Origin of the sequence: Methanoculleus chikugoensis, assembly GCF_900095385.1 — an archaeon.
Lineage (GTDB): Archaea > Halobacteriota > Methanomicrobia > Methanomicrobiales > Methanoculleaceae > Methanoculleus > Methanoculleus chikugoensis_A.
Genome location: NZ_FMID01000061.1, coordinates 1 through 56,966 on the forward strand (window position 1 = coordinate 1; position 56,966 = coordinate 56,966).

Annotated in this window: 51 protein-coding genes, 1 tRNA gene and 2 pseudogenes (1 of these 54 running past the window's edge); 29 read left to right on the forward strand and 25 right to left on the reverse strand. The window is 60.7% G+C overall.

Features of this window, described 5'->3' with window-relative positions; all coding sequences use genetic code 11:
* From L21_RS12155 to L21_RS12170, 4 genes and pseudogenes are all read left to right on the forward strand, one after another.
* Positions 1 to 212 (forward strand): annotated as a pseudogene (locus L21_RS12155) (hypothetical protein); the annotation flags it as partial.
* A 43-nt stretch (positions 213 to 255) separates the two neighbouring features.
* Complete coding sequence (locus L21_RS12160; protein ID WP_074370723.1) at positions 256 to 714, forward strand: hypothetical protein; 459 nt, start codon at positions 256 to 258, stop codon at positions 712 to 714.
* A gap of 230 nt (positions 715 to 944) precedes the next feature.
* A complete protein-coding gene (locus tag L21_RS12165; protein ID WP_074370724.1) occupies positions 945 to 4,142 on the forward strand; it encodes a type I restriction endonuclease subunit R in 3,198 nt (1,065 codons plus the stop codon).
* 80 nt (positions 4,143 to 4,222) lie between these two features.
* On the forward strand, positions 4,223 to 4,816 hold the full coding sequence (locus L21_RS12170; RefSeq protein ID WP_256713211.1) for a M48 family metallopeptidase: 594 nt from the start codon (positions 4,223 to 4,225) through the stop codon (positions 4,814 to 4,816).
* Between the two features lie 173 nt (positions 4,817 to 4,989).
* On the opposite strand, the gene L21_RS12175 is transcribed toward L21_RS12170, so the two are convergent.
* From L21_RS12175 to L21_RS12195, 5 genes are all read right to left on the reverse strand, one after another.
* Positions 4,990 to 6,798 carry a GmrSD restriction endonuclease domain-containing protein gene (locus L21_RS12175; RefSeq protein WP_074370726.1) on the reverse strand — a complete coding sequence of 603 codons (1,809 nt, stop codon included), beginning with the start codon at positions 6,796 to 6,798 and terminating at the stop codon, positions 4,990 to 4,992.
* A complete protein-coding gene (locus L21_RS12180) occupies positions 6,795 to 7,787 on the reverse strand; it encodes an HTH domain-containing protein (protein ID WP_074370727.1) in 993 nt (330 codons plus the stop codon). The genes L21_RS12175 and L21_RS12180 overlap by 4 nt, the downstream gene beginning before the upstream one ends.
* A gap of 596 nt (positions 7,788 to 8,383) precedes the next feature.
* Positions 8,384 to 9,169, reverse strand: coding sequence for a DUF1828 domain-containing protein (locus L21_RS12185; protein ID WP_074370728.1), 786 nt, complete (start codon positions 9,167 to 9,169; stop codon positions 8,384 to 8,386).
* Between the two features lie 3 nt (positions 9,170 to 9,172).
* Positions 9,173 to 9,658 (reverse strand): hypothetical protein, encoded by a 486-nt coding sequence (locus L21_RS12190; protein WP_052379696.1) that lies wholly within the window; start codon positions 9,656 to 9,658, stop codon positions 9,173 to 9,175.
* 627 nt (positions 9,659 to 10,285) lie between these two features.
* Positions 10,286 to 10,549 carry a hypothetical protein gene (locus tag L21_RS12195; protein ID WP_074370729.1) on the reverse strand — a complete coding sequence of 88 codons (264 nt, stop codon included), beginning with the start codon at positions 10,547 to 10,549 and terminating at the stop codon, positions 10,286 to 10,288.
* Between the two features lie 182 nt (positions 10,550 to 10,731).
* Here L21_RS12195 and L21_RS12200 point away from each other — a divergent pair, with 182 nt between their 5' ends.
* From L21_RS12200 to L21_RS12230, 7 genes and pseudogenes are all read left to right on the forward strand, one after another.
* Positions 10,732 to 11,238, forward strand: coding sequence for a hypothetical protein (locus tag L21_RS12200; RefSeq protein ID WP_074370730.1), 507 nt, complete (start codon positions 10,732 to 10,734; stop codon positions 11,236 to 11,238).
* A gap of 48 nt (positions 11,239 to 11,286) precedes the next feature.
* Positions 11,287 to 11,724 (forward strand): ATP-binding protein, encoded by a 438-nt coding sequence (locus tag L21_RS12205; RefSeq protein ID WP_074370731.1) that lies wholly within the window; start codon positions 11,287 to 11,289, stop codon positions 11,722 to 11,724.
* A 175-nt stretch (positions 11,725 to 11,899) separates the two neighbouring features.
* Entirely contained in the window at positions 11,900 to 13,078 is a 1,179-nt protein-coding gene (locus L21_RS12210) for an ORC1-type DNA replication protein (protein WP_074370732.1), read from the forward strand.
* A 157-nt stretch (positions 13,079 to 13,235) separates the two neighbouring features.
* Positions 13,236 to 13,517 carry a hypothetical protein gene (locus L21_RS12215; protein ID WP_074370733.1) on the forward strand — a complete coding sequence of 94 codons (282 nt, stop codon included), beginning with the start codon at positions 13,236 to 13,238 and terminating at the stop codon, positions 13,515 to 13,517.
* Entirely contained in the window at positions 13,514 to 13,852 is a 339-nt protein-coding gene (locus tag L21_RS12220; RefSeq protein ID WP_074370734.1) for a hypothetical protein, read from the forward strand. Before L21_RS12215 ends, L21_RS12220 begins: the two co-directional genes overlap by 4 nt.
* Positions 13,849 to 14,070 (forward strand): annotated as a pseudogene (locus L21_RS12225) (hypothetical protein); the annotation flags it as partial. The gene L21_RS12220 and the pseudogene L21_RS12225, both read left to right, overlap by 4 nt.
* Positions 14,071 to 14,110: 40 nt before the next feature.
* Positions 14,111 to 14,737 (forward strand): HRDC domain-containing protein, encoded by a 627-nt coding sequence (locus tag L21_RS12230; protein WP_074370735.1) that lies wholly within the window; start codon positions 14,111 to 14,113, stop codon positions 14,735 to 14,737.
* 493 nt (positions 14,738 to 15,230) lie between these two features.
* Here L21_RS12230 and L21_RS12235 read toward each other — a convergent pair whose 3' ends face one another.
* Complete coding sequence (locus L21_RS12235) at positions 15,231 to 15,980, reverse strand: winged helix-turn-helix transcriptional regulator (RefSeq protein WP_074370736.1); 750 nt, start codon at positions 15,978 to 15,980, stop codon at positions 15,231 to 15,233.
* Between the two features lie 139 nt (positions 15,981 to 16,119).
* Here L21_RS12235 and L21_RS12240 point away from each other — a divergent pair, with 139 nt between their 5' ends.
* The 7 genes from L21_RS12240 (at position 16,120) to L21_RS12270 (ending at position 23,133) form a co-directional block, all read left to right on the forward strand.
* Positions 16,120 to 17,703, forward strand: a complete 1,584-nt coding sequence (locus tag L21_RS12240) for a hypothetical protein (RefSeq protein ID WP_074370737.1) — start codon at positions 16,120 to 16,122, stop codon at positions 17,701 to 17,703.
* The gene (locus tag L21_RS12245) at positions 17,700 to 18,419 is read left to right on the forward strand and encodes a hypothetical protein (protein ID WP_074370738.1); all 720 of its coding nucleotides are present in this window, start codon (positions 17,700 to 17,702) and stop codon (positions 18,417 to 18,419) included. The genes L21_RS12240 and L21_RS12245 overlap by 4 nt, the downstream gene beginning before the upstream one ends.
* A 43-nt stretch (positions 18,420 to 18,462) precedes the next feature.
* Positions 18,463 to 19,212, forward strand: a complete 750-nt coding sequence (locus L21_RS12250) for a peptidase associated/transthyretin-like domain-containing protein (protein WP_074370739.1) — start codon at positions 18,463 to 18,465, stop codon at positions 19,210 to 19,212.
* On the forward strand, positions 19,209 to 19,742 hold the full coding sequence (locus L21_RS12255; RefSeq protein WP_074370740.1) for a DUF8121 family protein: 534 nt from the start codon (positions 19,209 to 19,211) through the stop codon (positions 19,740 to 19,742). Before L21_RS12250 ends, L21_RS12255 begins: the two co-directional genes overlap by 4 nt.
* A gap of 138 nt (positions 19,743 to 19,880) precedes the next feature.
* Positions 19,881 to 21,494, forward strand: a complete 1,614-nt coding sequence (locus L21_RS12260) for a PQQ-binding-like beta-propeller repeat protein (protein ID WP_074370741.1) — start codon at positions 19,881 to 19,883, stop codon at positions 21,492 to 21,494.
* Positions 21,491 to 22,033 carry a hypothetical protein gene (locus L21_RS12265; protein ID WP_074370742.1) on the forward strand — a complete coding sequence of 181 codons (543 nt, stop codon included), beginning with the start codon at positions 21,491 to 21,493 and terminating at the stop codon, positions 22,031 to 22,033. Before L21_RS12260 ends, L21_RS12265 begins: the two co-directional genes overlap by 4 nt.
* On the forward strand, positions 22,030 to 23,133 hold the full coding sequence (locus tag L21_RS12270; RefSeq protein WP_074370743.1) for an outer membrane lipoprotein-sorting protein: 1,104 nt from the start codon (positions 22,030 to 22,032) through the stop codon (positions 23,131 to 23,133). The genes L21_RS12265 and L21_RS12270 overlap by 4 nt, the downstream gene beginning before the upstream one ends.
* Before the next feature lie 898 nt (positions 23,134 to 24,031).
* Here the strand turns inward: L21_RS12270 and L21_RS12275 are convergent.
* The 4 genes from L21_RS12275 to L21_RS12290 all read right to left on the reverse strand — a co-directional run bounded on the left by L21_RS12275 (position 24,032) and on the right by L21_RS12290 (position 26,462).
* A complete protein-coding gene (locus L21_RS12275) occupies positions 24,032 to 24,298 on the reverse strand; it encodes an SHOCT domain-containing protein (protein ID WP_074370744.1) in 267 nt (88 codons plus the stop codon).
* Positions 24,295 to 24,744 carry a DUF6325 family protein gene (locus L21_RS12280; protein ID WP_074370745.1) on the reverse strand — a complete coding sequence of 150 codons (450 nt, stop codon included), beginning with the start codon at positions 24,742 to 24,744 and terminating at the stop codon, positions 24,295 to 24,297. Before L21_RS12280 ends, L21_RS12275 begins: the two co-directional genes overlap by 4 nt.
* Before the next feature lie 89 nt (positions 24,745 to 24,833).
* Positions 24,834 to 25,373 (reverse strand): small multi-drug export protein, encoded by a 540-nt coding sequence (locus tag L21_RS12285; protein ID WP_074370746.1) that lies wholly within the window; start codon positions 25,371 to 25,373, stop codon positions 24,834 to 24,836.
* A gap of 150 nt (positions 25,374 to 25,523) precedes the next feature.
* Positions 25,524 to 26,462, reverse strand: coding sequence for an IS5 family transposase (locus L21_RS12290; protein WP_074370747.1), 939 nt, complete (start codon positions 26,460 to 26,462; stop codon positions 25,524 to 25,526).
* Between the two features lie 204 nt (positions 26,463 to 26,666).
* On the opposite strand from L21_RS12290, the gene L21_RS12295 reads away from it, so the two are divergent.
* Together L21_RS12295 and L21_RS12300 are read left to right on the forward strand one after the other, a co-directional pair.
* On the forward strand, positions 26,667 to 27,098 hold the full coding sequence (locus L21_RS12295) for a phosphate-starvation-inducible PsiE family protein (protein WP_074370748.1): 432 nt from the start codon (positions 26,667 to 26,669) through the stop codon (positions 27,096 to 27,098).
* Between the two features lie 196 nt (positions 27,099 to 27,294).
* A complete protein-coding gene (locus L21_RS12300; protein WP_074370749.1) occupies positions 27,295 to 28,677 on the forward strand; it encodes a sugar porter family MFS transporter in 1,383 nt (460 codons plus the stop codon).
* Here L21_RS12300 and L21_RS12305 read toward each other — a convergent pair.
* Entirely contained in the window at positions 28,644 to 30,176 is a 1,533-nt protein-coding gene (locus L21_RS12305) for an MFS transporter (RefSeq protein ID WP_143727303.1), read from the reverse strand. The genes L21_RS12300 and L21_RS12305 overlap by 34 nt on opposite strands.
* Before the next feature lie 368 nt (positions 30,177 to 30,544).
* Between L21_RS12305 and L21_RS12310 the strand changes: the two genes are divergently transcribed.
* The 4 genes from L21_RS12310 to L21_RS12325 all read left to right on the forward strand — a co-directional run bounded on the left by L21_RS12310 (position 30,545) and on the right by L21_RS12325 (position 36,003).
* Positions 30,545 to 33,250, forward strand: coding sequence for an MGH1-like glycoside hydrolase domain-containing protein (locus L21_RS12310; RefSeq protein ID WP_256713209.1), 2,706 nt, complete (start codon positions 30,545 to 30,547; stop codon positions 33,248 to 33,250).
* 124 nt (positions 33,251 to 33,374) lie between these two features.
* Positions 33,375 to 33,926, forward strand: a complete 552-nt coding sequence (locus tag L21_RS12315; protein WP_074370751.1) for an HdeD family acid-resistance protein — start codon at positions 33,375 to 33,377, stop codon at positions 33,924 to 33,926.
* Positions 33,927 to 34,123: 197 nt separating this feature from the next.
* Complete coding sequence (locus L21_RS12320; RefSeq protein WP_074370781.1) at positions 34,124 to 34,543, forward strand: hypothetical protein; 420 nt, start codon at positions 34,124 to 34,126, stop codon at positions 34,541 to 34,543.
* A 167-nt stretch (positions 34,544 to 34,710) separates the two neighbouring features.
* Positions 34,711 to 36,003: an anaerobic sulfatase maturase gene (locus L21_RS12325; protein ID WP_074370752.1), complete on the forward strand. Its 1,293-nt coding sequence runs from the start codon at positions 34,711 to 34,713 to the stop codon at positions 36,001 to 36,003.
* Between the two features lie 26 nt (positions 36,004 to 36,029).
* Here the strand turns inward: L21_RS12325 and L21_RS12330 are convergent, their stop codons facing one another.
* Positions 36,030 to 38,378 (reverse strand): arylsulfatase, encoded by a 2,349-nt coding sequence (locus tag L21_RS12330; protein WP_074370753.1) that lies wholly within the window; start codon positions 38,376 to 38,378, stop codon positions 36,030 to 36,032.
* 229 nt (positions 38,379 to 38,607) lie between these two features.
* On the opposite strand from L21_RS12330, the gene L21_RS12335 reads away from it, so the two are divergent.
* Positions 38,608 to 39,147: an LURP-one-related/scramblase family protein gene (locus L21_RS12335; RefSeq protein WP_074370754.1), complete on the forward strand. Its 540-nt coding sequence runs from the start codon at positions 38,608 to 38,610 to the stop codon at positions 39,145 to 39,147.
* 223 nt (positions 39,148 to 39,370) lie between these two features.
* On the forward strand, positions 39,371 to 39,619 hold the full coding sequence (locus L21_RS12340) for a hypothetical protein (RefSeq protein ID WP_074370755.1): 249 nt from the start codon (positions 39,371 to 39,373) through the stop codon (positions 39,617 to 39,619).
* Between the two features lie 172 nt (positions 39,620 to 39,791).
* Here the strand turns inward: L21_RS12340 and L21_RS14320 are convergent, their stop codons facing one another.
* Positions 39,792 to 42,842: a PAS domain S-box protein gene (locus L21_RS14320; RefSeq protein WP_074370756.1), complete on the reverse strand. Its 3,051-nt coding sequence runs from the start codon at positions 42,840 to 42,842 to the stop codon at positions 39,792 to 39,794.
* Positions 42,843 to 43,490: 648 nt separating this feature from the next.
* Here L21_RS14320 and L21_RS13935 point away from each other — a divergent pair.
* The gene (locus L21_RS13935) at positions 43,491 to 47,330 is read left to right on the forward strand and encodes a PAS domain S-box protein (RefSeq protein ID WP_074370757.1); all 3,840 of its coding nucleotides are present in this window, start codon (positions 43,491 to 43,493) and stop codon (positions 47,328 to 47,330) included.
* An 18-nt stretch (positions 47,331 to 47,348) separates the two neighbouring features.
* Here the strand turns inward: L21_RS13935 and L21_RS12355 are convergent, their stop codons facing one another.
* Both L21_RS12355 and L21_RS12360 read right to left on the reverse strand, forming a co-directional pair.
* Positions 47,349 to 47,954 carry a sugar O-acetyltransferase gene (locus L21_RS12355; RefSeq protein ID WP_074370782.1) on the reverse strand — a complete coding sequence of 202 codons (606 nt, stop codon included), beginning with the start codon at positions 47,952 to 47,954 and terminating at the stop codon, positions 47,349 to 47,351.
* Positions 47,955 to 48,276: 322 nt separating this feature from the next.
* Entirely contained in the window at positions 48,277 to 48,795 is a 519-nt protein-coding gene (locus L21_RS12360) for a hypothetical protein (protein ID WP_143727304.1), read from the reverse strand.
* Positions 48,796 to 48,972: 177 nt separating this feature from the next.
* Here L21_RS12360 and L21_RS12365 point away from each other — a divergent pair, with 177 nt between their 5' ends.
* Positions 48,973 to 49,563 carry a MarR family winged helix-turn-helix transcriptional regulator gene (locus L21_RS12365; RefSeq protein ID WP_074370759.1) on the forward strand — a complete coding sequence of 197 codons (591 nt, stop codon included), beginning with the start codon at positions 48,973 to 48,975 and terminating at the stop codon, positions 49,561 to 49,563.
* A gap of 30 nt (positions 49,564 to 49,593) precedes the next feature.
* On the opposite strand, the gene L21_RS12370 is transcribed toward L21_RS12365, so the two are convergent.
* From L21_RS12370 to L21_RS12385, 4 genes are all read right to left on the reverse strand, one after another.
* On the reverse strand, positions 49,594 to 49,971 hold the full coding sequence (locus L21_RS12370) for a DUF3467 domain-containing protein (protein ID WP_074370760.1): 378 nt from the start codon (positions 49,969 to 49,971) through the stop codon (positions 49,594 to 49,596).
* Positions 49,972 to 49,973: 2 nt separating this feature from the next.
* Positions 49,974 to 50,474, reverse strand: a complete 501-nt coding sequence (locus tag L21_RS12375) for a hypothetical protein (RefSeq protein ID WP_074370761.1) — start codon at positions 50,472 to 50,474, stop codon at positions 49,974 to 49,976.
* Positions 50,475 to 50,586: 112 nt separating this feature from the next.
* Positions 50,587 to 50,895 (reverse strand): hypothetical protein, encoded by a 309-nt coding sequence (locus L21_RS12380; protein WP_074370762.1) that lies wholly within the window; start codon positions 50,893 to 50,895, stop codon positions 50,587 to 50,589.
* A 51-nt stretch (positions 50,896 to 50,946) separates the two neighbouring features.
* Complete coding sequence (locus L21_RS12385) at positions 50,947 to 51,189, reverse strand: DUF1016 N-terminal domain-containing protein (RefSeq protein WP_074370763.1); 243 nt, start codon at positions 51,187 to 51,189, stop codon at positions 50,947 to 50,949.
* A 269-nt stretch (positions 51,190 to 51,458) separates the two neighbouring features.
* Here L21_RS12385 and L21_RS12390 point away from each other — a divergent pair, with 269 nt between their 5' ends.
* On the forward strand, positions 51,459 to 51,764 hold the full coding sequence (locus L21_RS12390) for a nucleotidyltransferase family protein (RefSeq protein WP_074370764.1): 306 nt from the start codon (positions 51,459 to 51,461) through the stop codon (positions 51,762 to 51,764).
* 157 nt (positions 51,765 to 51,921) lie between these two features.
* On the opposite strand, the gene L21_RS12395 is transcribed toward L21_RS12390, so the two are convergent.
* The 6 genes from L21_RS12395 to cfbD form a co-directional block, all read right to left on the reverse strand.
* On the reverse strand, positions 51,922 to 53,121 hold the full coding sequence (locus L21_RS12395) for an NYN domain-containing protein (RefSeq protein WP_074370765.1): 1,200 nt from the start codon (positions 53,119 to 53,121) through the stop codon (positions 51,922 to 51,924).
* A gap of 462 nt (positions 53,122 to 53,583) precedes the next feature.
* On the reverse strand, positions 53,584 to 53,934 hold the full coding sequence (locus L21_RS13940; RefSeq protein ID WP_143727305.1) for a hypothetical protein: 351 nt from the start codon (positions 53,932 to 53,934) through the stop codon (positions 53,584 to 53,586).
* A gap of 190 nt (positions 53,935 to 54,124) precedes the next feature.
* A tRNA-Glu gene (locus L21_RS12400) sits at positions 54,125 to 54,197 on the reverse strand.
* Between the two features lie 75 nt (positions 54,198 to 54,272).
* A complete protein-coding gene (gene ilvE, locus L21_RS12405; protein WP_074370766.1) occupies positions 54,273 to 55,142 on the reverse strand; it encodes a branched-chain-amino-acid transaminase in 870 nt (289 codons plus the stop codon).
* A 429-nt stretch (positions 55,143 to 55,571) separates the two neighbouring features.
* Positions 55,572 to 56,939, reverse strand: coding sequence for a Ni-sirohydrochlorin a,c-diamide synthase (gene cfbB / locus L21_RS12410; RefSeq protein WP_074370767.1), 1,368 nt, complete (start codon positions 56,937 to 56,939; stop codon positions 55,572 to 55,574).
* On the reverse strand, positions 56,936 to 56,966 hold the final stretch of the coding sequence (gene cfbD / locus L21_RS12415; RefSeq protein ID WP_074370768.1) for a Ni-sirohydrochlorin a,c-diamide reductive cyclase catalytic subunit. It continues 1,034 nt past the right edge of the window; the window shows 31 of its 1,065 coding nt (coding positions 1,035-1,065); its start codon lies off the right edge, out of view; it ends in the stop codon at positions 56,936 to 56,938. Before cfbD ends, cfbB begins: the two co-directional genes overlap by 4 nt.

Consider the following 56,966-nt stretch of genomic DNA (forward strand, 5'->3'; position numbering starts at 1 on the left):
CGGTCAACCGGAGATCCCGGAGACAGCCGAAACGAGGGAGGCCATTCTGGTTCGATACAGAACTCTACAAGAAGCGCAGTGCGGTAGAGCGGTTCTTCAGCTGGATTGAAGCGTTTAAGAAGATTGTTCCACGATATGAGCGGTATGAGCACTCATTCATGGGACTGATTCACCTGGCATGCAGCGTCATGATCGCGAGAGTATTGGGATGACCTCTACGACTGTGAGCAGCCAGAAGGAAGAGTGTGATGGAGTATGATTCCCGATCTAAAAAACAAATCGCCGTACTTGCTCACTCTGGCGCCCACCCTCTTCTGGGCGACGTTCCTGACCGAATTCAATCTGGTAATCTTCGTGATCACCATTGTTGGTGCAGTCCTCTCAGGAACACACTTGGCAATCGTTGAGAGTATCAACCTGATCCCTAAAGACGAAAGCGTAGAGAAGCGGTATCATGAGCTTTTAAAGGGGAAAGTCGTCGGCGCATTTTTTAGCGTTGTCGGGATCTATTCGATCATTACGTATGCCGGTCTGGTTTACTTTGTAATCACAGCGTCTGGCGATTTGAGATATTATCAGTGGGTCATGATCATTGTGATGATCATCCTGGCGGTTGCGTACTGCGTTGGAATGCTGATATCCAAAGAAAAGAGAGCAGGTTTTCACCTTGCAGCGAATCTGGGAGAGGAACTGATAATAAGGCGTGACCGCTGATAATCGAAGACTCTTGCACAAACACGATTACACTGGTCTCACCGGTGTCTGCAGAGATCCCCTAAAAAGAACCTAATGCCCCGATTTCCAAATATTTCGTGTCTCGCCGTATTTCATGGGGCCACGATCCCGCCAGCATCTCCGTCCTGCACAAGAGAGAAAACTTCGCCTCCAATCTCTTCTTCAGCATTACGTTTATCAACCCTCCTGCAAATGTGGTATTACGGAAAATGACCTGGAACGAGGAGACCTACGTCGAAATCCCCTTCTGTGAGCAACTCGCCCGACTGGGCTGGGAAGTCCGGCATCTCCCGGCGGGTGCCGAGCCGGGCGAATCGCAGCGGCTCTCGTTTCGTGAGGTCATCATCGAGCCGGAACTCAGGGAGGCCCTCCGGGCGATCAACCCCTTCCTCGAGGACGACCAGATCACCGAGGTCATCACCCGCCTTGACACCATCCCGCAGACCCCGCTCATCGAGGCGAACATCGCCGCCACCGATCTGCTCCTGAACAACACCACCGTCCACGAAAACCGCATCGACGGCACCCCGAGCCCCACTGTCCGCTACATCGACTTCGACCACCCGGAGAATAATCGGTTCCTTGCAGCCCGGCAGTTCAAGGTCGCCGTCCCCGGCACCACCAAACACATCATCCCCGACATCACCCTCTTCGTCAACGGTATCCCGCTCATTGTTATCGAATGCAAATCCCCCGCCATCCCCGAGCCTATCCAGGAGGCCGTCACCCAGCTGCGGCGCTACAGCAACAGCCGGGACACAGAACTCCCCGAGGGCAGCAACCGGCTCTTCACCTACAACCTCTGCATGATCGCGACTTCGCGGGAAACGGCGAAGGTCTCCACCATCGGCGGGCGGGAGGAGCACTACCTGGAGTGGAAAGATCCTTATCCGACCCCCTTCTCCGCGATCAACCCGGACGGCCAGCCTCCCGACAGCCAGCAGCGGTTGATCCACGGGATGCTTGCTCCCGCCCGCCTCCTTGAGATCCTCCGGAACTTCACCGTCTTCCGTGAGAACGATCAGGGTAAGAAGATCAAGATCGTCGCACGCTACCAGCAGTACCGGGCGGTGCAGAAGATCCTCGCACGGCTGCGTTCCGACCAGGATCCGAGAGAGAAAGGCGGCGTCGTCTGGCACACCCAGGGCTCCGGCAAATCGCTGACGATGGTCTTCCTCATCCGGGCGATGCGAAAAGACCCCATCCTGAAGAAGTACAAGGTCGTTCTCATCACCGATCGCACCGACCTTGAGCGGCAGCTCGAGGAGACCGCGGCCACGGCCGACGAACAGGTTTATACCGCCGGGAACATCGCAGAACTGAAAGCCCTCCTGCAGACCGACACCTCAAACGTCGTCATGGGCATGATGCAGAAGTTCCAGGAGAAAGGGGGGAAGAGGGTCCGGAAGTTTCCGATCCTTAACCGGTCGGATAAGATCCTCCTCCTGATCGATGAGGCGCACCGGACCCAGGCGTCGGTCCTCGGCGCAAACGTCGAGCAGGCTCTCCCGAACTGCACCCGGATCGCCTTCACCGGCACCCCCATCATGAAACCGAAGGCCGTCCGCGGTGGGCAGCGCCGGAGACGGACCACCACCGGCATCTTCGGCGAATACATCGACAAATACACCATCCGGGAGTCGATCGAGGACGGAAGCACGCTACAGATCATCTACGAAGGCCGGACATCCAGAGATGCCGTCAAAGACGGGCGGGCGCTCGACGACCTCTTCGAGGACATGTTCAAGGACCATACCGAAGAGGAGAAAGAAGCCATCCGAAAGAAGTACGGCACTTACCGGCGGGTGTTGGAGGCGCCCCGCCGGATCGAGAAGATCGCCGCCGACATCATCGACCACTACCGCACAAACATCCTCCCCAATGGGTTCAAAGCGCAGGTCGTCGTCTCCAGCCGGCTCGCTGCGGTGCGTTACAAAGAAGCGCTCGACCGTGCCCTTGCAGACGCAATCGCTGACCTCGAAGCAGATGCAGGCACCCCGGGAGAAGACCTGGAGACGCTCCGACGCATCAAGACCGACGTTATCATATCGGGCTCGCAGAACGACGAGGAGATCTTCAAGCCCTACACCAACCCGCAGAAACACGAAGCCCAGATCGCCCGGTTCAAAAAACCCCTGGACGCCGACGACCCTGAGAAGCAGGATGGTCTGGCGCTCCTCATCGTTGTCGATATGCTCATCACCGGGTTCGACGCTCCGATCGAACAGGTCATGTATATCGACAAGAGGCTTGTCGAGCACAGCCTCCTGCAGGCCATCGCCCGGGTCAACCGCCCCGCAAGCGGGAAGAACTGCGGCTACGTTGTCGATTACTACGGGATTGGGCACCACCTCAAAGAGGCGCTCGGGGTCTTTGCGGATGAGGATGTCGAAGGAGCGTTTGACCAGCTCGGCGACGAGATCCCCAAGATGCGGGAAGCATACACTCGCCTGTTGCAGTTCTTTGCTGCGGCAGATCTCAATGCAGTCCCGGAGAGTGCAGCTGAATCCTCCTCCTATGCGGGCAGAACTCTTGATCCCCTCGGGAACGAGTACGCAATCAACGAATGCGTCGAGTACCTCGCCGATGAAGAAAAACGGGCGGAGTTCCTCGTCTTGTACAAATCGTTTGCCCGGAAGGTCGATATGATCCTCCCGGACAGGCGGGCGCTGGATTATGTCCACCCGGTGAAGGTCATCGGGTTCATCAACACCCTGGCCGAACGGCGCTACCGCGACCGGACGCTCAACCTCGCGGGCTGCGGAGAGAAAGTCCGAGCACTCATCGACGACTACGTCTTCTCGCAGGGCATCGACCCGAAAGTCCCGCCGGTCTCGATCACCTCCGATGACTTCGAAAAGTCCTTGAGTAGCCACCGCTCGAACAAGGCAAAGGCCTCGGAGATGGCTCACGCGATCCGCTACCACATCTCGCAGCGCTACGACTATGATCCTGAGTTCTACCAGACACTCAGCGAACGGCTCAACGATCTTCTCACCGCTCACGAGGAAGACTGGGACCTACTCGTCGAAGAACTCCGGAAGTTTCTCGAAGAGGTACGGGAAGGGCGACAGGATGTCGAGCACGGCCTTGACCCGGTTATTGAAATGCCGTTCTACGACATCCTGGTAAAGGAAGTATACGGCTCGAAGGATCTTTCGGAGAAGGAAAGAGAGATGGCTGCCGGAACGACAAAAGATATTGTCTCCATGATCCAGCGGGAAATCCGAAAAGTGGACTTCTGGAAGAAAGCGACCGAAAAGCAACTCCTTCGCCGGTATATCAAGGAGATCCTGCTCGAGTCACGGCTTCCCGAAATTCTTCAGAAGCGCAATGCCATTACGGATCGGTTTATCCGCCTTGCCGAACACCTTGATGCAGAGTTCAAACACAGGGTGATCCTATAAAGGGGCGAGAACTCACCTATCAGCTGATTCGTTCGTCAAGGAAATCGCTTGGCCTTACCATCGAACGCGATGGATCGATTATTCTCAGGGCACCGGATGACTGCCCGGAGCATGCAATCAATGCTTTTTTCCAGAGCAAGAAATTCTGGATCTACCAGAAACTGGCAGAAAAACGCCTCTTTGAAGAGACCCCCCCGAAAAAAGAGTATGTAAATGGTGAGGGTTTCCCATACCTCGGCAGGATGCATCAACTCGTTCTTATTGATGAAGGAAAACCACTCCGCCTCTACCGCAGTTCCTTTGAGATGAACCGGGCGTGTGTTGGCAGAGGACGGGAAACCTTCATTCGGTGGTACCGGGAGCATGCACGCACTATCCTGGAGAACCGGATAAATCGATATAAGGACCGGTTTGCAGTGCAACCGACCGACTTGAAGGTTCTCGATCTCAAGTACCGGTGGGGATCGTGTTCTCAGGACGGCACGCTCAATTTTCACTGGAAGACGATTCTTGCACCGATGACAGTGGTGGACTACATCGTGGTTCACGAAATGGCTCATCTAATCGAGCATAATCACACCCCCGAGTTCTGGGATCTCGTCGGAACGGTTCTATCTGATTACGAGAAGAGAAAAGAATGGCTCGAGAGGAACGGGAAATACCTGGATATTTAAAATTTCATAGGGCACCTCACCCCCCGCCGAGCACCCTCACGAGCACCGCCACGACCCCGCCAGCACCTCCGCTAGTTCTCCCCCTCTGAATCCTTATGCCTGATACCGCTTCCACTTCCGCACCTTTGCCAGGTCGATGGTAAACCCTTTGACATCTCTCACCGCCCCGACACTCATACCGTCTCTACCTCCTCCCGGATCACGGGCTTGCCCATCGCGGCCTCGATACGGTCGAGGATCTCCTCGTACCGCTGGTCGTAAAACGCCCAGAAGTCGTCGTTCCGAAGCGCTTCCGGGTCGATGACGTGTGAGCGCAGGATCTGATCCAGACGCTCTGCAGGAATCCCCTCGTTCTTCTCGATCCGCTGAAGGTATGCGCTCGGTGCGCTCCCGCCGATCATACGGTTGGTGCGTGCCGAGAGAGGCGCCTTGTTGATGATGCAGTCCACCTCCGCCCCATGCCTGTTGATATCCTGCTCGTTGGCATGATCGTCGCACCATTTTCGGGGGAAGATGTGGTGAATATCGACGTTCTCATCGTAATAACTGGTAATATCGATCGGCTGGCCGGAGCGGAAGTCCTCACACCCGTCCCGCATCATCAGCGCGAAGATCCCCTTGTATGCCGCACTCCGGCGGCTTGTCAGTTCTTCGAGGCGGGCTCCGGAGAACGTGGCCTCTTTCACCGCCGTAGGTTCGTCGCCACCCCGGGCCCACGCGATCAGTTCAGGGAGATCCTTGGAAAACCGGCTCTCAATCGTGCTCCCATATAATTCGCCGAAGACCCCGCACCAGTACCACCGCGAGAGGAGTTTTCTCACCGTATCGTTATCTGCCTCATCGCCCAGAACCGCGAGAGTGGCGGCCAGCGGAACGATCTGCGTCCGGTACGGCAGGTCACGGCTGATGAAGATCTTCTGCATCCGCAGGAACTTAGCCGCCTTCAGGAACCCTTCGACCACCGCGTCCCGGTGCTCACGGTAATCATCAAGTTTGAGTTTGAGGATGTCTTTGCGCTTGCAGCTGATTGCAGGCGCACGCCCGTCCGGATCGGTTCCGTCGACGTGCTCCCGGTAACGCTTCATCGTCGCAAGCAGGGTGACCGCCTGGAGGAAGTCGTCGCTCGGGATCTTTCTCAGGACCTCCTCTCTGGCGAATCGTTGTGCGATCTTCTGCCAGTCGTCACGGAGCGAGAAATTATCGGCTGCAAATGTGGCGGTCAGGAGTTCAAAGACCGTCAGTGTTACCCCGCCGGTGTTCACCTTCTCAAAGACAAGGCAGACCGCCTCTTTTGGAGTGTCCCTCCCCATCTCGATGACCGGAAGCTGGTACTGCTCAAACCGCTGGATGATCTCCTTGTAAAATTGATTGAAGGTTCTCATCTTGGTTTTATCATAGTCCCAGTACTCGTCGTACCCCTCTTTCCAGGTGAAACTATCATACACCTGTTTCACCGGAAAGAGGCCGGCCGCATACTCCTTCTCTAGGGTGGAGTAGTCCTCGATAACCTCGCCCCGGAAGTTTCTGACGCACTTATCATCCGAGATGCTCCGGATGCACTCTTCACGATCCTCGTTGGGATCCAGACATTTTTCAATGTCAAAGTAATAGTGCCGGAAGATTGTCTTCTTCTTAATATCCTCGGTAACCACCGCTCCCGGCTTGATCAAAGCCTGGAAAAGGGCCGTGAGTCGTTGCTGCCCGTCGAGAATCAGCTTATCCGGTTCGACGTCTGATTCCAGGGGTAATCCTTCTATCGGCCGCGGCTTGAATCGGCACTCGGTATTTCCGGTCTCGAGCATCATTACAGCCCCGATTGGGAACGAGAGGGAGACGCTTGAGAGCAGACTCCGGATCCGGTTGTCGTCCCACACCCATCCCCGCTGGAAGTCGGGGAGTTGAATCTTGCATTCGTTGATCGCCCCAAGAATATCCTTGAGGAAAACCTTGTTACTCTGGAAACTTGCAATCCCGGCAGTCATTCTTCATCCTCCTCGAGGTCGATGAGATCGTAACTCGTCCGCATCACCCCGATATCATACTCAATAAGCAGGTTCACCATCTGCTCGCCGTTCATCAGCGCGATGGGCGTCTTGTCCGGCTGCTCCGCCTCCTGCCGGGCGCCGGTGGAGAAGTCGCTCGTGGTGATGATCAGCCCCTGCTCGTGCACGCCGAGAGAGCCCCTGACCTGCTGGACGATCGGTGCCTGGACGTTGTTCTTCCAGCGCTTCACCTGGACCGCCATCCGCGTTTTGATGACGTCGCCGGCAACAAGCGTCCCCCGCACGTCGATGCCGCCGTCGCCGCTCGCCCGGGTGACCGCAACATCCTCGAACCCGATCTTTGCGAGCAGTTCCCCGACGAGCTCCTCGAACGCGGCGGGGTTCATCGTCCTGATCCGTTGCATGAGGTGCTCCCGCACCTCCCGGTTATGCACCTCGATCTGATAGGGGAGCCCCTCTTCGTGCCACCGGGTCAGTCCGACGTAGCCTTTGCCGAGTTTCTCGAATCTCGGGAGTTCCCCCCGCTTGTTCTGCCGCTGGATCTCGGTGAGGATCGCGGCATACATCGTCGCTTCGGGGGTCAGGCCGCCGGTTGTGATCAGGTCGAGGTCGAGAGCCTTTCGGGTGATATCCCGGTAGTGCATCGGTTGCCTATCTGCATAATCCTCGAGCACCATCTCGGCGGCGTCGAGGAAGGACATGCTATCCCGCTCGGGTTCGGGCTCCGGAGAGGGGTTGGGATCTCCAGCCTCACGGCACCCGAAGATGCCGGGAGCTGCTCGATAAAATCTGGACTGCTCCCGGTTTCTCTTGATATCAACAGCAATCCGGGCGTTGACCGAATCCCAGGGGGTCAGCCCTGCGCTCGACCAGAGGCCTCGATCGAGCATCCGTTGCGTGATCTCGCGGTAGTGGAGCGGTTCGCCTGCTGCACGGAGCACCTCATATGCGGTATCGAGAACGCTCATCCCTCATCTCCTGCCCAGAGAGCTGAATATCTGCGTTTGGGTTGATGTCACCGATAATTTGCTCTTTGGTTGCGGAGAGTGTTCCGTGCGCTGAAAATCCTCCATACAATTATCCGGTGGTGTGAAAGGGTATTAATATTGACTATTTGGAGTTGCAGCGTCCATCATCCGGCATATGCAGCGGAACACCGCCCGGACGAATAGATCTCCCCCGACCAGATCAGGAGATACAATGCCTACTCCCGGTCGAACCGCATCCCTGTCTTCGTGGTGATTGGTGTCGGAGGCAGCCCGAAAAAGCCGGCAACGATGTTCTGTATCCCTCTCAGAGATGCAAAATACCCCGAAATCTTCCCGAGCGTCTTTGAAAAGTATGAGCGGGACCCCGGCAAGACCTTCTTCTGGCGGGACGGGATGCTGAAGTAACCACCCCGCCCACGACCGACCGGTGCATGCACCCTGCGGGCTCATAGAGGAGGAGATCGCAATCGTGGAGGGGGCATCCTGATGCTCCGGGCCGCTCGAACCCGCCAGACTTCTCTCACATAATGAAAGGGGGATTCCTCCCCCGGGCAGAGCGGGACGCCGCTGCAACCTCACCCGGAAGCCGTCCCGGCCATCTCCCGGAGGTGCTGCATAATCCGGTCTTTGTTCCCCGGCAGGTTTGAGAACTGCTTATCGCAGACATCGCTGAACTTCGCGAGGACCTTGCGGTTGACCTCCTCCTGATCCTCGAATATGCCGACCGAGACGAAGGGCCGCCCCCACTTCTCGAACTGCAGGATGTTTATCGTCGCGTCACGGACCCGGTCGTCGTTCGCGAGCGCAAAGATGTAGATCGGCCTCTGCATGCCGTTGATCTTGCAGTCAACGGTGTATTTCCCTTCCGGATCATGCTCGGGATCGTGCCAGTCAAACTCCCTGCGCCCCTCAGGGACGGCCTCCTCGATGAGCGCACGGAGATCCTCCTGGAACGTGGAGTAAACGCGCGATCTCGACAGATACGTAAGATCCGATATCCGGATCAGCGCCTGGATGAAACTCCAGAGGGCATCCCCAAACCGGTCGCCCGTGATGCGAATAGCGAGCTCGCCCCGGTTGTTCTCCAGCCCGAACCGGGACAGCACACTCGCGATCACCTTCTGGCGGGTTCCCCGCTCTAACTCCCTTGCGTCGATCGAGTAGGTCAGGTGCATGAGGGTATGCCCCTCATCCGTCAGCGTCCAGGCGCCGTCCTCATCCTTCAGGACGATCGCGAGGTTATCCCCATCGTCAAAGACAAACGGTGTGAAGACCCGGTACCGGTTGATACCCTCCGGGCGGAGATGGATCTGGCTGCAGACCTTCCTCCGAAACTCCTCTTCGATTGCCTCGATTGCCATTGGTTATATCCCCCAGTCGGTAAGATCCTTCGTGGTTACCGCTGACCCCTCAAACCCGCAGTCATTGAACATGCTCTTCAGCGCGCCGTGGTGATCCGAGTACCGGTCTGTCGGAACCGCATACCCATCCTCGTTCCAGCCCGCGGTCTGGTAGCGCTCTGTTGCAGTATGGATGTGGAAATCATAAAACTTCTCCTGCTCAAGCCTGTTCGTGTGTTCGTGACTTTTCCCGTTATATCGGCGTAGCCGGAACACCTGGTTTGTGTTTGGAATGATATAGCCGAGGATCACGGAGAAGTCCAGCGAGTTGAATAGACTTTGCCGAAATATTAACCTGAACCGGGATTGATTCGCACCCTCTATACCGATCTCGTACTCCTTATGGCCGCCCTTCTCTTTAGGGCGAAATCTCCTGGAGAAATCTCCCGGCAGCGGCTTGGCCTCTCTGAGTAACGCATCGATCTCATCATCAGTGAGCCGCAAATTCATTCAGGTAGCCTCCACCGGAGTACTATTTCATTTCAATGATTCTACGGTCGCCGGGGAGAAAGATAACTATTTCTATAACCACGGGTGTGAGAACCGTCCTCCGCATATGAAGAGCAGCTCGCCTCCCTCGGTCTGAATGAGCGGCAGATCGCTTCCCTGCACTACCTGAAGAGCGGGGGCTCCATCTCAAATCAGGAATATCAGCGCCTCTACAGTGTTAAGAAGTCAACCGCAACGCGGGATCTTACTGCCATGGTCAACGAGGCATTTTCTATAAAGAGGGGGCGGCAGGAGCGGGCGTGCACTACTCGCTGAGGTATGCAACGGTAGAGGGATCGTAGAGGATCAACGTAGGTCAAAACGAATCATAATTGGCCCATAATGGGCTCATCCATGGTTGCAGTGAATACTCGAAACCAGAGCAGGTGCATCCAATCCCCTGAAAACTACCACTATGGCCGTTTTGTAATGGGCTCACGTCTCCCGCCGATTGCAGCCGGCATGCCCCCAACCGTACTCCAGGCAAACCGGGGACCGAACGGCAGGGCGAAGACGCCATGTCCTTCTACCACGTATTCCTCCGGCGGGGTGTAGCAATGCACAGGAAACATCGTATGGAACAGTGACTCATCCAGTCTCTCTGGACTCACCCCCACCCATCACCCGCACAATCACCGCCACCACCCCGCCGACGATCCCGCCCGCCCCGGCGCCGAGCGTCGAAACTCTCCGCTCCTCGCCGGCCTTCTCCGCCTGCCAGCCCTCCAGCGCCCGGATCCGGGCCTCAAACTCCTCGTCCTGGGCCTCCATCCGCTGCAGCATCCTGCAGATCCACTTCACATCCCGGTTCGTCTCGTAAACGAGCTCCCGGGTGGTCTTTTCCTCGGTCATCCTGGTATCCCTCCTGGAGAACAGTAGGACGGCGGAGAGAAAATGCCTGACCGTAACGGTTATATTCAAGAATCAGGGCCCAATCCGCCCTCCCCGATAAAGTCAGGCTGATACCCTTACGGGTCGACCCTATAGGTGTCTGTCACATTCCCGGGAAGCCTGGCAGGCAAGGAGAGCCAACCATGGCAGACTTCGTGCAGACTACCGTGAACAAAACGGCGGTCCGGGACCTCGCCGTCCCGATCGCCAGCGTAACGTCGTTTAACAACCTCATCCAGAGCGTCATCGACGACAACCCGTTCGGGTGCGTCGGGTATACCGGCGCCGATGGGCAGCCGGTGGCCGCGGTCGTCCGCAACCGCGAGCACTACACCGCAAAGGTGAACTTCCTCGACGGTGAGGGCAAGCGGGTCGGGACCGTCTCGATCCAGTCCCCGACGATCGCGGCGTTCGAGGCGAACGCCGCCGAGGTCATGGGCAACGCGGCCCTCGAGGCCGCGATGGGCGGCGAGGCCGTCCGAAACGCCCCCGGCGAGACCTACTACGCGCAGCTCAAGTGCCACGACCCCTCGGGTGACGACTACTACGTCACCTTCACCCGCAAGACCGTCCGGCTCTCGTCCTACCAGGACGACGCCATCCGGAACGCGGTCGAGGCCTGGGCCGACACCGTCGGTTCACTGGACTGAAGGGGGGGAGCCTTCCCTCGCTCTTTTTTTTATGGGCTTACTCATTGGATGACCGATAATTCATCCATCGCGAGACTCCTGTTCCTTGCCGGGTATATCGAGCAGTGGGGTTCAGGCACGCTCAGCATGATCGCCGCATGCAAACGAGACGCCCTCCCGGAGCCGCAATTCCAGGAGATCGGCAGCGATTTCGTCGTTACCTTTACTGGCTCGGTACTTAATGCACTTCTCGAACGCCCGGAACTGCTGAACGAGCGGCAGCGCGGAGTTATAGAATACCTCAAGGCACATCCGCCCATATCGACAGAGGAGTACGGAAACATCTACGGATGCACTGCCCGGACTGCCCGACGCGATCTCTCTGCTCTTGCCGAAATGGGTATCACTGCCGTGAAACGGGAGGGGCGACTGCGGCGATATGTGCTCAATCCATCATTCCGGTCATTGCGGACAATTGCGGACAATCCCGGACAGAACCCCGACTGAGGGGGAAGGGTAAAACCCATATCCAACAAGCAGAACTGCCGAAAAACAAAGGATCAGGCGCAGATCTCGGTAGCAGTATCCGGACAATTGCGGACAGCCGGCATCTGGGCCCTCTCCTTACTTTCACGACGCGCACGGCTCCCTGTTATCAACGAGCGCTTCTCCACTCTCTCCTATGACGCATTCCTCTCTTCTCCGTAGCGACCAGACGCTCTTTCGCGACCCCGACACGTTTGAGCCCACGTTCGTCCCCGAGCACCTCCACCACCGCGACGCCCAGGTCCGGGAACTCGCCTTCCTCCTCCGGCCGGCGCTCCGGGGCGGGAGCGCCCTCTCCGCCATCCTCCGCGGCCCCCCGGGGACCGGGAAGACCACCACCGTCCGCCGGATCTTCCGCGAGGTCCGGAAGGAGACAAAGAGGATCGTCCCGGCGTACGTCAACTGCCGTCATGACCGTACCCCGCTCGCGGTCTACCGGAGCATCTTCAAAGCCCTCCTTGGCTACGCCCCACCACCGACCGGGTGGCACCTCGACGAGATCAAGCAAGGGATCGCGACCTGGCTCCACGACCACGATGCGGCGCTCGTCGTCTGCCTCGACGACGCAAACGAACTCATCGCGGCCGGAACCTACAACACCGTCCTCTACCAGATCCTCCGGCTCTACGAGAAGTGGGACGTCCGGAAGGCAGGGGTCTTCGCGGTCTGTAGCGATCTCTCCCTGAACCTGTATGCGGAGGCCGACGAGAGCGTCCGGTCGGTCTTCCACCCGACCGAGATCACCTTCTGGCCCTACACGAAGGCCGAGATCCGCGAGATCCTCACCGACCGTGTCCGGCAGGGGCTCTACCCCCGGGTGGTCTCGAAGGTCCTCCTTGAACGGGTCGCGCAGATCGCCGCCGGCGAGCAGGACGTCCGTGTCGGGATCGACCTCCTCCGGGCTGCCGTCCTCCGGGCGGAGAAGGATGGTCGCCGGCGGGTCACCCCCGGCGACGTGACGACCGCAGCCCGGATGGTCAGGTCGCCGGCACTCCGGGCCCGGGCCGCGGCGCTCTCGGACGACGAGCAGGTGCTTGCGCGCCTGATCGCGAAGCGGTCAGGGGAAGGAGCGGATATGGCGGCGGGTGCGGTCTTCGAGGCCGCACAGGAGTATCTCCCGGTCGGGAGGACGGCCTGCCACGAGCACCTCAACGGGCTCATGGAGGCCGGGATCGTCGATCTCGTGCCCCGGGCGGGCCGGGGGAGGGAGCGGGAGGTCCGTCTCCGCTACGACCCCGGGGACGTGGCAACTGCCTGCACCGGATCAAAAAACCCCGGACGGATCGTCACCCCGGATTCGGCTCGCGATCGATGATTCCCGCCCGGTCCTTTGGAATACCCTTTTTTGGTAAAGCAACGTTTAAATAGGCTCCTATGGTCAATTCAGGATCATCGGATCACCTTTTTAACCGACGGTTCCCGATGATGGTCTATGTGCCGGAGAACTCTCCGGTGCAGGGAGCTACCAGGAAATGCAACACGACAGAAGATCCCGGGAGAACAAAGCCCCGGGAGGAACCGAACCGAGAACCAGGGGCGGCAGCCCGAACCAGAAGTGTGACCGCACCGTCGGCCAGGCCGCCACTGGTACATCTCCACCGGAAGAGATAAGCGTGTCCCCGGTGCCGCTCTTCCTCGTCCCGCGGGTGGTGGCGGACGAGATCCGGCGGCACGGCCGGGCCGTCCGGGAGATCAACGTCAGAAGAACCCGGAACCACCAGTATACCGTCAGCGTCGAGCGGGGGCGGCCATGACGGAGCCGGGAACCCTCGCCTGTACCGCTGCGGGCGGGCTCATCGTCCACGTCGAGGCGGAGCGCTGCCGGATTACAACCGAGGACGCAAAGGCGCTCATCTTCTTCGGCCGCCCGGCCCCGATCATGCGGGAGCGGGTGCGGCGGACGGGCGGGATCGTCACCTCGTCCGTGACGATCGAGGGGCATGCGGCGGTGAACCACGCGGGGCGGGCAGTGGTGTTTCGCCTTCGAACCGGTTGCTGGATCATCCCGTTCGTCTCCTTTCGGCGGGTGGCCTGCGGGGAGGCCGCGAGCGCCCCCCTTTTTCCCTTGATCCCGGAGGAAAGCGTTTGAAAGAAGAGATCCGCCGGACCGTGGAACTCCTCGCCCCCGAAGGCGGGGTGGTCGAGGTCCGGGCGCTCGCCGACGGCGCGACACATTCGGGCTACTTCGATGACCACAGCGCCCTCGCCCGAGCCGCCGAGGCCCTCGACGCCGATCCGGCGGTCGCCGGGATCTATGTCACCCTCAACACCGTGAACCCGGCCCTCCTCGCCCGGCGACGAGAACGTGCGGCTTGCGAGCCCGAAAGGGTCCCGGGCTCGTGGGGGAATGAAAGATCGGGACGAGAGGCCTTTTGATGCTGAACTCTTCGAGGACCTGCGAGTCATCCGCAAAAGGCTTGCGGATGACCTGAGCATCCCGCCCTACGCGGTCTTCCATGACAGAACCCTGAAAGAGATGGCTCGCCGGTATCCGCAGAGCCTCGAAGCGTTTGCAGCTATCCCCGGCGTCGGGAATGCGAAACTCCAGAAGTTCGGCGAGATATTCATCGCTGCGATCGGTAACCGCCGGAACGGTCGGCCCGGCGGTGAAGTGCCGGAATGCCCGCCCGCTATGGCCGGAGAAGGGAGGATGGTTGCTGCAGGGGACGCGGCGGCAACCCCCGGCGGCGAGCACCCCGAACCCGCGGTGCAGCCGGGCACCCCGGACCATCCCCGCACCCCCGACGAGATCCCCGACGACCGCCTCCTCGAAGAGGCCTATGCGCTGCAGGGTTACATTCGGGAGCTCCGAGAGGAGCTCCGCGAGGCCGAAGAACTCCATAAAGCACTGCTGGAGAGAGCACATGGGCTGGGTATCCGGGAGAACGAGGCCTACGCCGTAAGACAGAGATCAGCCGACGGCGCCATATCGTCACGGAACGGTTCTACGAGCGCTACCCGGAGGTCTTCGTGAAGATCGCGAAGGTCACGATCGGTGCCGCCGAGAAGGCGGTCGGGAAGGAGGAACTCGAGGAGTGCGTCGAGTACGAGGAGTCGGAAAGGCTCAGCGTCAGGAGTAAGGCTCCGTAGGAGGGTTTAGCCGGGCACCGCACGGGATGGCGCGGAGCAATGGCTCTCGCCCGTCGGGATATCGGAACCGCTTCTCTCGACCGGTTGCGATTGGGCGTACAACATCGCCTACAACGCAACCCTCCGGGCCGGCCGGGCGTTGATGGTTGCAAAGGGTTGCCGTCAGGACGGTGCAAACCAACATCCGGCGAGGTTTGCCCGGCTCTTCCCCGGCGAGGGTGACGTCCTTGTCTTCGACCGCATGCGGCATAAACGGCACAGTCCGGTCTACGGCCGAAGCGGAATTTGCGGTGAGCGCAGGTGAGGCTCTGGTGCAGAATACTCCCCGGGTGCCGTCATCTCGGCACGGAACGCCGCTCCCCCCATCGCCGTCGAAGTTATTCCGCCGTATTACCGCCGCCCACCCGCTCCCCGACAAACGCTGCCGAATCTCCCGAGAGGGTATACCGGACGTCCGCCCCGCTCTTCTCCCGGAGCACGACCCCGTCGCCCCTCAGGCGCCGCAGGTGCCACGAGACCGATGAGGCGGTGATCCCGAGCCGTTCGGCAAGATCCCGCCGCGACGCCCCCGGTTTCTCCAGCAGCGTGAAGAGGATCTCCCGGGTGTTCGGGTTTTTGAGGTGGATGAGCACCTTTGCTTCGAGTTCTGAGTACCTCTGCCGGTTCTCGAAGTATCCCGTCTGCCCGCCGACGGCGGTGGCGGCGACCATCCCGAACTCCTGCAGTCTCCCGAGGTGGTAGCGTAAGGTTCCCCGGTTTATCCCGAGGTCCTCGGCGAGGGTGCCGAGGCGGATGCCCGGGTGAGCGCGGATGTGGTCGTAGATCGCCGTCCGGGTCTCGTGATCGAGCGCGGCGCGTTTTGCAATCCGGCGGTAGCCGAAGAAGAGCCAGACGTTCAGGAGAACGAGGATGTTCGCGACGACCACGAGTTCGGGCGCGGTTCCGATGAGCAGGCTGGTAATCAGGATCTGGGGCGGGACCTGCCACCACTCGATGGGCGTCATATCCTGTGGCGGACGGTCGGGCACGTAGTCGCCGGTCGGCATGACCGTATGGCCCGCGGTTGCGCAGGAGGGGAGGGCAGAGAGAAGGATGATCAGGATTACGGCAGCCGGCCAGCGTCGCATACTCCAGGAATCGGAGTAAGGAAGCATTACTTTTACGTTTTGCCGGCGCCCCTTCTTGCCCGGCTTCAGGGAAAACCGGGGCTCGCGAGTAGACGGCCGGCACAGAAACCGTATATAATTCCGCGTCCCAGTTTCCCCTATGATGGAGGGAGAGGCGCCTGGAACGGGTCACCGCCGCATCGCCGCCGTCTCGGTCGGCATCGGATTCCTTGCCGGGGCGGCCGTCCTCGGGGTGGTGGGAGCGCTCTCGGGGTGCTGGAGCACCGTGTCCGCCTACAACCAGGGTCTCCTGGGGGTGGGGATCACGCAGACCTTCGTCTCGGTTCTGCTGGTTCTCTTCTTCGCCGGGTTCCTCCCGGCCTACGCGGGCGGCACCGCCTCCCGGAGCGCCCGGCTCCTCTCCGCGCTCATCGCCGGCGCGGTCGCCGGATTCGCCGCCCGGACGCTCCTCTTCGCGGGCAACCCCACCTACCTCGTCCAGTCGCTCACCACGGCCCCGGGGCAGGTCCTCCTCCTCGTCGGCGGCGCGATGCTCGTCGCCGGGCTCGGGGGACTGGTCGCGTCGTTCCTCGACCCGGAGCGGCCGTACCGCGACCTTCTCCCGGTTGCGGCGGTCGCCGTCGCGTTCCTCGTCGCCCCGCCGCTCCTTGCGACGGCCGGCATCGTAGCGGGCGTCATCCCGCCCGCGCCCTACTCCGGCGGCGAACCCGCGCCGGAGACCGATATCCTGATCATCAAGGTCTCCGCCGCCGGGGATATCGAGTGGGAGGCGCGGGTTGATATCGACGCTTACGACCGGCCCGACGTCATCGCTGAATGTCCGGGAGGCTACGCTCTCGCGGTCACGGAGTACGGCCGGGAAGGGAGCACGGCGCATATCCTCACCTACGACGAGCACGGGGACGCCCGCGGTCGGCTGGCCTTCGGTATCGATTCCGGTCGTGTGACCGCGCTCGCCCCGGCGCCCGGCGGCGGATTCCTGGTAGCCACGGAGATCCCCGGGCTCGTCCGGGTCGGTGCCGGGGGCGAGGTGCTCTGGGAACAGTCATTCGCCGGCGAAGACCAGGGGATGGTACCCGTTTCCCTCCTCGCTCACACGGACGGTCGATACGTCGCGGCGTGGGAGGATAAGGTCGCCTGCTTCAGCGAGAACGGCACCCGGCTCTGGCAGACCTCGCTCGACGCCGCGGGCGGTATCGGGTACCACCCGATCTACCCGGCGCCGGAAAGGGGTGTGCTCGTCTTCGGAGAGGGGCAGCACGTCTTCTCCGGGGATCGTTTCGAGGTGTACCTGCAGGCAGCCCGCCTGGACGAGAACGGCACCGTCCTCTGGAAGCGGGACTTCGGGAGCGACGGGCTCGACGAACTCCTGGATGTCCGGGAGACGGCGCCGGGACGGTTCGCGGTTCTCTACCGGTCGACGACCTTTTCCGGGAGTTTCTGGGGCGGTGTCGAACGGGTCGACCGCGGCTACCTCTTCTCGCTCGACGAGAACGGCGAGGTGACGGATTACAGAACCGTCGATGACGCCGGCGGTGTCGTTGTCCAGTCGCAGGGTGGTTCCCTCTCGGTCACCGCCGCCGGTGCGGGCGTCACGCTCATCGGCAGGGATACCAGGGGCAACGAGATCCGGCGGCAGGAGCAGCCGATCGACCTCTACTCGTTCCGGGGCATCGGCACGGCGGACGGCGGCTACCTCATCGCCGGGAGCGTCGCCGCATGAGAGACCGGTGGCTTATCCTCGGCATCGTTATCGTGGTGATCTTCGTCTTCTGGCGTGCCTCCTACGTTCCGCCCGGCTACGAGACGATCAAGTACGAGACCGTCCCCGTCCTCCCGGTGGAAGAGTACGACCCCCCGTTCCTTGAGATCTGGGAGGCGATGGAGCGCGAGATCCCGTTCGAGAACGAGACGGCGAAGTCGCCGCTGCTCGTCATGGAGTTCGATAGGAACGGCTCGTTCACCTACATCCAGTTCGCGTTCTTTGCCGACATGGAGGGGGAGCCCTGGGTCCACTCCGCCTTCGTCCTCCAGAACGGGAGCACCTACCTCTCGTCCCAGCGGCTCGACTACCGCCCTCCCCACGCCCACCCGCTCGGAGCCCTCGCCGCCGTAGACGAGATCCCGTTCGACGAGATCTCCTACGGCATGAAGGGAATGAGCCTGAAGGTCTTTTACCACGAGCAGAACCGGACCTACGACGACACCTACAAAAACATCTACGCCGTCGAGAACGGCACCCTCCGCCCGCTGGAGTTCATCTCCTTTGCCACCACGGAGGTCTGGAACACCATCGAGATCTACCCGAGGGACCCGCCGGACGGGAACCGGACACCGACCACCATCGACGAGGATCCCCGGGCGCTGGTCGTCTTTCCTCCCCGGGAGATCGCCCTGGCGGAGAGAGTTTTGTACGCGGAGACGAACGGCACAGAATAGATATAAACGATCCCTCCCCATCCCTCTTCCAAGGAGCCGGACTATGAGACGAACTATTCTGACGATCTTCTGCATTCTCGTGCTGCTCATGGCGGCAGCCCCGGCGAGCGCCGGGGGGGAACCGGTCGAGACCTCGACGTTCCTCTCGGTCATCTCACCGAAGCAGTACGAGACGGTATGGAGCGATCTCGTCCCGCCCGAGGTCACGGTCACCGGCAGGGCCGAGGCCTCGAACGGGATACGGGACGTGGTGGTCGCGAGCAGCGCAGGTATGGTCTCGTGCGGGAACGCGACCAATTTCTCCTGCACCGTCCCGGTCGCTGAAGGGAACGAGACGATCACCGTGACCCTGATCGACAACCTGGGGAAGACCTCTGAGGCGGTGCTGCACGTCTACGTCAACGTCGATATCTCGCCGCCGCCGTGGATCTCCGTGATCGGGACGGTGAAGGACGTCGACGGTCGTCCGGTCCCGGACGCAACGGTGAGGTCCGAGTCCGTCCTCCCGCTCGCCTGGGGGCCGCACCCCGTGACGACCGGGACCGCCGGTGACGGCAGTTACCTGGTCGAGAACGCCTTCGGCTACGGGCAGAACATATCGGTCGAGAAGGAGGGCTACCTCCCCCTGCACCGGGAGGTCGTCTTCGAGAACACTACCAACCGCCTCGACCTGGAACTGGAGCCGGAGCCGCCGCAGACCCGGACCGCGCCCGGGTTCTCCGCCGGGATGGGCATCCTTGCGCTCGCGGGAGGGCTGCTCGCCGTTCGAGCACAGAGGAGACGTGAAGGGTGAACCGCGCATACCGGTTCGGGGCGGCAGTTCTCGCGGTCGTTGCGGCGGGACTGGTCCTTGCGTTCCTCGTCCCTCCGGTTCAGCTGACCGAATACGATGCCACCGGTGATGAATTCAGGAAAACGGCAATATTTCTGCATGACGGCAGGGAAGTCTTCCCCGTATCGGTGCTTAATGAACCGCTCCCCGCCTCCGGCCGGGCACGACTGGTTGTCGAACTCGGGGATCGTGCAGGGATACGTATCGAGAGCGTGACGATCGGCGTCCGGGGTTCCACGGAGGCATACCTGGAGGCTCTCGGCGGCGATTCTCCGGTTATCCGTTTTCAGCACGCAACCGACGGCGGATACGGGAGCATTCTTGAGATCCCGGATACGGGGATTCAGGGCAACGGGGCGATGATGATCCCGTTCCTCCTCCAATCTTATGGGGACGGGACGGAGAACCTGACGATTGACATCGAGGCGCGGCTTTCGGAGACGGGTTTCCCGTGGCGTCGCTACGAGGCCCGGCACAGATTCGAAGTCTGACCGCTGCCCTGCAGGGTAGATAGTCCGCACAGAAGAGATATATAGCGCCTTCCCCCATCGCTCATTAATAGGCCTTCCGTTCTGCCGGCAGACGTGCCGGACCGATGTTTGACGAAATCGGGAGGCCGGAGTGTTCCCATGAAGTATCTTCACGTTATCCTCATCCTCTGCCTCTTCATCCTCCCTGCGGCTGCCGAGACCCCCCGTCCGGCCGAAAGCCCGGTGGAGGCGCCCGTCGACCGGCTTGAGATCGACGACGCGGTGAAGCGGGCGTCGCCCTACTACGTCATGCTCGCCGGGACGGAAGACGAGCGGGAGAACCTGCTCGGCTACATCGACCGCTCCCCCCGCTCCGCCGAAGAGAAGGAGGCGTTGAAGGAGTCCCTCCGCGAGATCTGGCGAAAGTATCCGGTGGTGCACGAGACCGAAGGCTCGGTGACCCGGATCGCGTTCGACCCGGCGGCGGGGGAGAACCCGGTCCTGACCGATGAGGAGAACGCCCTGCTCGCTGATATCTCCCGGGCCATGGCGGAGGCGTTTGCCACCGAGCCCACGGGCACGCAGGCCACCTGGTATGACCTCTCCGTCTGGCTCGTCAAGACGGACGGGCAGGGGAACGAGGTCTGGAACCGGACCTACCCCGGCGGGGATAGTGCGGATGTCGCGTCGGTGCTCCAGGCGGACGATGGGGGGTACCTGATCGCCGGAAACACCGGGTTCCGGGACGCCCTGCTGCTCAGGACGGACGCGGACGGCAATGAGGTCTGGAGGAAGACTTACGGCGGGCCGGACTGGGATACTGTGCGTGCCGTGGTCGCGGCCGACGACGGCAACTACGTCGTCGCCGGGAGCACCGGCTGGACGCCGGAGAAGGATACGCGGAGTGCCTGGCTCTTCAAGGTCGCGCCGGACGGTCGTGAGGTCTGGAGCCGGACGTTTCCGGGGGACGGGCTCTTCACGACGGTCGCCATGACCGGTGACGGCGGGTTCATCCTTGGCGGGAACAGAAAGACCGGAACCGACAACGCCTGGCTGGTTCGGGTCGACCGCGATGGGAGAGAGGAGTGGAGCCGGTCCATCGGCGGCAACGGTTCCGGGATCGTGGACAGCGTCATACCAACCCCGATCGACGGCGGCTACCTCGTCGCGGTGAGGAACCCCTGGGAAGCGGATCGTTCCGGAACCGCCGCGCCGATCCGGGTGTTCAAGACCGATCCGGCGGGGGAGGTTCTCTGGACGAGGACGCTTGACGGGATGGACGGCGGCACCAGCGCGACTCTTCTTGAGCCGCCCGGCGGAGGCGCCGTCGGTTACCTCGTCGCCGGCGGGGCATTCCGGCCCGGAAGCGACCTCCCCGGCCCCTGTCTCATCAAGATCGGCGGGACCGGGAATGTCGCCTGGACCGTGACGCCGGAGATTCCCGGCATCTTGGTCACGTCGGCGGTCGCGCCGTCTCCGGGGCAGTATGCCTTCACCGGCACGGTCTACGCCGGAGGGCCGCACGACGGGTGGCTGGTGATCCTGGACTATACGGGAAACGTCACCGCTGCGCACTCGTTCGGCGGAGATGCGACCGACGATATCTCGGCTCTTGCGGCGACGGCCGACGGCGGCTACATCCTCGCCGGGACGACCCGGTCGTTCGGTGAGAACGGGTGGACGGCGCCCGCCCGTGCCCCCGGGTTCGGGACGCTCGCGGCGACGGTCGCCTGCGGGATCGCGCTCCTCTGCCGCGGGGTGAGGCGAGGATGAAGGCCGGTCCGCTCATCGCCGCGAGCGCGGTCTTCTTCTTTCTCTGGGCGGTCATGCCGGTGATGCTCGCTTCCCATGGCTCCATCGGCTCCGGGAGCGTCATATTCCTGCTCTCGCTCATCTCGCTCGCCGGGTCGGTTGAGTTCCTGCGGGCGATGCGGCGGGAGTCGCCCCGGTGGTTCTGGGGCATACCGTTCGTGGCCGTCTGTACTGCTCTTCTGCTCTGGACGGGGGTCGCGGCGTGGGCTGTGCCGGATCATTCCGGGAACCCCGCCTTCCAGATCATGTTCCTTCTTCCCCCGGCCGCGGCACTGCTCCTCTCCTCCTTCCCGGACGACTGCCGGAAGAGGGTGCGGATGCCGACCGTCGTCGTCACGGTACTCGGCATCGCCTCGCTCTTCCTGGCCTTTGGTGCGTTCCTCATCCCCACTCCCGTGTCCGCACCGGGCGTCATGGAGTTTGTCGGACCCCTGTATGCCCTCCTCCTCATGCCGGTCGTCGGGCTGCTCCTTATCGTGGCGGGGGCGGCCTGCCGATGAAGCATCTGGTGCTCGTGCTCCTCGTCCTCGCCTGCACCGCCGGGTGCCTCGGCACCGCCGCGGACCCGCCGCCGGCGGACGAGATCGCCGCCCGGTTCGTCGCGGCGGAGGAGCGGGCGACGGACTTCTCCGCCACCGTAGCGGTAGCGGCCGGTTCCGAGAACGTCACCGCGAGGCTGTTCCGGAAAGACCCCGGGTGTTACCGGATCGAGTACCTCGAGCCCGGGGACCTCGCGGGAACCGTCGTCGTCTCGAACGGCACCCGGAAATGGCGCTACGACCCGACGACCCGGACGGCGCTGACGGTCGCCGGGCCGTATATGAATGCCGCCTTCTCCGAACCGCCCTACCCCGGCTGGGCGGAGGGGGTCCGGGGGTATACGGAGACGGTCGCGGAGTCGCTTGCCGAGCAGAACGCCTCGTACCGGGGCACCGAGATCGTCGGCGGCCGCACCGCCTATCTCCTTGAGGTCGCGGACGACTCGAAACTCTTCGAGGCGCCCACTCGCTACCGGGAGGCGGTGCACCGTTTCAAAGTCCGGATCGACGCCGAGACCCGGCTCCTCCTCGGCCTGGAGATGTACGGCAACCAGGGGAACCTGATCCTCGCAGCCGATTACACCGATCCTCTGGCGAACACCGGGCTCCCGGACGACCTCTTCGTCTTCGACCCGCCGGCCGGAACCACGATCCGGCCGATGCCGACGGCCGCGATCACGCCGCTCTTCTTATCGAGCATCGACGACGCCCGGCACTATGGTGTGGAGATGCCGTCCTCCCTCCCGGAGGGATACGCCTTTGCCGACGGGACGCACCTCCCCGGCGGCTATACGGTGCTCCGGTTCACGAACGGCAACAACGACCTGGAGGTCGTGAAACGGCTGCACGACCCCTACCGGGAGGAAAGGGTGCTCCCCGGGACGCCTGAGGCGGTGCTCCTCTCCGACGGCCGGGAGGCCGAGTACGTCTCCGCCGGCGGGAAGGACCAGCTCCGCTGGCGTGACGGCGAATACGCCTACCAGGTTACGGGCGCCATGCTCGGCAAAACTGAACTCGTGCGGGTGGCGGAATCGGTAGAGGCTGCGCCGGTTCCGGCATGAACCCGGCGGACGCGTCCTATCGAGCGCGACCGCTACGTAGTTAAAATAAGAATCACCGCACCCGGATGAGCGTGGCTTCCTGACCGGGCGAACCCGCGCCATGGGGTGTGTATAGGGGTCCGGTCTCCGCGGCACGGGGAGATGGTTCACATCTTCCCGTGCCGTTCCCCTCTCCGGAGACCGGTGACCGCCTGTTCTGCCCCCCCTCATCCCTGCCGGTCAAATGGGAGGTAACGCGTGTGGATTGAACTAAATTGATAATGAGACACCTGGTATGTGGAATGAGACGTAATCTGATATGGTATCCGGTAAGTTTGTAACGATCGCCTGAAGGATTACGATGAGTGTTAACGGGCGTTACCCGGTTTAACAGAGGACACCGTGCCAACAGGCAACTATTCTAAGACCCGCCTTATCATAACCTTTTCCATTTGTTATTTTAACGATATGCCTTTATTTTGAATAAATAGTAATATAACGCGGTTATTGAGGGCGAATGGCCTTTCGCCGAATCCCGTGACGGCACCTCTAAAAACCACGACTCCCGGGGGCAGAACGGGCCCGTGTTCCCTGCGTTCGCCGCCGTCCGTACCGGTTCAGGCACCCGGTCGGTATCCCCGGGAAAGGGGTGACGGGCAGGAACCTCAAGCGTTCGGGAACAGCGGGCCTGCGCGGGCCTGATCCGGGATAGTGCGGCGCCGGTCCCCTGCACCGCTCTTCTCTCCCGCCCGGGGGACTGCTTCAGCGGCGGATTCCGGTATGCCCGTAGTCCCGCCCGAGTCGCTGTTTAGATGCCATGGTCCTGCAATCGCGGTGTGGCCTGAATTCCGCTGATAGACGGCTCCTTGCGTTGCGCCGGCCGGTTCGGGAGCCTCAAAGATGGTGGAGTCCGGCGCTCCTACCGGGCAAGGATCTTCTGCTTCTTCTGCTGGAACTCCTCCTCCGTCAGGGCCCCCATCTGTTTCAACTCCGCGAGTTCCCTGAGTTGAGCCATCTTATCCTCCTGGGTTATCCCTGTCGGGGCGGGCGCCTGCACCTGCGCCGCCTTCTTCATCTCCCTCTCCCGCATCCTCTTATCGACAGCGCGGGTAGTCACGGTGGCTGTCCCCGCGACCACCGCGGTACGGGCCACGGTGCCGATAAGGCCCGGCCGGCCGCCTCTCATGGTGCCGCCTCCAGTGCTTCCTGCTCTTCTGGTCTCCACGCCAGCGCGGCATCCACCCTCTCTTTTGGGATGCGTTCGCCCGCGATCAACCTTCCGTCGGCGTTGAGAACGGCGTCGCGGAACCTCGTTGCCCATACGTGCTCGAAGAGAAGCAGCGCCACGGAACTGTTCTTCTCCATGATCTCGCCGACCTTCTGTACATCCTCCTCGGCGAAGAGCGTGCTCGCCTCCCGCGCGAGGGGGGCGAACGCGTCCGCCGCATCCTTCTGGAGGTCGGCAAGTTCCATCACGCTGACGTTGCCCTGCTCGTCTTTCCTCACGAAGACGAGATCGATGATGCGGATGACGCCTTTATCGACCACCTCGCGCAACGCCGGGACGATCTCGCCTTTGAACTGGTTTCCCGGAAACTCGATGACCATATACTCGACCGGACCAAGAGACATCGTGCGCCTCCGGAGCAGGATGCCGGTTCAACTATATATCTCGTTCTGTTGCCCGGCATCCGGGCGTATCGCAGTCTTCGCCGTTCGTATCAGAAGACCACCCGGACGAACCCGAGCGCCACGAGCAGGAGGAAGCCGGTGACGAGGATCCATCCCAGCGTGACGAAGAAGACTGACTGGAGTTTGTTCCACCGCAGAAGCCACCCGATGACGACGCTGGAGTAGAGCCCGATCACCGGGAGCATGGGGAGGATGATGAGCGTGACTGCGCCGTACCTCTGCAGGATCGGGTACCGCTCCATCTTTGCCTCCGTGCTCTTCGTGAAACGCCTGACCCTCTCCGACTGCTCGGCAAACACGTCCAGGATCTCGTAGATGGCAAGGACGATCCCGAGTTCAACGAACGTCATGACGGCGAGGATGAATGCAGGGTTCAGGCCGAGCCCCATGCCGACGAAAACGGCGTTTGCCTGGAGAAGGAGGGTGGAGACGATCAGGGAAAAGACCCTCGCGGTCGGGACGGAGAGGAGAAGCCCGAGAAGCACGGGTATCAGGGTGGCGACGACGAACGCGATGGCAACTGCCCGAAACCCCTTCCGGACCCCATCAATCGCCTTAGATCGGTCCATTGTTTCACCCGAACGCCGGGAGAGGGGCGAGCCCCGGAGTTCTTGCAATTCCGGCGTGCCATAGGGTGCGCACTGTGGTATATGAACATTGCCCCGGGACTGCTGTGTTGCATAATTATCCTGGTGGTTACCCCCGCCATTCCCCTCCTGTCAGGCTGCCAGAGCGATTAACCTGTTATAGCAGTTCACTTTCATCCGTAATTCACGAAACATCCCCTCCCGAGACGTCGCCTGTACCCCCTCTCCCAGGATCCGTTTGATGGTGGAGAAGGCTCCTTCCGCCTTCCACCGCATCCCGTAGGTAACTACCAGCGCCCATCTGAGATATCCACCCCATCTGTTTCGGTTTCTGACGCATTCGGCTCGATACGGTGACCCGGTCGAGTGGGTTGCAGCATCAGTTCTCGTCTTGACGCCCGAGGCGATTCCCCGGTGTTCGAGGGCGTTGAAGAGTTCGTTCCGGTCATAGGCACCATCCGCGAGAACTCGGTACACCGGGTGTTCCTCGCCACAGTGTTGTTGGGTCTGGTCGAGGAGGGGAATGAACAGCTGGTCGTCCTGTACCGACTCATCGGTGATTTCCAGACCGAGCGCCTGGTTGGTCTCGACATCGATCATGAGATGCACCTTGATCCAACCACGTCTGGCCCCCCATTTCTCGCGCATCCACTCCCCTCGGTTCGTGACCTTGATCCCGGTGCTATCAGCGGCGATGATGACATCTTCGGCGAGGATCTCGGGGAGTACCTCGAGCGAGAGATCCAGATTCTTGATTCGACGGAAAAGCGTGGTATAGTCGGCTGCCCGGAGAGAGGGGATGAATGTCGCGAGTTTCCGGACAAATCCCTCCATCTGGCGGTAGGGCATCCTCAAGAAGACGTGGATGCGGGCCATCCATTCAATGAATGATGCAGGATATTGGAAGGGCTGGCCACGCTTGCCAGCGTTCATCTGGGCGAGCTGGGCATCCCACTGGTCGACAAAGTCAAGCGAGAGATAGAACTCGCCGCGCTTGGTCAGGAGCTCATTATATATACCCCAGTCACGAGTATCGGGGTACGGGCGTCCCCAACGTTCGGTCTTTGGCATGAAGGGGCGGAGGGGATGTCCGGCATCTTCTGTGTTGGGGTCAGTGGATCAGATTTATGCAACACAGCACCCGGGACAGATCGCCTTCGCATCTCTCCGGGGGCACGGCGCCCCCAGCACCGCGTGAGACCGGGAGGATCCCATAAATCAGAATCTGCAACATTTCCGGCATCTATTTATGCGGATCCGCAGGATAACCTATGCATGCGCCGTTTCGTGGAGCGTTTTGAGCACGTTACCTACATCGCGCTCATCGTATTCCTGGTTGTGCTGCTCTCCTTCTCGCTCCTCGAACTGGGGTGGATGGTGGTCACGGCGGTGTTCGAGGTCTCCACCTACCGGCTCGATAGCGATGAACTCTTCGATCTTCTCGGGTACTTCCTGCTGATCCTCATCGGCCTGGAACTCCTGGAGACGATAAAGGCGTACCTCGATAAGAGAGAGTTCCACGTCGAGATCGTCATCCTCGTCGCGATCATCGCCATCGCAAGAAAGGTCATCCTCCTCGACACGTCAACCGCAGGCGAGCTCATCGGTATCGCGCTGATCATCATCGCCCTCTGCGGCGGCTATTACCTGGTGCGCCGGGCAGGACTGCCGCATTCGCTCAGGCCGGGGCGGCGCGAAGAGCCGTGATATCCGTCTCCGGCCTACAGGTTTAAGTACCTGGATTGCAACTGAACGCGATGACATCCCCGGCAGTCTCCGGTGACGGAGTATTCCTGTTATTTCACGAAATCGCCCTCTCTCCACGACCCGATGGTGAACCCCTCTCATCCCGCCCCTCCTCTCCGGGTTCGGGAGAGACTCCCCGGCGGGGTGGAGGGCCCCCATGACCTCTGAACCCGGCCGTGTCACGGGGTTCGTCCTCGTCGTCGCGGCAATCGCCGCCGTTGCCGGGATCCTCTTCGGGTTCGATACCGGCGTCATCTCCGGGGCGATCCTCTTCATCAACGAGGAGTTCAGCTTAACAAGCGTCACGACCGAGGTGGCGGTGAGCTCCGTGCTGATGGGCGCGATCCTCGGGGCGCTCTTCGGGGGGCCTCTCTCCGATCGGGTGGGGCGCCGCACCTCCATCCTGGCCGCATCGGTGATCTTCATCGCGGGCACGTTTGTGGTCGTTCTCTCCCCCATCTTCTCCATATTCATCATCGGCCGGATCCTGATCGGGATCGCTATCGGCGTCGCATCGTTCGTCGCGCCCCTCTATATCTCGGAGATTGCGCCGGAAAGCATCCGGGGCGCCCTTGTCTCGCTCAACCAGCTCCTGATAACGGTCGGCATCCTGATCGCCTACGGCGTGAACTACTCCTTTGCGGCAGCCGGCGACTGGCGGGCGATGTTCCTTGCGGGCGTGATCCCGGGCACGGTTCTCCTGGTCGGCATGTTCCTGATGCCCCGGAGCCCCCGGTGGCTGATGTTCATGAACCGTCCCGCCGAGGCCGCAACCGTCCTCAAAAAGATCCGCGGCACCGCCGACGTATCGGACGAACTCGGGGAGATCGAGAGGAGCGTGCGCACGGAGGGGGCGGGGACGTTGTCGGACCTGGTCGCGCCCGCGGTTCGGCTCCCGCTGCTCCTGGGTCTCGGGCTCGCGATCCTCCAGCAGGCGACCGGGATCAACACCGTCATCTACTACGCCCCGACCATCTTCCAGTTTGCCGGACTCGCGGAGGCGACCGCCTCGATCGCCGCGACGGTCGGGATCGGCGTCGTAAACGTCCTGGTGACCCTCATCGCCATCCGGCTCGTCGACCGGGCGGGGCGCCGGCCGCTGCTCCTCTGGAGCCTTGCCGGGATGGGTATCGCCATGCTGCTCCTCGGGATCGGGTTCGCCCTCGAGAAGAGCGGCGCCGGAGGGGCGGCCGTCTCGCTCGGGCAGGTCACCGCGGTGAGTCTCATCATCTACGTCGCCGCCTTTGCGCTGGGCCTCGGCCCGATCTTCTGGCTGCTCATCGCCGAGATCTACCCGCTCAGCGTGCGGGGACTGGCCATGAGCCTTGCGACGGTCACGAACTGGACCGCGAACTTCCTCATCGCGGCGACGTTCCTCTCGCTGGTGGACCTGATCGGGGAGTCGGGGGTCTTCCTCCTCTACGCGGTGGTTGCCCTGCTCGCGTGGCTCTTCGTCTTCAAACTCGTGCCGGAGACGAAAGGGCTGTCCCTGGAGCAGATCGAGGCCTACTTCCGGTCCCGCGGGCGTCCGGGCGGGTGACGGGAGGGGCGCCGATCAGGCAGGCTCGGGCCCGGGCTCCGGGGCACCGGACTCGCGGGCAGCATGAACGCAGCTGCAAGGCCGACCAGAGCAAAGAACACCAGGACGACCAGCGCAAGGGCGTAGCCCATGTTCCCCTCAACAAGGGTGGATACGATGACGGTGCCCGCGATGGCCACGCCGAGCGAGGAGCCCAGGTTCGAGACGCTGCGCGAGAGGCCCGATATCTCCCCCTGGTCTTTCTCGGGGAAACTGGACTGGACGACGTTGACCGAGGATGTCAGCATCACCCCGACGCCCAGGCCGACCAGAAAAAGGCCCGGCACGAAGGTAAGGACGTTCGAGGTCTCCCGCACCCACAGCAGCAGGAGGAGCACGCCGACGACCGTCACGATGAACCCCGCCCGGATCAACGTTGCCTGGGAACGCCTCCGCGCCAGCCTGGCCGCAGCCATCGAGGAGAGCAGGATGCCGATCGTGGCCGGTGTCAGGACCAGGCCGGTCTCGATCGCGCTGTAGCCCCGCACCGTCTGCAGGTAGACCGACACCACGAACGAGAGGCCCATCAGGACCAGCCACTGGATGTTCTGCGTGATGAGGCCGAGGTTCGATGTGCGGTTCTTAAACAGCCTGGTGGAGAGCAGCGGCTCCTTGCCCGCCCGCTCCATGGACCGGATGTGCCAGAAGAACCCGGCCAGCAACAGCAGTCCGATCAGCACGAAGACCCATACCGGCGATATGCCGCCCTGCGGGATCAAGACCGTATTCCCGATGACGAAGTCCTGACTGGCCGCAAACCAGCCGTAGGTCGAGGCCTGCAGGATGCCGACCACCACGAAGAAGAGTCCCGCCGCCGAGAGGATGGTTCCGACGATGTCCAGACGGGGTTTTGGGCCCTGGATACCCGGGTCGACGATCTTCCGGCTTTGAAGGATGACGATCCCGACGACGAGAGCCTGCACGACAAAGGCTGCTCGCCAGCTGATCGCGGTGGTGATGATCCCGCCGACCAGCGGGCCTGCGGCCGCCCCGATACCGCCCGCCGCACTGATCGCGCCGAAAGCGCGGGCGCGTGAGGTGAGGTCGGGAAAGAAGACCGTCGCGAGGATGTAGACAGGCGGGATCAGCAGCGCGGTCCCGATGCCTTCGAGGAGCGAGTAGCCGAGGATCAGGATCCCGATCCCCGGCGCCGCTGCTGCAACCAGTGCTCCCACGCCGTAGACCAGCAGGCCTCGCCGGAAGAGATACGTGCGGCCCAGGATATCCGTCAGCTTGCTGCCGGGGATCATCAGGGCCGCCATGGTGAGCGTAAAGACGGCGATGGTCGTCTGGACGCCGCTGACCGTCGTCCCCAGGTCGGTGGCGATGTTGCTGATGGCCACGTTCATGTTCGAGGCAGCGTAGCTGCAGATGAACTGGGCCAGCGCAAGCGGCAGGAGCACGCCCTGCGGGGCTGCCACCGGTGCCGGAGGAGCCGGGTCTGCGGAGTTGGTCATCATGTCAGCCCTCGATTCGATGCATCAAACGTAGAGGGTGTATATAAATTCAGCAGACCGGCGTTCCCGGATGGCAGTGCATCGCCCGTTCGAGAAGACCGGGCGAGCGGCCCGGCGGTAGCGGCAACGGGGCCTCCCGGTCTGCCTGCCGCACCGGCCGGCATCCTCCTGTTCTGCTTCCTCATCCGGTCTTCCTGGACGGCCTATGAGGCGAAACCCCCGGATCCCGCATACACAGGGGGTGAAACGCCGCATGGTGCAATTGGGGTAACCCGGAATTCAATTCCTCGAAAAATATATTATGTGATGGATGGTCTGGCTTGCGCATGACACCCGCAACGTTTGTACCCGGCACATCAGAGGGGCAACGGATGCTCGAGATCCGCGCCAGCGGTATCCCCTGGCGTCGGTGGGGACCCTACCTGAGCGAACGGCAATGGGGGACGGTGAGAGAGGATTACGGGGAGGACGGTAATTCCTGGGCCTATTTCACGCACGACCAGGCACGGTCCCGCGCCTACCGGTGGGGGGAAGACGGGATTGCCGGCATCTCCGACGATGGCCAGCGCCTCTGTTTTGCGCTCGCTCTCTGGAACGGTGCCGATCCCATCATCAAAGAACGGCTCTTCGGCCTGAACAACGGCGAGGGGAACCACGGGGAGGACGTGAAGGAGTACTACTACTACCTCGACAACACCCCTTCGCACTCCTACATGAAGTACCTCTACCGGTATCCGCAGGCGGCGTTCCCGTACAACGACCTTGTCGAGACGAACCGGCAGCGCACCCGGTATGATCTGGAGTACGAGCTCATCGATACGGGGATATTCGACGGCGATCGCTACTTCGACGTCTTCGTGGAGTACGCGAAGGCAACGCCTGAGGATATCCTGGTGCAGATCACCGTGCATAACCGCGGTCCGGAGGAGGCATCCCTCCACGTGCTGCCCACCCTCTGGTTCCGCAACACCTGGTGGCAGGGCGACGGTGCAGAGAAACCGGCCCTCCGGAAGACGGAGGGTCCGCCGGGGACCAGCGTGATCGCGGCCGGCCACCCGGATCTCGGGCAGCGTTACCTCTCCTGCGAAGGCGCTCCCGTTCTGCTCTTCACCGAGAACGAGACCAATACGGAGCGTCTCTTCGGGACGCCGAACGCCACGCCGTTCGTGAAGGACGGCATCAACAACTACATCGTCGAGGGGCGAAGCGGCGCCGTGAACCCGGAAGGATCCGGGACAAAATCCTGTGCGCACTACCGGTTGACCCTCGGCCCGGGGGAAGCGCAGAGGGTACGACTGCGCCTCGCCCAGACCCCGCCCTCCGGGGAGGCACCGTTCGGGAGCCCCTTTGAGAACGTGCTCGCAGAGCGGCAGAGGGAGGCGGATGCGTTCTACGAGAACATCACCCCTCCATCGGTCGGCCCCGATGCGGCGAACGTGATGCGCCAGGCGCTCGCCGGGATGCTCTGGACGAAGCAGTACTATCTCTACGAGGTCGATCGCTGGCTGGATGGGCACGATCCGGGCCAGCGGCCCTCCCTCAGGAACAACTCATGGTTCCACATGGTGAACGCCGACATCATATCCATGCCCGACAAGTGGGAGTATCCCTGGTATGCGGCATGGGACCTGGCGTTCCATACCATTGCCCTTGCCATGGTGGACCCGGACTTCGCCAAAAACCAGCTCGACCTGATGCTGCGCGAACGCTACCTGCACCCGAACGGCCAGATCCCGGCCTACGAATGGAACTTCAGCGACGTCAACCCTCCCGTGCATGCCTGGGCCGCCCTGTTCATCTACCGGACGGAGAAGGAACTCCTTGGCGCGGGGGACGTGCGGTTCCTGGAGAGAATGTTCCAGAAACTGCTGATGAACTTCACCTGGTGGGTGAACCGCAAGGACCGCGCCGGCCAGAACGTCTTCGAGGGTGGGTTCCTCGGCCTCGACAACATCGGGGTCTTCGACCGCAGTGCGCCTCTGCCTACGGGAGGCTACCTGGAGCAGGCAGACGGGACGGCGTGGATGGCCCTCTTTGCCCAGACGATGCTGGATATTGCCGCTGAACTCGCCGTCCACGATCCGGTCTACCAGGAGATGGCGACCAAGTTCTTCGAGCACTTCGTCTGGATCGCCTCGGCGATCAACAACATCGGAGAGCACCAGGAAGGGATGTGGGACGAGGAGGATGGTTTCTACTACGACCTCCTCCGCCTGCCCGACGGGAGCGCAACCCGCCTCAAGGTGCGGTCCCTGGTGGGACTGCTGCCGCTCGCCGCAACCACGGTCTTTACCCGGGAGATGGTCGAGCAGATGCCTGACTTCGTGGAGCGTGCCCAATGGTTCAACCGGTACCATACGCGTATGGCGTCCACCATCTCGAACATCGGCCGGGCCGGCGTCGGAGGACGCATCCTCCTGTCGCTCCTCACCGAGGAGAGGCTGCGAAGGGTTCTTTCGCGAATGCTGGACGAGAACGAGTTCCTAGGCGACTACGGGATCCGGTCCCTCTCCCGCGCACACCTGCACGACCCCTATCTCTTTTACCAGGACGGGCAGGAGCACCGGGTGCAGTACCTGCCCGGGGATTCCGATACGGGTATGTTCGGCGGGAACTCCAACTGGCGGGGGCCGATCTGGTTCCCGATGAACATGATGCTGCTCCGGGCGCTGTTGAACCTCTATGCGTACTACGGGAACGACTTTACGGTAGAATGCCCGACGGGGTCGGGGAACCGGATGAACCTCTACCAGGTGAGCGAAGAGATTGGACGGCGCCTGACCCGGGTCTTCCTCCGCGACGAGAGCGATCGGCGCCCGGTCTTCGGCTACGCCCAAAAGTTCCAGGACGATCCTCACTGGCGCGACTACCTCCTCTTCTACGAGTACTTCCACGGGGATAACGGAGCCGGGATCGGTGCCAGCCACCAGACCGGGTGGACGGGGCTCGTTGCCCGGATCATCCAGATCTTCGGGTACATGAGCCCCGAACAGGTGCTCGGGGAGGAGGCGCGGAAGCTCGTCTACAGGAAGGAGGGATCTCTCCCCCAACCGGTGCAGGGGCCTGCTGCCAGATAAGAGATGTACAGGCCCGGAAAGACGGTCAGGCCGGCGGATCGGGGAGGACTCCGCCGGACCGGGCCGGGCGGATGAGGGCAGATACTTATATATAGCGACAGTGAGCCCTCCGCACGGTGTTGTTATGGCTAACACGCTGTTCGGTGCCGGCACCTATGAGTCCGGCGCTGCTCTGGCTCCGTCACGCCGGCTCGTGCTGCTGCTCGGCGTCATCGCGATCATCTTCGGCGTTCTCTTCTTCATCTACCCCATTCCGACGCTGGAAATCCTCGTCATGTTCCTCGGCTTGTACTGGTTGTTCAACGGTATCGTTGCGTTCATCGGCCTCGTTACGGACAAAACCGGGCGGGGCTGGAAACTGCTGGTCGGGATCCTCGGCGTCCTTGCAGGAGTCCTGGTGCTCGCCTATCCCCTCTACAGCGCTATCCTCATCCCGACAGTCTTTGCGGTCATCATCGGCGTGGAGGGACTGATCATCGGTGCGGTCTACATGGTGCAGGGCTTCTCCGGCGCCAGCTGGGGGACCGGGATCCTCGGCATCCTGAGCATCATCTTCGGCCTGGTCCTGATCGCAAACCCGCTCGTCGCGGCTGTCGGCCTGGTGCTGCTCCTTGCGGGGCTCGCCATCGTCGGCGGCATCGCGGCGATCGTCGTTTCGTTCCGACTGCCGGGGTGAAGGAAGGGGAGGGATCGGAGCGTACGGCCTCCCCCTCTCTTTCGCAAAGAAGTGTATCCTGCTGCCGCCCTCTCCGGTACGAGGGCGCGTGGGAGCGCCGTTGCGGAGCACCCGGCTCACCGCAATAGATTGGGATAGTTTTATATATGCTATGTTATCATCCGGCACCGGGCAGGATGACTGCCCGGGAGACGGGTATGAAGAAGGTAGGGATACTGTTCGTCGCGCTGGCCCTCGTCCTGGCCTGCGCCGGTGCCGGGTGCGTCCAGCCGTCTGAAGAGGAGGCGGAGGCGCAGCTCTGCCAGAGTCTCGCAGACCTCGGAGCCGCGGTTGAGAGTATGGAGAACACCAGCCTGAGATCCTCTGTCGGCGATATCCGGGATGGACGGGACCAGGTCCGGTCCGCCATGGAGAACGTCAGGGATTCTGCAGGCCAGGTCGCTAACATCCGGGTCGACGATCTCAACGCGGCGTATGAAGACCTCGACCGGGCCGTAGAGGATCTTCCTGACGATCTGACCGTCATTGAGGCCATTCAGACCATCCGCCCGCAGATACAGGCCGTCCGGACTGAACAGCAGAGCCTTTACGCAGACCTGAACTGCACGGCGCAGTGATAGAGGGTCGAGAAATCGACCGGATCCAGGCGGTATCAGGGGTGTCACATAGCGGGTGAGCTAAAAATCACGAGGATGCCGTGCGCTGATGACGGCTATCATTGCAACGGTCTACCTGAGTGTCTTCGCCTGTGGGATCCCCGGCAGTATGAGAACGGAGTGGCGTGATGCGCAGGCCTGATGGCGAGGCACCCCTCGCCTTCCACATCATGGCAAAGCCGACCGGCGCCCGGTGCAATCTCGACTGCGCCTACTGCTTCTTCAGAAAGAAGGAAGGGCTGTACCCGGAGAGCAACTTCCGGATGACCGATACGGTGATGGAAGAGTACATCCGCCAGACCCTCGCAGGGCATCACGTGCCCCCTGTGACGATCGCCTGGCAGGGGGGAGAGCCGACCCTGATGGGGCCGGAGTTCTTCCGGCGGGCAGTGGAAGTGCAGAAGAAGTGCGCGAGGCCCGGAACCCGTATCGAGAACACCTTCCAGACAAACGGCATCCTCCTCGACGACGAGTGGTGCCGGTTCTTCCACGACAACAACTTCCTCGTCGGCCTCTCCATGGACGGTCCCGGGCACCTCCACGACGTCTACCGGAGGGACAGACGGGGCCGCGGCACGTTTGACCGGGTTCTCAAAGCCGCCCGCCTGCTCCGGAAGCACCATGTCGAGTTCAACATCCTCTGTGCGGTCACCGGCACGAACGCCGATCATCCCCTGGAGGTCTACCGGTTCTTCCGCGACGAGCTCGGTGCGCCGTACATCCAGTTCATTCCCATCGTGGAACGGGAGAACGAAACGGGGTTTCAGGAAGGAAATACGGTCACCGATCGATCCGTCCGGCCGGAACAGTGGGGACGGTTCCTGATCGAGATCTTCGATGAGTGGGTCAGAAGGGATGTCGGCCGGACGTTTGTCCTGAACTTCGACTGGGCGCTTGCGGGATGGCTCAACATGGCGGGGACGGTCTGCATCTTCGCCCCGACCTGCGGCCTCGGCGTGGCGCTCGAGCATACCGGCGACCTCTACTCCTGCGACCACTTCGTCGAACCGGACCACTTCCTCGGCAACATCCTCACGACACCGCTGGTCGAGCTCGTAAGTTCCCAAAAACAGCGGAGGTTTGGGGCGGCCAAGCGCGATACGCTTCCCCGGTACTGCCGGGCATGTGCGCTCCTCCCCGTCTGCAACGGCGAATGCCCGAAGAACCGGTTCATCGAGACACCGGACGGCGAGGCGGGACTGAACTACCTCTGCGAGGGGTATAAAGCGTTCTTCTCCCACGCCGACCGCCCGATGCGGATGATGGCCGACCTGCTCCGGCAGGGGAGGTGCGCCGACGAGGTGATGCCGGTGCTCGCGGCGGAGAGGAAGGTGCCGGGAAGAGTCGGCCGGAACGAACCCTGCCCCTGCGGGAGCGGGCTGAAGTACCGGAAGTGCTGTGGAAGACAGACGGCGCCCTGAAACAATGATGGTTTCTGGATCAGGGGTTAATCCCGCATGATCCAGGCGGCCACTTCTTTCTCGTGGTCGATATAATACTCACCGCTCACATCGATCACCACCCGATCGATGGTCCCGCCCGTAAAGGCGAAAGGCGCGGAGTAGTCCGGCGACACCGGCGATCCGCTGTCCCGGCCGACACAGAGCCCGTCGCCGGTGAGGGAGAAGGATCCCGGCTGTGTCCTGATCCGTCCCTCGCCCACCTTCTCCATGTCTATGTAGAGAGTGAGGGTGCCGACGGCGCTCCTGGTATCGGGATCCACACCGTCCTTTATGAACTCCGCGGTGAAGACGTGCCGGCCGGCGGGCACGGTGCTGCTTGAGGAGATCTTCTGGATCGCATCCCCGAGCCAGTTGTAGACGTAGTGAAGCCGCCCGTCTGCAATGTAGAGGCTGTGCCCGCCACCGACACCTCCGTGGGCGAACAGCACGCCCTGCGTCTCCGGCCCATCGGTGACGGCGCCGGCCACGATCCCATACGATCGCCCCCGGATATTGACTGCTACCGTCTCGGGAACCTCGGCAGCCCCCGGGTAGTAGATGTAACGGGTTCTCGGGCTCGCGGGCTGGGGACGCGGCGTGAGAAAGATCTCCAGCGGGTTGCGGTCATCGAGGGGCATACCCTGGTAAATGCCCGCATAGTAGAACCAGAGTCCCTTGAGGAGCTCGAGCACGTCTTTCTTTTCGTCGGCAAGGTTCTGGATCTGGGCCCGGTCTTCCTTCAGGTTGTAGAGCTCCCAGACGTCGTGTGCGTAGTTGCCCCAGCCCGAGAGGGGCGGGTGAACCGTGGTTGCCAGCCAGCCCCGGTGGTAGATCGCCCTCTGGCCGAGCATGGCATAGAACTGGGTTTCCCGTCCCGGCGCATCGGGATCGTCAAAGCCGGCCTTGAAGCTCTCTCCCTCGATCGGGCTCTGGGTATAGCCCTTCAGCACCTTCGGCGGCTCGATCCCCAGCAGGTCGTAGAGCGTCGGGACAATGTCCACGGCGTGGACATACTGGTGGCGTACCTCGCCGCGGGCACTGATGCCGCGGGGCCATGCAATCAGGCACATGTCCGCAGTTCCGCCCTCGTACCCGGCAAACCGCTTCCAGTAGGGGAACGGGGTGTCGAAAGCCCATGCCCAGCCGGTGCAGTAATGGTTGTATGCCGCCGGGCCGCCAAGCTCGTCGATGTGCGGCAGATTCGCCTCGACCGTGTCGGGGATGTTGTTTAAGAACTTGTTCTCGTTGAAGGAACCGCTGGGCCCTCCCTCTGCGCTGGCGCCGTTGTCGGATACAACGACGATGATGGTATTCTCCAGCTGGCCGGACTCCTCGAGGTAGTCGAGGACCCGTCCGATCTGGGCATCGGTGTAGGTAACAAAGCCGGCGTACACCTCCGCCATACGGATGAAAAGCCGCTTTTCGTCCTCGTTCAACGAGTCCCAGGGAGGTACGAAGTCCAGAGGCGGCCATGGCTGACCGTCGGGTCCGGTCGTTGTCGGCTCACCGTGAGGGTTGATGGGCGATAGCCCGGTATTCTCCGGCAACAGTCCCATCTTCTTCTGGTTATCGAGGATCTGCTCCCGTATCTTCTCGTAGCCCATATCGAACCGGCCCCGGTACGTATCAGCCCATTCCTTGAAGACATGGTGCGGGGCATGGGCACACCCGGGGCAGAAGTACATGAACCAGGGCTTTTCGGGGGCGATCATCTTCGCGTCGCGGACGAACTCGATCGCCCGATCGGCGATATCCCGTGAGAAGTGATACCCCTCGTCCGGGCGGTAGGGCTGGTCTATTGGGTGGTTGTCGTAGACGATATCGGGGTACCACTGGTTGGTCTCCCCGCCCAGAAATCCGTAGTAGCGCTCGAATCCCCGCCCGAGCGGCCAGCGCCCCTTCCACGAGGACATGTCGGTCTCTTCTCCCGGGGTCAGGTGCCACTTGCCGACGGCGTAGGTGTTCCAGCCCCGATCGTTGAGCACCTCTGAGATAAACCCGTTCTCAAAAGGAATGCGGGCGGAGATCCCCGGAAAACCGGTGGACGCCTCGGTGATGCAGGCCATGTTGTTGCTGGTTGCGTTGCGCCCGGTGAGCAGGCACGAACGGGTGGGCGAACAGAGCGCCGTGGTATGGAAGTTGCTGTAACGTATGCCCATATCGGCGATACGCTGCATTGTGGGTGTCTTGATGGGCCCGCCGAATACGTCCATGGCCCCGTAGCCGACGTCGTCCCAGACGATCATCAGGACGTTAGGGGCACCTTCCGTTGCCTGCGGCTGCAGGTAGGGTTCCCAGTCAGGCACCGAATCCCGGATATCGAGATTGACCGTGCCCTTCCATCTCTCGGACATCTTGCACTCTCCATGTTATGAGCGCCGTGTCAGGTGCCGTCACGGATTAATCTCTTTCGATGCCCGAACTCCGCCGGAGGATCGCACCCGGGCGGCAGCGCTCCGGCGACCGAACGGTTCCTGCCGGTTCCGGCCTGCGGAACCGCCGGCCTGCACTGTGTAGTAACCATAATGTGCGGGTACTGTGATTGGCGACGGCAGTCTGAAAGACACGCAGAGGATGATATCCATGATGCGAAGGAGAGCAGAAGGCGGCCTTGCGGGCCGCGAAGAGGCCGGCGGGGCACACCGCTATAAGATGCACGAGAAACTCGTCTCCATCGGGGACGACTACTGGATCGAGGACGCGGCCGGAGAGCGGGCGTTCAAGGTTGACGGGAAAGCGCTCCGCGTGAGGAACACCCTCGTCATCCAGAGCAGGGAGGGGCGGGACCTCTACACGATCCAGGAGAGGATGCTCCGGATCAAGGATACGATGGAGATCGAGCGGGGCGAAGGCGGCACGGCGGCGACGATCAAGAAGGCGCTGATCGCGCCGCTCCGGGACCGGTGGACGGTCAGTATCCCCGGAGGGGAGGACTGGGAGGTGCAGGGGAACATCCTCGACCACGAGTACCATATCGAGGCCGGGCGGCGGGAGCGGGTTGCCGGGGTCTCGAAGAAGTGGTTCCGGGTCAGGGATACCTACGGTGTGGAGGTGGAGCCGGGGCACGACGACGCGCTTGTCCTCGCCGTGACGGCGGCGATCGACCAGATGTCACACGATTGACGGGGGGCACCCGCGACACAGGTTCCGAAGACAGGGATGCAGCGTGGAGGGATCCCCTGCAGCGCCTTAAAGACCAGCGCATGAGCTGGAGGCTCCGGATGGTGGCCTGGACCGCTCCTGCCCGGGAGAGGCACCATCCTGCTCTTTCCGGCGTTACACCCATGTTTACCGCAACCCTGCCCCCCTTGTTCTCTTTCCCGGTCCCCTCACGGCCGTTAAGGGCATGCGGCAGAGGGACCGGGAGGGGCACGCAGAAAGGGATATCGCCCGGGGGAGTCTCACGGTCGTCACAGGGATTGCTCTATTCGTCTACCGGGAGGTGTACCTCATCCTCGTGACCCGGTTCTTTGCCCGCGTGGTCGTCACGCTTCTCCGGGTGGTTCGGGAGAAAGGGATTTACCGCAGGGCTTCCGGCACACGTCCGGTATGTTCGCCGGTTCTCGGGCTTCTCGCTGTTACCCTGCCCAGGTGAGCGGTCGGTCTCCTCGCCGGGATCGTGCTCATGGCGGGTGTATTTCTGTTATAGACGCGTGCGTGTTGAGGAATGCCGCCCGGCTGATGGAAGAAGGCGACTTTGCCTGACGTTCCCTCCCGACCGGGGGCTTTCTGCCCCTCGTTGCCATGCAGATCCGGCTGACCGCCTCTCACGAGTAATGCTTCTTCAAAAATTCCTTCACTTTCCGCGAGACCAGCCATCCCCGGTCGAGCTCGTCGATGATCGCATTGATCGCCCATGCCTCCCTGCTGACCTTCCGGTCGGTCTCCGTATCCCCCATCTCCGCAAGAGCGATGATGACGGTGAGGGGGTTGCGGATAGAGTCGTTTAAGATGGCAAGCCGCTCGATGTTCTCCTCGATCTGGAGGAATGCCTTCTTTTTGAGTTCCTCCAGCTGGTGCCGCTCCGAGGTGTCGCGGGCGCTTGCAAGCACCAGGGGCCGGCCGTCGACCGTCACCCGGAATGCCGTTATCTCCACGGCGACGCGGGTGCCGTCCTTGCGGAGATAGTTGAACTCGATTGGGCCGGCCGTGGTCCCGGTCGTGAGCTGGCCGATTATCATCTCCACCTTCGGCAGTTCCTCCGGCGCCACGAATCCGGATTCAACGACGGTTTTGCCGATGAACTCCTCCTTCGGGCTGCCTGCCAGCCTCTCGGTCGCCCGGTTCGCGTCGATCAGGACCCTGTTCATATCAACAAGGAAGAGGGCGTCCGGGGCGTACTCGAAGAGGATCTTCAGCCGCTCCTCCGAACTCCGCAACGCCGCGTCCGCCCGTTTCCGGTCGGTTACATCCACCAGGTTGCCGATGGTCGCCGGCTGCCCCTCGAAGAGAAGGCGGGTTGCAAAGTTCTCAAGATAGATGGCCCGCCCGTCCTTGCGGACCCCGCAGAACTCGTGGTGCTCCGCTTCAACCTCGCCGTAGAGCAGGGCCTGCAGCCGCCGATACATATCGTCCCGATCATCCGGGGCAACCAGAGCGAGGTGTGTGCCGGGGTTGTTGAGCTCGTCGGGTGTGTAGCCGAAGATCTCGGCAAACCGCGGGTTGACGTATTTCAGGCGATCGTCCTGAAAGAGGTAGACGCCCACCGGCGAGCGCTCCACCGGGTTCCGGTAGACCTCCTCGTTCGTCGTTCTCAGGATCGCCGAACCCATGATGCTTGCCGCCGCCTGGAGTGCGTCGATCTCCGCCGGGGACCAGGTGCGCTCCCTCCGGGTCTCGTCGAACCCGATGAAGCCCCACCAGTGTTCATGGACGAATATCGGGACGACCGCGATGGAGAGAAGCCCCTGGGACTCAAGGCATGCCCGCTCGCCCGGAGGGAACGTCCGCACCGGCCCGACGATCGCTCTTCCGGCCGCGAGCTCCGTGCACCACCGGGGAACCCCGCTGTAGGGGACGCTCTGGAGAGCCGGGTCGTCCACCCCGGCGGCGACGCTCTCCGCGGTCCACTCCCACCGGTGGCCGCAGACGGATTTGCCGGTCGCAGGATCCGTGTCGTTCTCGAAGATGTAGACCCGACTCACATCGGTGGCCCTGCCGAACCGCTCAAGAACCTCGTGCATCTGGGTCTTCCAGTCCGGTTCCTTGAGGAACCGGTCGGCCGCAAAGTTCACCGCGCTCATGATGGCGTCGTGCCGGCGGAGGGTCTCGGATGCATTCTTTCGTTCCGTGACATCCTCAAAGAGGTAGAGCCTCCCGAAGTACCGGTCGTCCGCATCGCGGATCTGGGTGGAGAATCGCCTGATGCACCGCCCGTCGACGAACTCGATCTCGTCCTCGATGGCCGACCGGTTCGCTTCATCCTGGAGCGGCGTGCAGGATGCGGCAAACGCCTCCGGGTCCCTGACGAGCGGGATACAGCGAGAGGTGATATCGCTGTTCGTGAGGGTGCCTGCCCGCATCTCGTCCTCCAGGTGTGAGAGCCCCCACATCTCGCAGAACCTGCTGTTGAAGTAGTGAATCTCGTCCGTCCGGTTATCGACGACTAAATAGGCGAGCGGGGAGGCCTGGGCCATTCGGGAGAGCAACGCCTCGTTCCACCGGAGCCTCTCTTCCACCCGCCGCTCCTCGGTCACATCGCGGCCGCACCCCACGGTCCCGATCACCTGCCCGTTCTCGTCCCGGAACGGGGCCTTGCTGACGTCGAGGTAGAGGAATTTCCCCTGTATATTCCCGTACTCGTCGAACCGTCCCGCCTCGCCGCTCTCCATGACGACTGCATCGGAGTCCCGGCAGATCTCGCCGAAGGTGTGCCAGGCAGGGTTGTCGGGATGAGCCTGCCGTTCGCGCCCGGCAAAGAACATATCCGTCTTGCCCAGCGGTTCGTCGGTGTCTGCGGCATTGAGGAGTTTCTCGCAGATGGCCTTGTTCGCGAAGAGGTACCGCCTCTCCATGTCTTTTGCCCATATGAGGTCGGGGACGTTGTCGCACATCATCCGGACGAGACGGTAGAGGTCGCGGAACTGCTGGTTGGTCCGGGCGAGTTTGCCCTCGACGCTCTTCCTCTCCGTGATGTCGCGGAGCGTGACGAGGTTTGCTTCCCGGCCTTTGAACGTAATGGCCGAACCGAGCCCTTCGATCCATCTGTCGTTCCCGTGCAGATCCCGCATCAGGTAGTGGGCGAGGTAACCGTCGTGTCCGGACCGCACGTTCGTGAGGTCACGGGCGACGGCTGCTGTGTAGTCGGGGTGGACGAACTGCAGCGGGTTCAGGCCGATGATCTCGGCCGGCGAGGAGACGCCGACGAGCGTTGCGGCTGCGGCATTGGCAAACAGGGCGGTGCCGTCCCAGTCGAGGATGAGGACGGCATCCATGAGGGAGTTGAAGATCTGCAGGTTCTCCTCCTCTTCCCGGGGGCGAAAAGAGACGATGCAGGTGATATCCGTCTCCGGAAAGGAGGATGCGGCAATCGTCACCGGGAGAAGCGTGCCGTCGCGGCGGAGCAGGTTGGCGGGGAAATCTGCGACCGCCTGTTGCCCGTCGATCGACCGGACAAATCGCTCCCGCTCCGTCTCGTCCGGCCATATCCCGGAGAGGGTGAAGGAGACGAGTTCTTCCGGGGGGTAGCCGAGCATGCCGGAGAGAACGCCGGTGGCCCGGGAGATGCAGAACGTTCGTGGATCGAAGGTGAAAACACCTGTTTTTGTAGTTCCCTGTCCACACTCGGGAAGGCCGGACGCCCGGTCGTTCTCGGTCATTGCTTTTGATAAAATATCCTCTTCTCGCTTTATATCGCTGTCTATTTTCACCCGCCAATGGGCCGTCCGGGGACGTGACGCGCCCTCCCGGGTGATGGAAGGAGGCGATTCTGCTTGATGACTCCTTCCGGCCGGGGGCTTTCTGCCCCTCTGTGTCGTGAGTTCCGGAACGGGCGCAGTCGGATACCGGGTTCCTCTGCCGGTTTGCCCCTCGCGATCCTCGTGCGACTGCTGTCGTTCTTCCCGGAGGTGGTACGGTTCCCGTTCGGTTCTCCGGACACCGGGCAATGAAAGCAGCAATGCATCCGACCCTGGTGCGGGCCGGAGGTAGAGACTCCCGTGGCCGTGCCGGAGAAGTGGTTGGCGCGGCCCGGGACGACCGTCGAGCGGATGCAAAATAATTGCATTATTCTGCGCATTTCGGAAAAATTCGCCGGGTTTTACGGACAGTTTGGAAATCCAAATGCCAATTTTTTCCGAATACTCGAACATTATTCACAAAACCGTAATGAAATGCATATATAGTAGAGTGTAGAACTACACCGCATCGACCTCTCCGGCGGAGCACGGGGGACAGGTACAACAGTATTTTCTTCCGGGAGGATGCTGCCCTGCATACCGGCCGGAGGAGCACGAGGAGAGCGCTGTATGATATCGGTCCTCTATGTTGATGACGAGCCGGGTCTCCTTGAACTGTCCCGGCTCTTCCTGGAGAGCACGGGAGAGTTCCATGTCGCAACCTCGACATCGGCGCAGGAAGCCCTGGCCGACCCCGCAATCCGGTCATACGACGCCGTCATCTCCGATTACCAGATGCCCGGGATGGACGGGATCGCTTTCCTGAAGGTCGTCCGGGAGCGGTTCGGCGACATCCCGTTCATCCTCTTCACCGGTCGGGGCCGCGAAGAGGTCGTGATCGAGGCCATCAACAACGGCGCCGACTTCTACGTCCAGAAGGGGGGGGACCCGAAGGCCCAGTTCGCCGAACTCGCGCACAAGGTCCGGCAGGCGGTGAGACGAAAGCGGGCAGAGATTACCGTCGCGGAGCAGGAGCAGCGCTACCTGGACATCCAGAACGCCAACGACCTGATCCAGAGCGTCACCCCTGACGGGCACTTCCGCTTCGTCAATACGAAATGGCTGGATACTCTCGGGTATACGGCGGAGGAACTCCCGAACCTTACGGTGTTCGACATCATCCATGAGGATAGCGCAGATCACTGCGCCGAAACGTTCCGGCGGGTGATGGCCGGCGAGAACGTCGGGATCATCGACGCGGTCTTCAGAACCCGGGACGGCAGGAAAGTCTACGTCGAGGGTGTGGCGGACTGCAAGACGGTGGACGGAAGATGCCGGTACACCCGGGGGATCTTCAAGGACGTTACCGATCGGAGACGGATGGAAGCGGCGCTTGCCGAGAGCCGTGACTATCTCCACCAGATCTACGCATCGACACAGGGCGGGATCGTCATCATCGATGCCGGGACGCACGAGATTGTGGACCTCAACCCCGCTGCTGCGGAGATGATCGGGACGAGCGGGGACCAGATCGTCGGCACAATCTGTCATCGGTGTATCTGTCCGAACGAACGGGGCAGGTGCCCGATCACGGATCTGCACCAGGATCTCGACAATGCCGAGTCTACGTTGCTCACCGCTGACGGGGGACGGGTCGACATCATAAAATCCGTCGTCCGGTTCAACCTCAACGGGCGGGAATGCCTGCTGGAGACCTTCATCGATAACACGGAGCGCAAGATTGCGGCGGACGAACTCCACGCCGCCTATGCAAAGGTTACGGTTGCCGAAGAAGAACTCCGCAAGAATTACGATCTGCTCAGTGAGAAGGAGCAGGCGCTCCGCGAGAGCACCGAGATGTTCCGGGCGGTCGTGGAGCAGTCAAACGAGGGAATCGTCATCACCGACGTTACCGGAAGGCTCCTGTACGCCAATCCACGGGCGGCCGAGATCGTCGAGATCCCAGATGACCTGAACCCGGCAGGCGGGATCAATGTGCTGGATTTTGTCGCCCCGGAGTTCAGAGAGAGCGCAGTAAGCCGTTTCCGCAAGGGTGTGCAGGAGCACGGCCGATACCAGATGGACTGCAAGATCGACACCCTTGCGCAGAGGGAGAGGTGGCTTGAGTGCACCGGGAGAATGATCGTCCTGCATGGTTCGCCGGCCATGCTCCTCTCGTTCAGGGATATTACCGAACGCGTGCAGGCGGAGAAGGCGCTGCGCGACTCGGAATACAAGTTTGCCACGGTTTTCCGGAGTAACCCTGTTCCGTTGACCCTTACGTCGGGTTCCGGCGGCGCCTTCATCGACGTCAACGATGCGTTTCTCCGTAGCTCCGGATATACCCGGGAGGAACTGATCGGTAAAATCGCAGGCGAAATGGATTTTTTTGTCGATGACGACGAAAACGCCCGGTTCGTCTCGAAGCTCCGGGCTGAGCAGACCGTGCACGGCATGGAGCTGCGGTGCCGCAACAAGGCCGGGGAGATCCGGACCTGCCGGTTCTCTTCGCGCATCGTGCCGATCGGCGGCGTGCCTCACATCCTCACGACGATCGAGGATATTACGGAATACAAAAAGGCACAGGAGGCGATCCGCGAGAGTGGAGAGCGTTACCGCCTCATCCTGGAAAATGCACACGAAGGCGTGCTGATCAATGAGCTCACGCCGAGAGGGCCGGGGAAGTTCATCGACGTCAACGAATCGGCCTGCCGGATCCTTGGCATGACGCGGGAGGAGATCCAGGGCGTAAGTCTCGTCGATCTCGACACTCCTGAGATGCGGAGAAGAGCTCCCGGGTATGTTCAGGACCTGATACGAACCAAGCACGCAGTCTTCCAGACCCACTACCGGACGAGAGACAACCAGGAGAAGATCATCGATATCAGCACCAGCCTGCTCGATCTCGACGGACAACAGGCCACGATCTCGGTCGTCCGCGACATCACGGAACAGCGGGCTGCGGAGTCGGCGCTCCATGCGCTGGTCGCCGGCATGGTGGGAGCGACCGGCATGGAGTCGCTCGACCGGATAGCGGAGAGCCTCAGTGCCTGGCTTGGGGCCGACTGCGTCATGATCGGCGAGATCGCGCCGGACGGTGGGCGTGTCCGGCTGCTCTCCATGCTCCTTGACGGCAAGAAGATCCCGGACTACTCCTATATCCTGAGGGGTACGCCCTGTGAGAATGCCGCGGCAACCGGGTTCTGCGTCTACCCCGACAATGTTGCCGAACTCTTCCCCGAGAGCCGGGATATCCGGGAGTTCAACATCCGGGGCTATGCCGGGACCCCGCTCCGGGATTTCACGGGGCGGGTCGTGGGCATCCTCTGCCTCTTGACCCGGACCCCGCTCACCCTGCCGCCTTCCGCCCCTGAGTTCATCGAGATCATCGCTGCGAAAGCGGCGGCCGAGATAGAGCGCATGAACGCTCTTGCGGCGCTCTCCGAGAGCGAAGAGAAGTTCCGGACTCTTGTGGAGCATTCGCTCGACGGCATTCTCATCCTTGATCCCGAAGGGGACGTCCTCTTCGCGAACCGTGCCGCAGGTCGGCTTATCGGCACAGATGATCCCGCCGGGCTGATCGGGAAGAGGAACGTGATGGAGTTCATCGCCCCCGCATCAAAGGGGGATGCGGTCAGGGATTTTGAGAATGTGGCAGGAGGGATGGACGGGTACGTCGCACGCTACCGGATCGTCACGACGAAGCAGGATGTCCGGTGGGTCGAGAGTCTCGGGAAGACCATCGTCTTCAACGGTGCTCCGTCGATCCTGATCTCGCTTCGTGACGTTACCGAGCGGCAGCGCGCGGAAGAGGCGCTGCACCAGGCAAACAAGAAACTCAACCTCCTCTCGGGCATCACCCGGCACGACATCAACAACCAGCTCCAGATCCTGAACGGCTATCTCGCGTTCCTGCAGGAGAAGAATGCTGATCCCTCGGCCGCGGAGATGCTGTCCCACGTTGCCACGGCAAGCAGACGGATCTCGTCGATGATCCAGTTCACGCAGGATTACGAGGAGGTCGGGGTGCACCTCCCCGTCTGGCAGAACCTCCGGACCCTCGTGACGGGTGCGGGCAGGGACGCCGGCCTCGACGGGGTCGCGCTGGAGAATGAGATCCCCGACGGGATGGAGGTGTTTGCCGATCCTCTCATAACTGAGGTCTTCTTCAACCTGATTGACAACTCCCTGCGCCACGGGGAGAAGACCACGACGATCCGCTTTGCGTTCGGGATTCGCGACGGGGACTGCGTCGTCGTCTGCGAGGATGACGGCGGCGGTGTTGAACCCGGTCTCAAAGAGAAGATCTTTGAGCGGGGATTTGGGAAGAACACCGGTTTCGGGCTCTTCCTCTCGCGGGAAGTCCTGGGTATCACCGGCATCACGATCCGGGAGACCGGGGATGCAGGCAGGGGGGCACGGTTCGAGATCACGATACCCCGGGGGCAGTACCGGGTTGGCCCGGCGTAGGGGCGGGGTTTTGTCTGCCTAATCTTCCATATACTCTCTTTGTTTCTCCTCCCAGTACTCCTTATCTTCAGGTGTTATCGCACGCAACACCCTGCACGGATTTCCAACGGCGATCACGTCGTTGGGTATATTGTTCGTTACGACGGAGCCGGAGCCGATCACCACATTGTTCCCGACTGTTACTCCCGGATTGATGACGGTGTTCGCTCCAATCCAGACACTGTTGCCTATCGTTATCGGTTCTCCGTACTCGAGATTCGCGTCTCTCACCTCTGCGTCGATCGGATGTGCCGCGGTATATATGCCGACACGAGGGCCGAGGAAGACATGATCGCCGATCGCCACATCGCAGACATCGATGATGATGCAGTCATAGTTCGCGTAAAAATCATCGCCGATACGAATGTGGCAGCCGTAATCACAGCGAAACGGCGGTTCGATAGAGATATGCTCGCCGGTGGATTGAAAGAGTTCCGTTAGCAGTTCTGTCCGGTATTCCGGTTCCTCTTCTGTCGTTTCATTGAATAATCGTGTCAATCTTCTGGCTCTCAGGCTATCCCGCTTCAGTTCTTCGTCCTGTGCGGCATAGAGTTCTCCGCGTAACATCCTCTCTTTCTCCGTCATGGCCGGTTCCCCTATATGGATACATTTGAGGCGCTGGAGAAAAATTCGTTCGTGAACCGTGACCGCCCTGGTGTGGTCATCCATATGAGGTTACAGGAGACGAATCTTCGATCTTCTTTGCTTGAGTTATTCTCCGGCTTCGGAACATGGAGAGGGGTTTGTGAGGGAACCTCCGGGATACGCGGGGTGAGGGGCAGTTACCGGCCGCTAACGGCGCTGGCTGTGTGTCAGCGTCGAGTTCCTCAGGGGTATGTCGCCGGGCCCTCCTGCGCAGGGGGGTTTACTATCATCAAGCCGCTCGGATTGTTCCGGGAGGGGTTCGCTATAAGTCCCACCGTTTTTCAATGCACCGATAACAGAAGTTGATCGTGGGCTTGAAGGTGGTATCTATTTGCGTATAATATTCGATATCCCATTTGTATTCTTTCCCGGCAATCAGCCCCTTGCATACGTTCCCGGCGCTCCCTGCGATGCATTCCATAAGTCCGTCCTGAACCAGGAGCATGACATCCTGATGATCTTTAAGCCCGTGATCCATGAGTGTGGTGAGTCGTTCAAGTTCCATTGAGACGGATTGTATCAGGTTGGCCGGTTCGTCCTCCTCGGGCATCGCGAGGACGAATACGTGAGCCACGCTTCGATCGATCAGTTGTACGCTCAAGCGGCGATCGTATATGGGGTCGGATGGATCTTGCGCTTCTTGAGGTCTATCGTCTAAGTCTTCCGATATGCATGCATTGAGGTATCCGTGCTGCCTGAGGGCATCCTTCAGTTTGAGCAGATCGTTCTTTCTCTCCCGATAAAATGAGCCGTAAATGCCGATGGGGAGCTCTCGCTTCATTCTCTCGAAGCGAATGCGAGGTGTGTTCTCTCTATTCGAGTGTCCCCCCCGAGGAGCCATTAAGAAAGTATTATCATCGCGACATTATAACAATTAGTTACAAAATTCTAACTGAGGTTAGAGATAAGGTTGATAACAGTTAGTCATATGTAACTGGTATCCGTGTTGAGGTGAGGTATGGAGCAGGCAGTCGTTGAAAAATTCCTGGACGAAGTTCCCTACGAGGCCCGGGCCGCCGTGACGGAACTGAATGGCGATCTCCGGTGGGCCGTGTACGTTGCCCTGGTGCTCGAGGGCAGGAAGTACTTCAATGAGATTAAAGAGGAGTTCAAGGCGAACCCGAACACCATCGGCCCTGTTCTGAAAGGTCTTGTCGACGGCGGGCTTGTGGCAAGGAAGATCGCCAAACTCGAGGATTTTGCCGATAAACGGAAGGTGTTCTACGAGCCGACCGCTCTCGGGCTGCGGCTGTTTAAGGTCCTGAACGATGTCGCCATTCCCGGGGGGCGGGCGCCCCGGGGGTCGCGTGTCGGGGTGGAGGCGGGAACGGCTGCCGGCGCGGGAACGGAAAGGGATACGGGAGTCCGCGGAAGCTACGCGAGGGAACCGGAGATGACAACGCCGGGGAGTGTTGCGGAGCCGGGGATGCGGTGGAGGCGTGTAGGGCGGCCGAGGATAGCGGTATCGAGGAAGGGTTCGGTGGCGGGTAAGCCCCAGGGAGCAACGAGGCGGGGCCGGAACAGGAGGCTTCTACGCGATCGAGTATGAACCGCAACCAATCGGCAACATGTGGGAACTCTATACGAGTCTGTCTTCTTGCTCCCGCTCAACTTCTGTTGAGGGTCGCCTCCTCAGACCCCCGGGGACGTACCTCTCCATGCCTTCCTCCGTATGCACCCTCTCAAGAATCCCGCTTAGCGCTTCAGCGAGTTTCTGTGCGGCGGCGTGCGACATGTAGACGCGTGTTCCGTTTATCCGCGCTCTACCGTCCCGGCGGACGCCGGGCATCTCCAGAAAGTCGATGCAGACATCTCTGTGCGCTACCTGCACGTACGCAAGGTTTGAGTAGGAACTGTGCGTGATATCCAGCTGCAGTTCCTCCGGCTCGAACCGATAGAGTTTGCGGAGATCGACGGCAATTGCTCCATCTTTCTTCTCTTTCTGCTCCCCCTCCATGGTTACGCCCCCACAGAGAAGATCGAATATTCTGACTCTGCTTCCCGTGCAGAGCAATCTTCTCCGGTAGTCCATTCGCCGGCATAGTTCGTCGCGACTGCAAGCGGCTCCACTTTTGCTCTGAGCGATCTATTGTAGTAATCCAGGATCGCTGTGTTCATGCAGTTCGTCCCGTTCCGGTCGTCGAGCACGGCATAGGCCAGCAGGGAGAGCGCAATGAACTTCTTCGACTCGACAACGACCCGATAGACCGGATGTTGGACGTCACTTGATACGTTCTCGATCAGTCCGAGTTTGACGAGCGTCTTGAGCGCCTCCCTGATGCTGGGGGCCCTTTTGCCCGTCATCTCCTCAAGGTACCCGGGCCGATAATCCATCGTCGGATCGGCGACGATCTCTTCAACGACCTGAGCGAGAACTGTATTCCCGAATAAACCGCCATAGGGTTTGTCCAGGAATCTTTCGAGTTCTTCAGGAAGTTCCGGCAGTTTTTTCTCCGACATAATCACTTCTCCTGTGCAACTACAGCACCTGTGCCCCTATAGAGCGCTACGGGTACTCTCACTGATAGATAGCAGTGGTGAGTGATAGTAAAAAAATGTTCTGATAAAGAATCTATTTCTTCAGTTTGGTCCAGTGCCGGTGGTGGGGCACTTCGAGATCGTAGTAGGTCATCCATTGATCCGCCCACACGGGCTTTTCAAGTTTGATGACTTTATCCCCCCCGCCGGCACGGTAGAGGCGAATGTAATCCTGCCCCATTGAATCGACAAAATCTTTCGCCTCAAAGCCGTTCTCTCTGCACTTCCGCTGGCAGTCCTGCACCTTCCTCATGCCGCCACGTTTCTTTAACCATCCAAGGAAGGTAGCTCCTCTCTCTTCCGGGTCAGGCCCCTCTGGCATAGGATGGTTGCGTTCTCTCACCGGGCGTCACCGCATGGGAGATTGACTTCAGGGTTTTATTAACCTTCTATTTTACTTCTTGCCTTGAACCTGGCTCAAAACAATGTACTCTGCTATCAATTCTTTCGACAGCGTCGAAAGAATTCTCTTACCGTATGGTGCCCGTTCTTCCTTGAGAATATCCCTGCCGATTCGGTCGCCGATATGCCAGTACAGCAGGACCAGCTCGACGTTTACCGCGGTCGCAGCACGGCCTTTTGCCGCCCGGATCAGGCCACGGAGATCTGAGAGGAGAAAGGAGACGTCCGGATCCAAAGAGGGGGTAGCGCTAATCGGCTGTAATGCTGTATCCTCGGCGGGTGTATCATGTCATTGAGCCTTCCGTGTCATCTGCGTTCACTTCCCGGATATTCTCCATGCTGATGTGCATGTTTGAGCCGCTCATGGCGGAGGACATATTCTGGAGAATAGTAACTGCGAAAGAGCAGGGAAAAAGACAGTGATCCGACCACAGGTGATGCAGAACTGTCCGGCCACGATGGCATGATGCGAGCTCCCGGATATCGGGGGGTATAAGATGACGGATGGAGAACTCAAGAGTAACGATGCATCCCCTCGCCCAGATCCGACAGAACCTGCTTGTTATCCGGGAACGCTACGGAGTGGCCCATATCGGCATCTTCGGGTCTGTGGTGCGGAGCGAGGAGACGCCGGCGAGCGACATCGACATCCTGGTGGTGTTCCAGGAGGGTGAGGAGACCTTCGACACTCGCAGCCTCGCGGTGCTCGAGCTCCTGCCCTGCGGCCAGTCGCACACTTCATGGACCTCAAGTTCTACCTCGAGGATCTCCTGGGACGAAAGACGGACCTCGTCATCGCCGATACTCTGAAGCCCCGGATCCGGGATGCTTTCCTTGGCGAGGTTGTTTATGCTAGGGATCTCCTGTTGTATCTTGAGGATATCCGCGACGCTGTTGCGTCCATTCGTTCCTATTTCGGGGACCGGACGTTCGAGGAGTTCGTGGGGGATCGCATGCGCCTGGATAATCAATTCAGAAGGGACTTCAACAGTTCATCCTCAATATCCGAGTATTTCCTTTCTATGACCTCGATGACTCTATCCTGATATATTTTCTTAATCTCATCGGATCCCTGGATAGAATCGTTCAGTACCTGCGGCCTGCTAAGCAGAGGTCCCGAGTAATCCCGATCTGCATAGTGGAATGCCCGACCCTGTCCGAGAGCAAAGACAAATTTTCGTATCGTGATTTTTGGGATGGTGCCGTTCGTTTTTTCAAAGATGTGATCTACCATATCGTGCATGGAAATGGGCTGTTTTGGTGAGAGTAAGGTATAAAGATTCTCAGATAGTTCATCTCTCACCGTAGGGTCTTTTGGGCATCGGAGAGTTTTGTACAGGAAATCACTGATCTGAAGTGATTTGTCGATACCGACATTTTCGATCTCTGCAAGATCCTTCAAATATACCTGAGGGTGCCCGGTTTCGGGGTCTGCTTCAATCTTCTCAACGACATCCTCTTTCAAAGATTCGATGAATTGCTTGAACGAAGAGAATCCAAGTTGCTTCTCAGAAAAAGACGGTTGCAACCGGATGAGTTGTGGTTTGAGCTGGGACAGCAGTATAGGTCCCTCGAGTGAGCGGTTCTTGATAAACCGGATGAGCAATTCGCGTCCCGAAAGTTTGTTGATATTTTCATCTAACAGTTGGTTTGTCCCCAATTCGGCATCTTCGGCAACATCTTCGTCAATACCCAATAATTCTTCGAGTGATTTATACTCCGTGCAGTTTTCTTTTATTACGGTTCCTACAGAATTGTCGAACCCAATGACGTACACTCGCTTACCACGTGAAAGCACTCGACGGATAAGAGGGATGAAATCAGTATCACCAGAACCGAGTATGAACACGTCGATTATTGGAAATAGTTGCATATCCTCCAGTAGATCGATGGCAAGTTGCAGATCAGCTCCGTTTTTTCCCTGAGAACTGGTCTGCGGGAGGTGTCTCATCTCAAAACCGTGTTTCACTAGTTTTCTCTCGTATTGATGAACTATTTTCTGTGACCAGTCCGCATATGACTTTTTGATACAAATGTTTCCAAGACTTGTTGCGAAATCAAGAATCGGCCGTAAGAGGAGTGGTTTTTCACGAGAAGGATACGTCTGTTCTGCCGAAATTGCAAGATTTTCGAAATCAAGATAGATGGCAACGTTATTGTTGTTCATGAAATCGACCTTTAGAGAGATATGATTTTCCGTTGCGGTACATCGTTTCTGTGATCATTTCTTCCGAGGCTAGGAAGCCTTCCTTGCTGATTTTTATCTGAAATACAATTAGTGCAGTTGCATATCTAAAAATTTCATCCGGAACTCGATCTAGACGGTTTGATTCGAGATTCTCGGTTTTGGATCACTTATATCTACCGATTTGAAAAACAGAGGGGCGAGATGTCTCATAGGGAGTATCTGAGCCATGATGGCGAATATCGAACGATCACGCCGATGAGCGAGTATTCCCAGTTTTCATCTCGCAGGAGGGGCGTCTTGGGATCTTGCCTGGTGCCAAGGTCCCTATTGAAGAATCAGAGAGTTAATTGACTTCAGGATATTCTGCATTTTCAATGATCTTAAATTGGCTTCAAAAAATATAATATTGTTGTAATAACTCCAATTACAAATGACACGATGTTAAACTTTATGTCGTTTAAAAAACCGTCCCCATGTTAGAATTGTTTCAATTTTCCTTTGATGCATCTCTTTATCGTAATTTCTTTTACCCGCCAACAAGGCAACTTCTAATCTCATATCTAATTGGTTCATGACGCTCTCAACGTCTAAATCAAAATTGTGATCCTGAAAACCAGACGCATAAAAAAGATTAAGTCGCGAATTTTCCAAGTCAAGTTTTAGCCGAATACGTCGTGCCTCATCTGGGGATATTTGCTTATTGGGATCTTGTGTTAACTGATCGATTATAGATTGCCAGTTATCTTTAACACTTTGTAATTCGGCACGTCCCCTATCTATCTCATTTTCCATAATCCTCTCAATGTAGCCATTAAGTAATTAAAATATCATATTAGTTACCACAACAAATTTGAAGCATATAAAAAGCTAAATTGTGGATTTCTGCTTTTCTAAATGATCCCTATTTGTCACCATATCTTGATACCGTGATACTTGAGAGGTGTCAACATTGATTTTGAGTTATCATCTCGCCAAAACAATATGCTGCTATGGGGATTCGAACCCCAGTCGTCGGCGTGAAAGGCCGACATGATTGGCCCCTACACTATAGCAGCGAATCTATGCACCGAAGTGCTATACAACTTGGGCGTGTGCAGATAAAAAAGTTATGGCAGGGAACCTGAGTCCCCTTACCCGTCGATCGGGGACCCTTCCTTCTGGGTGACGGCCTTGAAGGCCGCCATCAGCTGCCGGGTGATGGGGCCGGGCTTGCCGTTCCCGATGACGCGGCCGTCGATCTCGCGGATCGGGCCGACTTCCGCCGCGGTTCCGGTGACGAAGACCTCGTCGGCGGTGTAGAGGTCGAAGTAGCCGAGGTTCCGCTCGAGGAGGGTGATGCCCATCGATTCCGCGATCTCGAGGACGACCGCCCGGGTGATGCCGCGCAGGTTGTTCAGGGTCGGCGGGGTGATGATGGCGCCGTCCTTGACGACGAAGATGTTGTCCCCCGAGCCCTCGGCGATGTAGCCCTTGGTGTCGAAGAAGATCGCCTCGTCGACGCCGCGGTAGTTCGCCTCGATCTTCGCGAGGATGTTATTCAGGTAGTTCAGGCTCTTGACGTTCGGCGGCATCGACTCCGGCGGTGTGCGGCGGACCGAGACGCAGACCGCCCGGAGCCCCTTCTCGTAGAGGTCGCCGTACATCGCGCCCCAGGTGACGGCGATGACGATGACGGTCGGCACCTTGCACTTCCGGGGGTCGAGACCGAGGTCGCCCTTGCCCCTCGTCACGATCGGGCGGATGTAGGCGTCCCGCAGGTTGTTCTTCCGGAGCGTCTCCTTGACCGCCTCGGCCATCTCCTCCTTCGTGATCGGGACGGCGAGGTCGATCGCCTTCGCCGAGTCGTAGAGCCGTGCGATGTGCTCGTCGAGACGGAAGACCCTGCCGTTGTAGGCCCGTATCCCCTCGAAAACACCGTCGCCGTAGAGGAGCCCGTGGTCGAAGACCGAGACCTTCGCCTCCTCTTCGGGGACGTATTTGCCGTCAAGGTAAATTATCATGGGAGTAGTGTGGTATCGATTCGCTTGTATGTTTTGCGCTTCGTGCACCGCCCGGCGGCGGCCGGAGGCGTGATGTCCCTTGAACTCTGTTACTATGAAACGTTGCATTTCGCGTGAGACTACTGCATAGCTATCCGCACCCGTTAGTTCACGCGAAGTGCGAGCGCAGCGAGCTTGAGCATAGGTGCGGGCCGCGAAGATCGGTAAATGGGTAGAGCAACTCCCCTTCGAAGCCTGATGGCTTCTCATGCTCGCTTCATTCGCACTTCACACCTAACGGTGCTCGAACTCTTTTCCCTGCGGGAAAGTCGTTCTTCGCGGCTTCGCGCTCTTCGCGTGAGGCTGTACTGCCCCTCTGTACCGAAAAACTCACGCGGAGTGCGAGGCATGAAGAACGCGAAGTCTCAAAAAAATATCGCTGCGCCCCCGTCAGCCCCGGCAGCAGTCCACAAAGTGCGCGAGCATCCCCCTGCTCGTCACCGGGTGGAGGTGCGTGTAACTCCCGATCGTCCGGTCCCGGGCCGCGCCGTCGAAGCCGTCCCGGATCCCGCTCCCCCGGCTCAGCCGGTAGGCGAAGCGCGTCTCCGGCGCGAGGTCGACGCTGCTGTAGTGGAACTCGTGGCCGCGGAACGCCGCCTCGCCCACGGGGCTTTTCGCCGCGCTCGTCCCGACGACGTAGCCGAGCATCCGGCGGGCCGGCATCCTCGTTGTGCCCTTAAAGATCCCGGCGAGTTCGTAGGTCTCCTCCTCTCCCGACCCCGCGAACCCCGGGGCGAGGACCATCCGGTCGGTGAGGTAGATCAGCCCCCCGCACTCCGCGTAGATGGGCGTGCCGTTCCGCGAGACCTCCCGGAGCCCCTCCCGCATCGCGGTGTTCGCCTCGAGTTCCGCGCCGAAGAGTTCCGGGTAGCCGCCGCCGAGGACGTAGCCGTCGGCCTCCGGCAACGGATCGTGGACCGGGGAGAACGGGACCGTCTCGGCCCCGCACGATGCCAGTATATCAAACAGGTCGGCGTAGTAGAAGTTGAAGGCCTCGTCGAGCGCGACGCCGATCCGGACGTCCGGCTCGACAGCCGCGTAGATGGAACTCTCCTCCGCCGGCGGTTCGCCCTCGTGTGCGAGCGCGAGGAGGGCGTCCAGGTCGACGTGATCGGCGATCATCCGTTTCACCGTCTCGATGCGAGCGAGGAACTCGCCGTGCTCCTGCCCTTCGCGGTAGGGGACGAGGCCGAGGTGGCGCATGGCAAGTTCCATCTCCTCCGTGCGGGGGATGACCCCCACGACCGGGATGCCGCAGTAGTGCTCGATCGCACGGACGGCCTTCTCCCGGTGCCGGGTTCCGGTGACGTTGTTTAAGATGACCCCCCGGATGTCGACGTCGGGGTCGAAGGCCAAAAAGCCCTTCACGATCGCCGCCGCGCTCCGGGTGATGCTCCGGGCGTTGACGACGAGAATGACCGGCAGGTCGAGTTGTTTCGCGATAGCGGCCGTGCTCCCGAGGTCGGTGAGCGCTTCTGCGCCCTCGAAGAGCCCCCGCACCCCCTCGACGACGGCGACATCCGCTCCCCGGCATCCGTGCGCAAAGACCGCCCGGACCTCGTCCGGGCTCATCACGTATCCGTCCAGGTTCCGGCAGGGCCTGCCGGTCACCCCGGCAAGGTAGGAGGGATCGATGTAGTCCATCCCCACCTTGAAGGTCTGGACGGCCCGGTCGGTCGAGAGGAGGGCCGAGAGCGCGAGCGTGATGCTCGTCTTCCCGCTCCCGGAGCGGTCGCCGGCGACGAGGAAGGACTTCATCGCATGCTCCGGAGGACTTCCCCGAAC

What these genes read in the sequence shown, in the direction of transcription:
- L21_RS12205 (WP_074370731.1), top strand. Translation starts at nt 11,287, where the DNA reads ATGACCGATAATTCATCCATCGCGAGACTCCTGTTCCTTGCCGGGTAT.
- L21_RS12165 (WP_074370724.1), top strand. Translation starts at nt 945, where the DNA reads ATGACCTGGAACGAGGAGACCTACGTCGAAATCCCCTTCTGTGAGCAA.
- L21_RS12300 (WP_074370749.1), top strand. Translation starts at nt 27,295, where the DNA reads ATGACCTCTGAACCCGGCCGTGTCACGGGGTTCGTCCTCGTCGTCGCG.
- L21_RS12175 (WP_074370726.1), bottom strand. Translation starts at nt 6,798, where the DNA reads ATGACTGCCGGGATTGCAAGTTTCCAGAGTAACAAGGTTTTCCTCAAG.
- L21_RS12235 (WP_074370736.1), bottom strand. Translation starts at nt 15,980, where the DNA reads ATGCGACGCTGGCCGGCTGCCGTAATCCTGATCATCCTTCTCTCTGCC.
- L21_RS12210 (WP_074370732.1), top strand. Translation starts at nt 11,900, where the DNA reads ATGACGCATTCCTCTCTTCTCCGTAGCGACCAGACGCTCTTTCGCGAC.
- L21_RS12285 (WP_074370746.1), bottom strand. Translation starts at nt 25,373, where the DNA reads ATGGACCGATCTAAGGCGATTGATGGGGTCCGGAAGGGGTTTCGGGCA.
- L21_RS12375 (WP_074370761.1), bottom strand. Translation starts at nt 50,474, where the DNA reads ATGTCGGAGAAAAAACTGCCGGAACTTCCTGAAGAACTCGAAAGATTC.
- L21_RS12180 (WP_074370727.1), bottom strand. Translation starts at nt 7,787, where the DNA reads ATGAGCGTTCTCGATACCGCATATGAGGTGCTCCGTGCAGCAGGCGAA.
- L21_RS12260 (WP_074370741.1), top strand. Translation starts at nt 19,881, where the DNA reads ATGAAGTATCTTCACGTTATCCTCATCCTCTGCCTCTTCATCCTCCCT.
- L21_RS12250 (WP_074370739.1), top strand. Translation starts at nt 18,463, where the DNA reads ATGAGACGAACTATTCTGACGATCTTCTGCATTCTCGTGCTGCTCATG.
- L21_RS12395 (WP_074370765.1), bottom strand. Translation starts at nt 53,121, where the DNA reads ATGAACAACAATAACGTTGCCATCTATCTTGATTTCGAAAATCTTGCA.
- L21_RS12355 (WP_074370782.1), bottom strand. Translation starts at nt 47,954, where the DNA reads ATGACGGAGAAAGAGAGGATGTTACGCGGAGAACTCTATGCCGCACAG.
- L21_RS14320 (WP_074370756.1), bottom strand. Translation starts at nt 42,842, where the DNA reads ATGACCGAGAACGACCGGGCGTCCGGCCTTCCCGAGTGTGGACAGGGA.
- L21_RS12335 (WP_074370754.1), top strand. Translation starts at nt 38,608, where the DNA reads ATGATGCGAAGGAGAGCAGAAGGCGGCCTTGCGGGCCGCGAAGAGGCC.
- L21_RS12290 (WP_074370747.1), bottom strand. Translation starts at nt 26,462, where the DNA reads ATGCCAAAGACCGAACGTTGGGGACGCCCGTACCCCGATACTCGTGAC.
- L21_RS12370 (WP_074370760.1), bottom strand. Translation starts at nt 49,971, where the DNA reads ATGGAGGGGGAGCAGAAAGAGAAGAAAGATGGAGCAATTGCCGTCGAT.
- L21_RS12320 (WP_074370781.1), top strand. Translation starts at nt 34,124, where the DNA reads ATGAAGAAGGTAGGGATACTGTTCGTCGCGCTGGCCCTCGTCCTGGCC.
- L21_RS12295 (WP_074370748.1), top strand. Translation starts at nt 26,667, where the DNA reads ATGCGCCGTTTCGTGGAGCGTTTTGAGCACGTTACCTACATCGCGCTC.
- L21_RS12195 (WP_074370729.1), bottom strand. Translation starts at nt 10,549, where the DNA reads ATGACCGAGGAAAAGACCACCCGGGAGCTCGTTTACGAGACGAACCGG.
- L21_RS12190 (WP_052379696.1), bottom strand. Translation starts at nt 9,658, where the DNA reads ATGAATTTGCGGCTCACTGATGATGAGATCGATGCGTTACTCAGAGAG.
- L21_RS12305 (WP_143727303.1), bottom strand. Translation starts at nt 30,176, where the DNA reads ATGATGACCAACTCCGCAGACCCGGCTCCTCCGGCACCGGTGGCAGCC.
- L21_RS12240 (WP_074370737.1), top strand. Translation starts at nt 16,120, where the DNA reads ATGATGGAGGGAGAGGCGCCTGGAACGGGTCACCGCCGCATCGCCGCC.
- L21_RS12340 (WP_074370755.1), top strand. Translation starts at nt 39,371, where the DNA reads ATGCGGCAGAGGGACCGGGAGGGGCACGCAGAAAGGGATATCGCCCGG.
- L21_RS12185 (WP_074370728.1), bottom strand. Translation starts at nt 9,169, where the DNA reads ATGGCAATCGAGGCAATCGAAGAGGAGTTTCGGAGGAAGGTCTGCAGC.
- L21_RS12265 (WP_074370742.1), top strand. Translation starts at nt 21,491, where the DNA reads ATGAAGGCCGGTCCGCTCATCGCCGCGAGCGCGGTCTTCTTCTTTCTC.
- L21_RS12280 (WP_074370745.1), bottom strand. Translation starts at nt 24,744, where the DNA reads ATGTCTCTTGGTCCGGTCGAGTATATGGTCATCGAGTTTCCGGGAAAC.
- L21_RS12245 (WP_074370738.1), top strand. Translation starts at nt 17,700, where the DNA reads ATGAGAGACCGGTGGCTTATCCTCGGCATCGTTATCGTGGTGATCTTC.
- L21_RS12315 (WP_074370751.1), top strand. Translation starts at nt 33,375, where the DNA reads ATGGCTAACACGCTGTTCGGTGCCGGCACCTATGAGTCCGGCGCTGCT.
- L21_RS12275 (WP_074370744.1), bottom strand. Translation starts at nt 24,298, where the DNA reads ATGAGAGGCGGCCGGCCGGGCCTTATCGGCACCGTGGCCCGTACCGCG.
- L21_RS13940 (WP_143727305.1), bottom strand. Translation starts at nt 53,934, where the DNA reads ATGGAAAATGAGATAGATAGGGGACGTGCCGAATTACAAAGTGTTAAA.
- L21_RS12220 (WP_074370734.1), top strand. Translation starts at nt 13,514, where the DNA reads ATGACGGAGCCGGGAACCCTCGCCTGTACCGCTGCGGGCGGGCTCATC.
- L21_RS12215 (WP_074370733.1), top strand. Translation starts at nt 13,236, where the DNA reads ATGCAACACGACAGAAGATCCCGGGAGAACAAAGCCCCGGGAGGAACC.
- L21_RS12200 (WP_074370730.1), top strand. Translation starts at nt 10,732, where the DNA reads ATGGCAGACTTCGTGCAGACTACCGTGAACAAAACGGCGGTCCGGGAC.
- L21_RS12230 (WP_074370735.1), top strand. Translation starts at nt 14,111, where the DNA reads ATGAAAGATCGGGACGAGAGGCCTTTTGATGCTGAACTCTTCGAGGAC.
- L21_RS12365 (WP_074370759.1), top strand. Translation starts at nt 48,973, where the DNA reads ATGGAGCAGGCAGTCGTTGAAAAATTCCTGGACGAAGTTCCCTACGAG.
- L21_RS12330 (WP_074370753.1), bottom strand. Translation starts at nt 38,378, where the DNA reads ATGTCCGAGAGATGGAAGGGCACGGTCAATCTCGATATCCGGGATTCG.
- ilvE (WP_074370766.1), bottom strand. Translation starts at nt 55,142, where the DNA reads ATGATAATTTACCTTGACGGCAAATACGTCCCCGAAGAGGAGGCGAAG.
- L21_RS12325 (WP_074370752.1), top strand. Translation starts at nt 34,711, where the DNA reads ATGCGCAGGCCTGATGGCGAGGCACCCCTCGCCTTCCACATCATGGCA.
- L21_RS12360 (WP_143727304.1), bottom strand. Translation starts at nt 48,795, where the DNA reads ATGAAGCGAGAGCTCCCCATCGGCATTTACGGCTCATTTTATCGGGAG.
- cfbB (WP_074370767.1), bottom strand. Translation starts at nt 56,939, where the DNA reads ATGAAGTCCTTCCTCGTCGCCGGCGACCGCTCCGGGAGCGGGAAGACG.
- L21_RS12390 (WP_074370764.1), top strand. Translation starts at nt 51,459, where the DNA reads ATGGAGAACTCAAGAGTAACGATGCATCCCCTCGCCCAGATCCGACAG.
- L21_RS12160 (WP_074370723.1), top strand. Translation starts at nt 256, where the DNA reads ATGATTCCCGATCTAAAAAACAAATCGCCGTACTTGCTCACTCTGGCG.
- L21_RS13935 (WP_074370757.1), top strand. Translation starts at nt 43,491, where the DNA reads ATGATATCGGTCCTCTATGTTGATGACGAGCCGGGTCTCCTTGAACTG.
- L21_RS12310 (WP_256713209.1), top strand. Translation starts at nt 30,545, where the DNA reads ATGCTCGAGATCCGCGCCAGCGGTATCCCCTGGCGTCGGTGGGGACCC.
- L21_RS12270 (WP_074370743.1), top strand. Translation starts at nt 22,030, where the DNA reads ATGAAGCATCTGGTGCTCGTGCTCCTCGTCCTCGCCTGCACCGCCGGG.